The sequence below is a fragment of the Klebsiella sp. 141203 genome (assembly GCF_032601985.1).
In the GTDB taxonomy this organism is placed as follows: domain Bacteria; phylum Pseudomonadota; class Gammaproteobacteria; order Enterobacterales; family Enterobacteriaceae; genus Klebsiella; species Klebsiella aerogenes.
This window is the reverse complement of the sequence record NZ_JAQIRL010000001.1, coordinates 625,878-683,548: the sequence shown is the minus strand read 5'-3', so window position 1 is coordinate 683,548 and position 57,671 is coordinate 625,878. Positions and strand designations below refer to the sequence as shown.

The 57,671-nt window shown below is 52.3% G+C and carries 51 protein-coding genes (1 of these 51 only partly in view); 41 read left to right on the top strand and 10 right to left on the bottom strand.

The window, feature by feature from the left end; translation table 11 throughout:
- Positions 1-81 precede the first annotated feature (81 nt).
- Positions 82-2,379 (bottom strand): helix-turn-helix domain-containing protein, encoded by a 2,298-nt coding sequence (locus PGR29_RS03325; RefSeq protein ID WP_316424068.1) that lies wholly within the window; start codon positions 2,377-2,379, stop codon positions 82-84.
- A 171-nt stretch (positions 2,380-2,550) separates the two neighbouring features.
- On the opposite strand from PGR29_RS03325, the gene PGR29_RS03320 reads away from it, so the two are divergent.
- Positions 2,551-3,720 carry a M20 aminoacylase family protein gene (locus PGR29_RS03320; protein WP_316424067.1) on the top strand — a complete coding sequence of 390 codons (1,170 nt, stop codon included), beginning with the start codon at positions 2,551-2,553 and terminating at the stop codon, positions 3,718-3,720.
- Positions 3,721-3,745: 25 nt separating this feature from the next.
- Complete coding sequence (locus PGR29_RS03315; protein ID WP_316424066.1) at positions 3,746-5,137, top strand: MFS transporter; 1,392 nt, start codon at positions 3,746-3,748, stop codon at positions 5,135-5,137.
- Here the strand turns inward: PGR29_RS03315 and pspF are convergent.
- Positions 5,128-6,114 carry a phage shock protein operon transcriptional activator gene (gene pspF, locus PGR29_RS03310; RefSeq protein WP_271032392.1) on the bottom strand — a complete coding sequence of 329 codons (987 nt, stop codon included), beginning with the start codon at positions 6,112-6,114 and terminating at the stop codon, positions 5,128-5,130. The two genes, PGR29_RS03315 and pspF, sit on opposite strands and share 10 nt — an antisense overlap.
- 152 nt (positions 6,115-6,266) lie before the next feature.
- On the opposite strand from pspF, the gene pspA reads away from it, so the two are divergent.
- From pspA to PGR29_RS03270, 8 genes are all read left to right on the top strand, one after another.
- Positions 6,267-6,935, top strand: coding sequence for a phage shock protein PspA (gene pspA, locus PGR29_RS03305; RefSeq protein WP_087859389.1), 669 nt, complete (start codon positions 6,267-6,269; stop codon positions 6,933-6,935).
- Positions 6,936-6,990: 55 nt separating this feature from the next.
- Positions 6,991-7,215, top strand: a complete 225-nt coding sequence (pspB, locus tag PGR29_RS03300) for an envelope stress response membrane protein PspB (protein WP_045393114.1) — start codon at positions 6,991-6,993, stop codon at positions 7,213-7,215.
- Entirely contained in the window at positions 7,215-7,574 is a 360-nt protein-coding gene (gene pspC, locus PGR29_RS03295) for an envelope stress response membrane protein PspC (protein WP_015366274.1), read from the top strand. The genes pspB and pspC overlap by 1 nt, the downstream gene beginning before the upstream one ends.
- Before the next feature lie 30 nt (positions 7,575-7,604).
- Entirely contained in the window at positions 7,605-7,823 is a 219-nt protein-coding gene (gene pspD / locus PGR29_RS03290) for a phage shock protein PspD (RefSeq protein ID WP_015366275.1), read from the top strand.
- Between the two features lie 105 nt (positions 7,824-7,928).
- A complete protein-coding gene (locus PGR29_RS03285) occupies positions 7,929-9,326 on the top strand; it encodes a YcjX family protein (RefSeq protein ID WP_113373168.1) in 1,398 nt (465 codons plus the stop codon).
- Positions 9,323-10,384 carry a TIGR01620 family protein gene (locus PGR29_RS03280; RefSeq protein ID WP_045374644.1) on the top strand — a complete coding sequence of 354 codons (1,062 nt, stop codon included), beginning with the start codon at positions 9,323-9,325 and terminating at the stop codon, positions 10,382-10,384. Before PGR29_RS03285 ends, PGR29_RS03280 begins: the two co-directional genes overlap by 4 nt.
- A 535-nt stretch (positions 10,385-10,919) precedes the next feature.
- The gene (tyrR, locus tag PGR29_RS03275) at positions 10,920-12,461 is read left to right on the top strand and encodes a transcriptional regulator TyrR (protein WP_045374638.1); all 1,542 of its coding nucleotides are present in this window, start codon (positions 10,920-10,922) and stop codon (positions 12,459-12,461) included.
- A gap of 134 nt (positions 12,462-12,595) precedes the next feature.
- On the top strand, positions 12,596-13,633 hold the full coding sequence (locus PGR29_RS03270; protein WP_316424065.1) for an AbrB family transcriptional regulator: 1,038 nt from the start codon (positions 12,596-12,598) through the stop codon (positions 13,631-13,633).
- A gap of 28 nt (positions 13,634-13,661) precedes the next feature.
- On the opposite strand, the gene tpx is transcribed toward PGR29_RS03270, so the two are convergent.
- Positions 13,662-14,168, bottom strand: coding sequence for a thiol peroxidase (gene tpx, locus PGR29_RS03265; RefSeq protein ID WP_087859393.1), 507 nt, complete (start codon positions 14,166-14,168; stop codon positions 13,662-13,664).
- Positions 14,169-14,270: 102 nt separating this feature from the next.
- Here tpx and ycjG point away from each other — a divergent pair, with 102 nt between their 5' ends.
- On the top strand, positions 14,271-15,236 hold the full coding sequence (gene ycjG, locus PGR29_RS03260) for an L-Ala-D/L-Glu epimerase (RefSeq protein ID WP_316424064.1): 966 nt from the start codon (positions 14,271-14,273) through the stop codon (positions 15,234-15,236).
- Here ycjG and mpaA read toward each other — a convergent pair.
- Positions 15,227-15,940 (bottom strand): murein tripeptide amidase MpaA, encoded by a 714-nt coding sequence (gene mpaA / locus PGR29_RS03255; RefSeq protein ID WP_015366282.1) that lies wholly within the window; start codon positions 15,938-15,940, stop codon positions 15,227-15,229. The two genes, ycjG and mpaA, sit on opposite strands and share 10 nt — an antisense overlap.
- 188 nt (positions 15,941-16,128) lie before the next feature.
- Here mpaA and PGR29_RS03245 point away from each other — a divergent pair, with 188 nt between their 5' ends.
- Positions 16,129-17,745 (top strand): peptide ABC transporter substrate-binding protein, encoded by a 1,617-nt coding sequence (locus PGR29_RS03245; RefSeq protein ID WP_316424063.1) that lies wholly within the window; start codon positions 16,129-16,131, stop codon positions 17,743-17,745.
- A 136-nt stretch (positions 17,746-17,881) separates the two neighbouring features.
- Here the strand turns inward: PGR29_RS03245 and PGR29_RS03240 are convergent, their stop codons facing one another.
- On the bottom strand, positions 17,882-18,934 hold the full coding sequence (locus PGR29_RS03240) for a LacI family DNA-binding transcriptional regulator (RefSeq protein ID WP_316424062.1): 1,053 nt from the start codon (positions 18,932-18,934) through the stop codon (positions 17,882-17,884).
- A 222-nt stretch (positions 18,935-19,156) separates the two neighbouring features.
- Between PGR29_RS03240 and PGR29_RS03235 the strand changes: the two genes are divergently transcribed.
- The 7 genes from PGR29_RS03235 (at position 19,157) to PGR29_RS03205 (ending at position 24,106) form a co-directional block, all read left to right on the top strand.
- The gene (locus PGR29_RS03235; RefSeq protein ID WP_316424061.1) at positions 19,157-19,597 is read left to right on the top strand and encodes a PTS sugar transporter subunit IIA; all 441 of its coding nucleotides are present in this window, start codon (positions 19,157-19,159) and stop codon (positions 19,595-19,597) included.
- A 10-nt stretch (positions 19,598-19,607) separates the two neighbouring features.
- Positions 19,608-19,874 (top strand): PTS sugar transporter subunit IIB, encoded by a 267-nt coding sequence (locus PGR29_RS03230; RefSeq protein ID WP_087859397.1) that lies wholly within the window; start codon positions 19,608-19,610, stop codon positions 19,872-19,874.
- A gap of 31 nt (positions 19,875-19,905) precedes the next feature.
- Positions 19,906-21,168: a PTS ascorbate transporter subunit IIC gene (locus PGR29_RS03225; RefSeq protein WP_087859398.1), complete on the top strand. Its 1,263-nt coding sequence runs from the start codon at positions 19,906-19,908 to the stop codon at positions 21,166-21,168.
- A 21-nt stretch (positions 21,169-21,189) separates the two neighbouring features.
- Entirely contained in the window at positions 21,190-21,867 is a 678-nt protein-coding gene (gene alsE, locus PGR29_RS03220) for a D-allulose 6-phosphate 3-epimerase (RefSeq protein WP_316424060.1), read from the top strand.
- A gap of 266 nt (positions 21,868-22,133) precedes the next feature.
- Complete coding sequence (locus PGR29_RS03215) at positions 22,134-22,598, top strand: PTS sugar transporter subunit IIA (RefSeq protein ID WP_213795061.1); 465 nt, start codon at positions 22,134-22,136, stop codon at positions 22,596-22,598.
- 46 nt (positions 22,599-22,644) lie between these two features.
- A complete protein-coding gene (locus PGR29_RS03210; protein WP_001028229.1) occupies positions 22,645-22,956 on the top strand; it encodes a PTS fructose transporter subunit IIB in 312 nt (103 codons plus the stop codon).
- 43 nt (positions 22,957-22,999) lie between these two features.
- On the top strand, positions 23,000-24,106 hold the full coding sequence (locus PGR29_RS03205; protein WP_316424059.1) for a PTS fructose transporter subunit IIC: 1,107 nt from the start codon (positions 23,000-23,002) through the stop codon (positions 24,104-24,106).
- A 166-nt stretch (positions 24,107-24,272) separates the two neighbouring features.
- Here PGR29_RS03205 and PGR29_RS03200 read toward each other — a convergent pair whose 3' ends face one another.
- On the bottom strand, positions 24,273-25,223 hold the full coding sequence (locus tag PGR29_RS03200) for a LysR family transcriptional regulator (RefSeq protein WP_316424058.1): 951 nt from the start codon (positions 25,221-25,223) through the stop codon (positions 24,273-24,275).
- A 99-nt stretch (positions 25,224-25,322) separates the two neighbouring features.
- On the opposite strand from PGR29_RS03200, the gene PGR29_RS03195 reads away from it, so the two are divergent.
- The 4 genes from PGR29_RS03195 (at position 25,323) to PGR29_RS03180 (ending at position 28,322) form a co-directional block, all read left to right on the top strand.
- Entirely contained in the window at positions 25,323-25,757 is a 435-nt protein-coding gene (locus PGR29_RS03195; RefSeq protein ID WP_316424057.1) for a DMT family transporter, read from the top strand.
- Between the two features lie 8 nt (positions 25,758-25,765).
- Positions 25,766-26,248 (top strand): DMT family transporter, encoded by a 483-nt coding sequence (locus PGR29_RS03190; RefSeq protein WP_087859403.1) that lies wholly within the window; start codon positions 25,766-25,768, stop codon positions 26,246-26,248.
- Between the two features lie 206 nt (positions 26,249-26,454).
- The gene (locus PGR29_RS03185) at positions 26,455-27,306 is read left to right on the top strand and encodes an aldo/keto reductase (RefSeq protein ID WP_316424056.1); all 852 of its coding nucleotides are present in this window, start codon (positions 26,455-26,457) and stop codon (positions 27,304-27,306) included.
- Positions 27,307-27,332: 26 nt separating this feature from the next.
- Entirely contained in the window at positions 27,333-28,322 is a 990-nt protein-coding gene (locus PGR29_RS03180) for an aldo/keto reductase (RefSeq protein ID WP_316424055.1), read from the top strand.
- Positions 28,323-28,355: 33 nt separating this feature from the next.
- On the opposite strand, the gene PGR29_RS03175 is transcribed toward PGR29_RS03180, so the two are convergent.
- The gene (locus PGR29_RS03175; protein WP_316424054.1) at positions 28,356-29,249 is read right to left on the bottom strand and encodes a LysR family transcriptional regulator; all 894 of its coding nucleotides are present in this window, start codon (positions 29,247-29,249) and stop codon (positions 28,356-28,358) included.
- Between the two features lie 147 nt (positions 29,250-29,396).
- Between PGR29_RS03175 and PGR29_RS03170 the strand changes: the two genes are divergently transcribed.
- The 4 genes from PGR29_RS03170 to PGR29_RS03155 all read left to right on the top strand — a co-directional run bounded on the left by PGR29_RS03170 (position 29,397) and on the right by PGR29_RS03155 (position 33,845).
- The gene (locus PGR29_RS03170; protein WP_113373178.1) at positions 29,397-30,188 is read left to right on the top strand and encodes an SDR family oxidoreductase; all 792 of its coding nucleotides are present in this window, start codon (positions 29,397-29,399) and stop codon (positions 30,186-30,188) included.
- 376 nt (positions 30,189-30,564) lie between these two features.
- Positions 30,565-31,767, top strand: coding sequence for a multidrug effflux MFS transporter (locus PGR29_RS03165; RefSeq protein ID WP_086631133.1), 1,203 nt, complete (start codon positions 30,565-30,567; stop codon positions 31,765-31,767).
- 367 nt (positions 31,768-32,134) lie between these two features.
- Entirely contained in the window at positions 32,135-33,004 is an 870-nt protein-coding gene (locus PGR29_RS03160) for an aldo/keto reductase (protein WP_316424053.1), read from the top strand.
- A gap of 247 nt (positions 33,005-33,251) precedes the next feature.
- A complete protein-coding gene (locus tag PGR29_RS03155) occupies positions 33,252-33,845 on the top strand; it encodes a TetR/AcrR family transcriptional regulator (protein ID WP_307858954.1) in 594 nt (197 codons plus the stop codon).
- 115 nt (positions 33,846-33,960) lie between these two features.
- Here PGR29_RS03155 and PGR29_RS03150 read toward each other — a convergent pair whose 3' ends face one another.
- Entirely contained in the window at positions 33,961-34,890 is a 930-nt protein-coding gene (locus tag PGR29_RS03150) for an aromatic alcohol reductase (protein ID WP_316424052.1), read from the bottom strand.
- Between the two features lie 141 nt (positions 34,891-35,031).
- Between PGR29_RS03150 and PGR29_RS03145 the strand changes: the two genes are divergently transcribed.
- The 3 genes from PGR29_RS03145 to PGR29_RS03135 all read left to right on the top strand — a co-directional run bounded on the left by PGR29_RS03145 (position 35,032) and on the right by PGR29_RS03135 (position 36,847).
- Positions 35,032-35,934, top strand: coding sequence for a LysR family transcriptional regulator (locus tag PGR29_RS03145; RefSeq protein WP_213795051.1), 903 nt, complete (start codon positions 35,032-35,034; stop codon positions 35,932-35,934).
- An 8-nt stretch (positions 35,935-35,942) separates the two neighbouring features.
- On the top strand, positions 35,943-36,122 hold the full coding sequence (locus tag PGR29_RS03140) for a hypothetical protein (RefSeq protein ID WP_213795050.1): 180 nt from the start codon (positions 35,943-35,945) through the stop codon (positions 36,120-36,122).
- A gap of 164 nt (positions 36,123-36,286) precedes the next feature.
- Complete coding sequence (locus PGR29_RS03135; protein WP_213795049.1) at positions 36,287-36,847, top strand: Ail/Lom family outer membrane beta-barrel protein; 561 nt, start codon at positions 36,287-36,289, stop codon at positions 36,845-36,847.
- Positions 36,848-37,031: 184 nt separating this feature from the next.
- On the opposite strand, the gene PGR29_RS03130 is transcribed toward PGR29_RS03135, so the two are convergent.
- Both PGR29_RS03130 and PGR29_RS03125 read right to left on the bottom strand, forming a co-directional pair.
- On the bottom strand, positions 37,032-38,711 hold the full coding sequence (locus PGR29_RS03130) for a glycoside hydrolase family 43 protein (protein ID WP_316424051.1): 1,680 nt from the start codon (positions 38,709-38,711) through the stop codon (positions 37,032-37,034).
- Positions 38,712-38,754: 43 nt separating this feature from the next.
- Positions 38,755-40,194, bottom strand: a complete 1,440-nt coding sequence (locus tag PGR29_RS03125; protein ID WP_316424050.1) for an MFS transporter — start codon at positions 40,192-40,194, stop codon at positions 38,755-38,757.
- A gap of 594 nt (positions 40,195-40,788) precedes the next feature.
- Between PGR29_RS03125 and PGR29_RS03120 the strand changes: the two genes are divergently transcribed.
- From PGR29_RS03120 to PGR29_RS03070, 11 genes are all read left to right on the top strand, one after another.
- Positions 40,789-42,171: a carbohydrate porin gene (locus PGR29_RS03120; protein WP_087859416.1), complete on the top strand. Its 1,383-nt coding sequence runs from the start codon at positions 40,789-40,791 to the stop codon at positions 42,169-42,171.
- Between the two features lie 526 nt (positions 42,172-42,697).
- Positions 42,698-43,189, top strand: coding sequence for a type VI secretion system contractile sheath small subunit (tssB, locus tag PGR29_RS03115; RefSeq protein ID WP_087859417.1), 492 nt, complete (start codon positions 42,698-42,700; stop codon positions 43,187-43,189).
- 41 nt (positions 43,190-43,230) lie between these two features.
- Positions 43,231-44,766, top strand: coding sequence for a type VI secretion system contractile sheath large subunit (tssC, locus tag PGR29_RS03110; protein ID WP_316424049.1), 1,536 nt, complete (start codon positions 43,231-43,233; stop codon positions 44,764-44,766).
- Positions 44,767-44,781: 15 nt separating this feature from the next.
- The gene (tssK, locus tag PGR29_RS03105) at positions 44,782-46,122 is read left to right on the top strand and encodes a type VI secretion system baseplate subunit TssK (protein WP_316424048.1); all 1,341 of its coding nucleotides are present in this window, start codon (positions 44,782-44,784) and stop codon (positions 46,120-46,122) included.
- A complete protein-coding gene (gene tssL / locus PGR29_RS03100; RefSeq protein ID WP_087859419.1) occupies positions 46,119-46,772 on the top strand; it encodes a type VI secretion system protein TssL, short form in 654 nt (217 codons plus the stop codon). The genes tssK and tssL overlap by 4 nt, the downstream gene beginning before the upstream one ends.
- 3 nt (positions 46,773-46,775) lie before the next feature.
- Positions 46,776-48,485 carry an OmpA family protein gene (locus PGR29_RS03095; protein ID WP_316424047.1) on the top strand — a complete coding sequence of 570 codons (1,710 nt, stop codon included), beginning with the start codon at positions 46,776-46,778 and terminating at the stop codon, positions 48,483-48,485.
- A 5-nt stretch (positions 48,486-48,490) separates the two neighbouring features.
- Positions 48,491-48,982, top strand: a complete 492-nt coding sequence (hcp, locus tag PGR29_RS03090; protein WP_047067878.1) for a type VI secretion system effector Hcp — start codon at positions 48,491-48,493, stop codon at positions 48,980-48,982.
- A 171-nt stretch (positions 48,983-49,153) separates the two neighbouring features.
- Positions 49,154-51,784 (top strand): type VI secretion system ATPase TssH, encoded by a 2,631-nt coding sequence (gene tssH, locus PGR29_RS03085; RefSeq protein ID WP_316424046.1) that lies wholly within the window; start codon positions 49,154-49,156, stop codon positions 51,782-51,784.
- A gap of 113 nt (positions 51,785-51,897) precedes the next feature.
- A complete protein-coding gene (locus PGR29_RS03080; RefSeq protein ID WP_410477026.1) occupies positions 51,898-54,267 on the top strand; it encodes a type VI secretion system Vgr family protein in 2,370 nt (789 codons plus the stop codon).
- A 10-nt stretch (positions 54,268-54,277) separates the two neighbouring features.
- Positions 54,278-55,273 (top strand): DUF4123 domain-containing protein, encoded by a 996-nt coding sequence (locus tag PGR29_RS03075; protein WP_308958874.1) that lies wholly within the window; start codon positions 54,278-54,280, stop codon positions 55,271-55,273.
- 13 nt (positions 55,274-55,286) lie between these two features.
- Positions 55,287-57,671: the 5' portion of a T6SS effector BTH_I2691 family protein gene (locus tag PGR29_RS03070; protein ID WP_316424044.1), read on the top strand. 498 nt of this gene lie beyond the right edge of the window; only the first 2,385 of its 2,883 coding nucleotides appear in the window; the start codon lies at positions 55,287-55,289; the stop codon falls past the right edge of the window.

Below are 57,671 nucleotides of genomic sequence, written 5' to 3'. Positions count from 1 at the left end.
TCACATTAAGACATCTTACCAGTTACATATTATTAACTCCTCGCGTTTTCATACATGAAATGATAGTGACGTTGTCACGCTTCAATTATTCAGCGGTGTGAATTCATATAATGCCAGCGCATTGCTCTGCAATGAATCCACCCGTAGCCAGCCATCATCCAGTTGTTCCTCATGCACGCTCAGCGCCGGACGGGCGTGATGCTGGAGCCAGCGATAATCTTCTTCGTCCGGGCCGCTGCGGCTACGGAATGCCTCGAACAGCGGAAATAGCGCGCCGTGATGTTGATCGAACAAATGCTGTTTGATGCGCCAGCGTCCCTCCAGTCCTGCAAGCCGCAGGGTATAGGGTTGGCGAAAGCGCTGAGTAAAGGCCTCTTCGCTCGACAGCCAGGGGTTGAAAATCACCGTATTGCGCAACAGCAACTGGTAATGTCCGTTATGACGTAACAACAACAGGTTTTTGTCATTGATTAAGACTTCGCCGCGCAGACGCCGCCACAGCCATAATACCCAGTAAACCGGGCGCGGCAGACCATGCAGGTAGTGCAACGCCAGGCTGGAGGTGTCGAGTTTACCGTTGTCCCGCGCCTCCCCCTGCAGCCCGGAATTAAGCCAGAAGCCTGCCAGCCACACCTGTTCGGCAATGCCCAGCAGGTTATCCATCAACAGCGCGCCGCGAAAAAAACGCCCGTTGGTATCGCGGGTATCGCCGGTTAACGTATTCCACGATAGCAGCCACAGCGGCAACGAAAGCTGCCGTTGCCGCAGGGCATTATGGATTTGGCGTAATTTCTGTCGCGGATAGCTTTCACTGGCGGCAAGCTTGCTGCTATCGGCCTGCGCCAGGTCAAGCAGTTCATTAGCATCCGCCTGGCAGGCGAGAAAATCGGCCTCGCTGAGCAGCGGGGAAGACAGTAGCGGATCGTCGGCAATACCGCTTTGCGGGAAACGATGCCAGATACCCATTTGCGGTTGTTGCAAGGTGGACGCAACCACTTCGCGCTGTTGTCGCCAGGCCAGCTGTCGCGCGGCTTCACCGGCCTGCGGCGACCAGTGCCAGACAAAGCGCCAGCTCGCAAGCGTCGTGGGTGAAAAGTGATTGGCGGCGAGCCGAAGAAAACGCTGCAATAAATCGCAGCGGGTGGTTAAACCGGTATGGAGCAGCACCGTCCAGCCTTTCTGCGCCAGCCAGCTAAACAGCTGCTGAAGATTGTACCAACAGGCATAACCCGCGAGCGTCGGGTCGTCCCAGCCTTCGCCAAACAAGCGGCTGCTGAGAAACGGATCGTGAATATCAATGCCGTAGACGGGTAGCGTCTGCTGCAGTTGCTCCAGCTCGCGGCGGACATCTTCGCGGAGTAAATCATCGAGTTCACGGACGGTAACGATGGTACGGGTATGGCGCAATACCGGCGCGCGCGCTGGCAGCTGGCGGATATCCACCTGCCGTGTCTGACGTGGGTTGAGCAGTAGCGGAGGCGTATCATCGCTGCTTTTTTCCGCCTCGTTAAGGCGGGCGTAAAGCCGTTCGACCGCGACCGGATGCCAGACTTCACTGGCGTTGACCCGCGGACGAGCGGCGGACTGCGGCTGCTGCTGGCGAAACTGCCGCGGCGTGACGCCATGCTGGCGCTTAAACAGATCGCTCATGATGCGGGTACTGGCGAAGCCGTTGTCCTGCGCCACCTGCTGCACCGAGCGTCGGGTGGTCAGCAGTTGCTCGGCGGCCTTGCCGAGACGCAGGGCGGTAATGTACTGCACGAAGCTGACGCCGACCTCTTTATGAAACAGGCGGGAAAGCCAGGCCTCCGAGACAAACTCAGCGGCGGCCACTTCCTGCAGCGAGATCCGCCGCTGATAGTTGGCTTCGATGCGCGCTACTACGTTGATAATTCGTCGGCTCCAGTTTTCGGCGCCGCGGCGCAGGCTGGGTACGATGGGCTGCGTAAAGCGGGTCGCCAGCAGCAGGGCGATTTCGCTGAGCCAGCGGTTGGCTTCTAAGCGGTAGCGCGACTGATGATTGACCAACCCGGCTACCAGCAACTGGCGCATCAACTGGCGCAGGTTATCTGCCGCATCCATGTTTTCGCCGTTAACCCGATAATCACAGGCAAAAAAATCGCTATCAAGGCGGGTGAGCCAACCGGCGGCAAGGTTGAGGATCATGACCGCATTGGCCTCTTCGCCGGTAATCTGCCAGCGCTGGCGGCGGTTAACGATCGCCAGTTCATCAACCCGCATCGGTTGCGGCGCTTCGCCGAGTTGCAACCGCGCGCTGCCTTCCAGCAGCCACAGCAGCGTTAATCCGTCGCTTTCCGGCGGGCTGAGGTGGCGAATATCGCGCACCGTGAGGCTGAAATCGCCGAGATGGTGTTCCATGCGCCGCTCCTTAAAAGACAAAAAATAACAGGGTATTTTTTGTCATAACAGAATTGTATAGAAAATAGTCATTGATAATTCGTCAATATAAAACAAAAAAGCGCATTTTAAAGCCGGGTGGGGCGCATAAACTCGAAAGTGTCGTGCAAACACAACACAGGAATAATAAAAATGACACATCCATTGATTGAATCTTTGCAAGTTAATGAAGCGCAGTTTGTGGCGTTACGTCGCCGCTTCCACCAACAGCCCGAGATTGGCTTTGAAGAACATAAAACCAGCGATGAAGTCGCCAGGCTGCTTGCTGAGTGGGGATATGAAGTGCATCGCGGCCTCGCCGGTACCGGCGTGGTCGGGACGCTGAAAGTCGGCAGCGGCGAAAAACGTCTGGGTCTACGCGCGGATATGGATGCGCTGCCGATGCAGGAAATGAGCGGTAAAGCATGGGCAAGCCAGGTCGACGGGCGTTTTCACGGCTGCGGCCATGACGGTCACACCACCACGCTGCTGTATGCGGCGGAATATCTGGCGCGCACGCGTCAGTTTAACGGTACGCTGCAGTTAATTTTTCAACCGGCAGAAGAACTGCTGTACGGCGGACGGGTGATGGTCGAAGATGGCCTGTTCACAAAATTCCCCTGCGACGCCATCTTTGGCCTGCATAACATGCCGGGCCAGAAACTGGGCAAAATCGGCCTGCGCGACGGCGCGATGATGGCCTCTTCCGATACGCTGCATATCGAAGTGAAGGGCGTTGGCGGCCATGGCGCGGTACCGGAACATACCGTCGACGCGACGCTGGTTGCCTGCCACATTACCCTCGCGCTGCAATCGATCGTTTCACGCAACATCACGCCATTTGAACCTGCGGTAGTCACCGTCGGCAGCATTCAGGCTGGTCACGCGCCGAACATCATCAACGATAAGGTATTGATGAAGTTGACGGTCCGTACCCTTAATCAGCAGGTACGCGAGACGGTGCTGCAGCGCATTCATGATATTGCGGTCGCGCAGGCGGAAAGTTTTAACGCCAGCGCTACCTTAACCCACGTCAACGGCAGCCCGGTTTTACGTAACGATCCGGCGGCTAATGAGCTGGTCCGTGAAGTGGCGACCTCGCTGTTTGGCAAAGAACAGGTTTATACCGTGAATCCATTCATGGGTAGCGAAGATTTCGCCTTCATGCTGGAGAGCAATCCAAACGGTTGCTACTTCACTATCGGCGCGGGTGATGAAGCCGACCGCTGTATGGTGCATAACCCGGGATACGATTTTAACGATCAAATCCTGCTTACCGGTGCGGCGCTGTGGTGCGGCCTGACGGAACGCTATCTGCGTTAACCTATCGCGACGGGGGGACCCGATTATGAGTTCTGTATCGTTAAGCGAATCTCAGTTCGTCGGCAGCGATCGCCTGCTGGCGGGTATTGTGCTCAGCGTGCTGACGTTCTGGCTGTTTGCGCAATCGGTTATCAATGTTGTTCCGGCGATGAAAAGCAGCCTCGATATTTCACTGGAGACGTTAACCCTGGCGGTGAGTCTCAGCGCTTTATTCAGCGGCTGTTTTGTGGTGGCCAGCGGCGGGCTGGCGGATAAATTCGGCAGGGTGCGGATGACCTATCTCGGCCTGGCGCTGAGTATTATAGGTAGCGCGTTTCTGGCGGCGTCGCAGGGGCCGGGACTATTTATCACCGGCCGTATCCTGCAGGGGCTCTCGGCGGCCTGCATTATGCCGGCGACGCTGGCGCTGATCAAAACCTGGTATGAAGGTAGGGCGCGGCAGCGGGCGGTGAGTTTCTGGGTCATTGGCTCCTGGGGCGGTAGCGGGCTTTGCTCGTTTGTCGGCGGCGCGATTGCCACCGGTCTTGGCTGGCGATGGATCTTCGTGTTTTCGATTGCGGTGGCGCTGTTGGCATTATTGCTGCTACGGGGCACCCCGGAGAGCCGCAGCGCCAGCGCCGATCGGCATAAGCTGGATGTGGGCGGATTATTAAGCCTGATTGCTTCGCTGGTGCTGCTTAATCTGTTTATCAGCAAGGGTCATCAATGGGGCTGGAGCAGCGGTTTAACGCTGTCGATGTTGGGCGGCGCGGTGGTTATGGGAGGTTTGTTTATTCGCAGCGGTTTGCGCAAAGGTGAAGCGGCGCTGATCGACTTCGCTTTATTTCGCAACCGAGCCTACGGCGCGGCGGTGCTGTCGAACTTCATGTTTAATGGCGCTATCGGCACGATGATGATCACCAGCATCTGGCTACAGCAGGGGCATCATCTCACCCCGCTGGAAACCGGCATGATGACGCTGGGTTATCTGGTGACGGTACTGGCGATGATTCGCGTCGGAGAAAAACTGCTCCAGCGCTATGGCGCGCGGTTGCCGATGATGACCGGGCCGGTGTTTACCGCTATCGGTATTCTGCTGATCTCCTGTACCTTCCTCGATAAGTCGCTGTATATCGGGACCGTCTTCTTCAGCAATATTCTGTTTGGCCTCGGTCTTGGTTGTTATGCCACGCCTTCGACCGATACCGCCGTCGCCAATGCGCCGGAGAATAAAATTGGCGTCGCGTCAGGGGTTTATAAGATGGGAAGCTCGCTTGGCGGTGCGATGGGTATTGCCGTGACGGCGTCACTTTTTGCGCTGTTCCTGCCGTTGGGGATGGCCAGCGCCGCGCAGTACGCGCTGTGGTTTAACGCCGCGCTGTGTTTAGGCTCAATGCTGGTCAGCGCGGCGATGCTGCCGCGCGTCGCTCATAGCTGATGCTTCTTCAGTAATGCGCGTAGCTGGTGGTAGGTAAGCCCCAGCAGGTCCGCCGCCTGCTTTTGATTGTACTTCGCCTGCTGCAGGCTTGACTGCAGCAGGCTTTTTTCTTGCTCCAGCTGAAAGGCGCGCAGGTCCAGCGGCAACGCGGGAAGCGCATGTTCGGCGACCGGAGCAGGCGCAGGAGCGGCGCTGTTAAATGGGTTGATGATGATATTATCCAGCTCGCTATCACTGCTGCCGTGGCGGTAAACTGAACGTTCAACCACGTTTTTCAGCTCACGAATATTGCCCGGCCAGCGGTATGCAAGCAGCGTGTCGACGGCTCGCTCGCTAAAGCCGGGAAACAGAGGGAGCCCCAGTTCGCGGCACATCTGAATGGCAAACTGGTTGGCAAGCAGCATGATGTCGCTCTGGCGCTCGCGCAGTGGCGGTAGTTGCACGACATCAAACGCCAGCCGGTCGAGCAGGTCGGCGCGGAAATGACCTTCCTCGACCATTTTGGGCAGATCGGCGTTGGTGGCGCACACCAGCCGTACGTTAACCTGCAGCGGCTGGCTGCCGCCGACGCGTTCGAGCTCGCCGTATTCAATTACCCGCAGCAATTTTTCCTGCACCAGCATCGGAGCGGTGGCCAGCTCATCGAGAAACAGCGTGCCGCCGTCGGCACGTTCAAAGCGCCCCGGATGCCGTTTGCTGGCGCCGGTAAAGGCGCCAGCTTCATGACCAAACAATTCGGAATCGAGAAGGTTTTCATTCAGCGCCGCGCAATTCAGCGAAATAAACGGCCCCTGCCAGCGCGAAGAGAGAAAGTGCAGTCGGTTGGCAATGAGCTCTTTGCCGGTCCCGCGTTCGCCGATCACCAGCACCGGTTTATCCAGCGGCGCCAGCTGCGAGACCTGCTCGAGCACCTCCAGAAAGCTATTTGCCTCGCCAAGCAGGTTATCCTTGTATTCCGCCATGATGAATTTCGCCATTAAGTAGTGTGATTCACCAACTCACTGTAGCAAGCAGGCGGCCATTCCTCAACCACCTTGTTTAAAATCAATAAGATAAAAAGTTGGCACGCCATTTGTATTAACTACTGCACAGGCCGCTGCCTGCTATCAGAACTATGAGGATTGAAATTATGGGTATTTTTTCTCGCTTTGCCGACATCGTGAACGCCAACATCAACTCCCTGCTGGAGAAAGCGGAGGATCCGCAGAAGCTGGTCCGTCTTATGATTCAGGAGATGGAAGACACGCTGGTTGAAGTGCGTTCTACCTCCGCCCGCGCGCTGGCGGAAAAGAAACAGCTGACCCGCCGTATCGAACAGGCGCAGGCGCAGCAACTGGAATGGCAAGAAAAGGCCGAGCTGGCCCTGCGTAAAGAGAAAGAAGATCTGGCGCGTGCGGCGCTGATCGAAAAACAGAAGCTGACTGACCTTATCGGCAGTCTGGAGCACGAAGCGCAACTGGTGGATGAAACCCTGGCGCGAATGAAAAAAGAGATTGGCGAGCTGGAGAATAAGCTCAGCGAAACCCGCGCTCGTCAGCAGGCGCTGATGCTGCGCCATCAGGCGGCCAGCTCTTCGCGTGATGTTCGCCGCCAGCTGGATAGCGGTAAAATGGATGAAGCGATGGCGCGTTTTGAGTCTTTCGAACGCCGCATTGACCAAATGGAAGCCGAGGCGGAGAGCCATCGTTTTGGCAAACAACAATCGCTGGATCAGCAGTTTGCCGAACTGAAAGCGGATGATGAAATCAGCGAGCAACTGGCGGCGCTGAAAGCCAAAATGAATCAGAATAACCAGTAATGCATATTGCGCGGCGCGGTGTTGCGCCGCGGCTCACCACCTGTAAGGAGTACACATGAGCATGCTTTTTCTTGCCATCCCGCTCACGCTGTTTGTGCTGTTCGTGTTGCCGGTCTGGTTATGGCTGCACTACAACAATCGCTCGGCGGACGGGGCGTTAACCCAGAACGAACAGCAGCGCCTGCTGCAGCTGACCGATGAGGCGAAACGGATGCGCGAGCGTATTCAGGCGCTGGAAGCGATCCTTGATGCGGAACATCCGAACTGGAGAGACAAATAATGGCCGGATTGGACTTTAATAAAAAACTGTGGCGCATTCCGCAGCGCGGAATGGTGAAGGGGGTCTGCGCCGGTATTGCGCAGCACCTGGATGTGCCGGTGAAGCTGGTGCGTCTGATAACCGTGCTGGCGATGATTTTTGGCCTCTTCTTTTTCGTGCTGGTGGCCTACATCATTCTGACTTTCGCGCTGGATCCGATACCGGATAGCGAACTGTACGGCGAAAAAGGGCCGAGCAATGGTGATTTACTGGCCGCCGTGGATGCCGAACTGGCTTCCGGCGAACAGCGCCTGCGTGATATGGAGCGTTATATCACCTCCGATACCTTCACGCTGCGCAGCCGTTTTCGTCAACTGTAAAACTTTTTCCATATAACCACGAGGCAACGCATGAATATGAAATGGCAACAGGCAGGGCAAAAAGTGAAACCGGGTCTTAAGATCGCCGGTAAGCTGGTGCTGCTGACCGCGCTGCGTTACGGCCCGGCGGGCGTTGCCGGTTGGGCGGTGAAATCGGTGGCGCGTCGGCCGCTGAAAATGTTGCTGGCGGTAGCGCTTGAGCCGCTGCTCAGTCGGCTGGCCAATCGTTTTGCCCGCGGAATGAAATAATTCCTCAGGGGGAGGAATACCGGCGCGCTTTATATTGACCCTGATTATCCCCATCTATTTAGCTTATCATTAAACGACATTCCTTCTGGGCATAACGGACTGGCGATGAAGCGACTCAAAACTGAATTCAATGCGCTGGTCAACCGCGGGGTTGACCGGCATTTACGTCTTGCCGTAACCGGGCTAAGCCGTAGCGGTAAAACGGCTTTTATCACCGCGATGGTTAATCAACTGCTGAATATCCACGCCGGGGCCCGGTTGCCGCTGCTGAGCGCGGCGCGCGAAGAACGTCTGTTGGGCGTGAAACGGGTTCCGCAGCGTGATTTCGGCATTCCGCGTTTTACCTATGATGAAGGCCTGGCGCAGCTTTATGGCCAGCCCCCGGCCTGGCCGACGCCAACCCGCGGGGTGAGCGAAATTCGCCTCGCACTGCGCTATCGCTCTAACGATTCTCTGCTACGTCATTTCAAAGACACCTCAACCCTGTATCTGGAAATCGTGGATTATCCGGGCGAATGGCTGCTCGACCTGCCGATGCTGGCGCAAGATTATTTAAGCTGGTCGCGGCAGATGACCGGGCTGTTACAGGGGCAGCGCGGAGAGTGGTCTGCCCGCTGGCGGCAGCTGTGCGAGGGGCTCGATCCGCTGGCGCCCGCCGACGAAACCCGGCTGGCGGAGATCGCCGCCGCCTGGACCGATTATCTGCACGCCTGCAAGCGCGAGGGGTTGCACTTTATTCAGCCGGGGCGGTTTGTGCTTCCTGGCGACATGGCGGGCGCGCCGGCGCTGCAGTTTTTCCCCTGGCCGGATGTCGATGCGGCTGGCGAAGCCAGGCTGGCGCAGGCAGATAAACACACCAATGCGGGGATGCTGCGCGAGCGTTTCAAATACTACTGCGAGAAAGTGGTGAAAGGCTTTTATAAAGACCACTTCCTGCGCTTTGACCGCCAGATTGTACTGGTGGACTGCCTGCAGCCGTTAAACAGCGGGCCGCAGGCGTTTAACGATATGCGTCTGGCGCTGACCCAGTTGATGCAAAGTTTCCATTACGGCCAGCGAACGCTGTTCCGTCGCCTGTTTTCACCGGTTATCGACAAGCTACTGTTCGCCGCCACCAAAGCCGATCACGTGACCGTCGATCAGCACGGCAACATGGTGTCGCTACTTCAGCAACTGATTCAGGACGCCTGGCAGAATGCCGCCTTTGAGGGCATCAGCATGGATTGTCTGGGGCTGGCGTCCATTCAGGCCACCCAGGGCGGGCTTATCGAGGTTAACGGCGAGAAGATCCCGGCGCTGCGTGGCGATCGTCTGAGCGATGGGCAGCCGCTCACTATTTTCCCAGGCGAGGTGCCGGCGCGGCTGCCGGGTCAGGCCTTCTGGGAACAGCAGGGCTTCCAGTTTGAGAACTTCCGCCCGAGAGCGATGGATGTCGATAAACCGCTGCCGCATATACGCCTCGACGCGGCGCTGGAATTTTTGATTGGAGATAAATTGCGATGAGCGAGCCGATAAAACCGCGGATCGATTTCGATGGCCCACTGGAAACGGAAAAGAGTCAGACCTTAAAATCGGCCCGCGCCTTTGACGCGGCCGATGCGCAAACCTTCGCTCCGATGCTGCCTGAAATGGTCGCTGAAGAGGAAGGGGCCGCCGAAGCGGTGGTGGAATCGGTACTGCGCCCGAAACGCAGCCTGTGGCGACGGATGGTTAGCGCCGGGCTGGCGATTTTTGGCATTAGCGTGGTGGCGCAGGGCGTGCAGTGGACGGTGACGGCCTGGCAGACTCAGGACTGGATTGCGCTTGGCGGCTGTGCGGCCGGGGCGCTGATTGTCGGCGCGGGCGTGGGATCGGTTGCGACCGAATGGCGTCGCCTGTGGCGGCTGCGCCAGCGCGCGCACGAACGCGATGAAGCGCGGGATCTGATGCATAGTCACGCGGTGGGCAAAGGGCGCGCGTTCTGTGAGAAACTGGCGCAGCAGGCCGGGCTGGATCAATCGCATCCGGCGCTGCAGCGCTGGTATGCGGCGATCCATGAAACGCAAAACGATCGCGAAGTGGTGAGCCTGTACGCGCAACTGGTGCAGCCGGTGCTGGACGCGCAGGCGCGGCGGGAAATCAGCCGTTCGGCGGCGGAATCGACGCTGATGATCGCCGTCAGCCCGCTGGCGCTGGTGGATATGGCGTTTATCGCCTGGCGTAACCTGCGGCTGATTAACCGTATCGCCACCCTCTACGGTATTGAACTTGGCTATTATAGCCGCCTGCGTTTATTCCGCCTGGTGTTGCTGAATATCGCCTTTGCCGGCGCCAGCGAACTGGTGCGCGAAGTCGGAATGGACTGGATGTCGCAGGATCTGGCGGCCCGCCTGTCGGCGCGCGCCGCCCAGGGTATCGGCGCCGGGTTGTTGACCGCCCGTCTGGGGATTAAGGCGATGGAGCTGTGCCGCCCGCTACCGTGGATAGCCGATGATAAACCTCGGCTCGGCGATTTCCGCCGCGAACTGATCGGCCAGTTAAAAGAGACGCTGCAGAAAAGCAAAACCGGCGCGGAGAAATAACGTCGGCAAGCGTAAATGCCGGGTGGCGGCTGCGCCTTACCCGGCCTACGGTTCGTGCGACCTGCCTTTAATTTATTCACCACGCTGGATCCCCCGGCGGCGCTGCCGCTTACCGGGGCTACAGCGCTGCGCGATTTGGTAGCCCGGAGAAGGCGCAACGCGCCGCCTCTGGGAACCCCCCTTAAAAAAGTTGCAAACCGATAACAGTATCTACGGTTCGTGCGGCCTGCTGTTAATTTATTCACCACGCTGGATCCCCCGGTGGCGCTGCCGCTTACCGGGGCTACAGCGCTGCGCGATTTGGTAGCCCGGAGAAGGCGCAACGCGCCGCCTCCGAAAACCCCTGGCGACCAGAGCCTTCTGTGCGCTCTCTGAGCCATGCGAGCCATAACGCAAAAGAAATGCCCGCATAACTTTACGGCATAAAGCCCATTTTTCCGCCATACTGTCAATAATTGTTGACAGCTATCTTCCCGTAAGCACATATCTGTCCTATCATTCATCCGTCATTGGCCTTTTTAGGGTGAAAACTCCTATGCGTCTGGAAGTCTTTTGTCAGGACCGTCTTGGTCTGACCCGTGAATTACTCGATTTGCTGGTGCTGCGCGGTATTGATCTGCGCGGTATCGATATCGACCCGATTGGCCGAATCTACCTTAATTTCGCCGAGCTGGAGTTCGCCAGTTTCAGCAGTTTAATGGCGGAAATCCGCCGTATCTCCGGCGTAACCGATGTTCGAACCGTGGCGTGGATGCCGTCAGAGCGGGAACATCTGGCGCTGAGCGCGCTGCTGGTGGCAATGCCGGAACCGGTGCTGTCGCTGGATGCCAAAGGCAAAGTAGAACTTGCCAACCCGGCCAGCTGCCAGCTGTTTGGTCAAACTCAGGCTCGTTTACGCAGCCATCCGGTGGCGCAGCTCATTACTGATTTCAACCTGCAGCGCTGGCTGGAAGGTAACCCGCTGGAGTCGCATACCGAGCATGTGGTCGTGAATGGCCAAAACTTTATGCTGGAAGTAACGCCGGTGTATCTGGAAGGCGAACACGCCGAACGCGTGCTGACCGGCGCCGTGGTGATGTTGCGCTCCACCGTACGTATGGGGCGTCAACTGCAAACGCTAACGACCCAGGATACCAGCGCCTTCAGCCAGATCCTCGCCGTTGGGCCGAAAATGCGCCACGTCGTAGAACAGGCCCGCAAGCTGGCGATGCTTAGCGCCCCGTTGCTGATTGTCGGCGATACCGGTACCGGTAAAGATCTGCTGGCCCATGCCTGCCATCTGGCCAGCCCGCGCGCCAGCAAACCGTATCTGGCGCTGAACTGCGGTTCGATTCCGGAAAATGCGGTGGAGAGCGAGCTATTCGGCGATGCGTCGCAGGGGAAAAAAGGTTTCTTTGAGCAGGCCAACGGCGGCTCTGTGCTGCTGGATGAGATAGGCGAAATGTCGCCAGGCATGCAAACGAAGCTGTTGCGCTTTCTCAACGATGGTACTTTCCGTCGCGTCGGTGAAGATCACGAAGTGCATGTCGATGTTCGGGTTATCTGCGCGACGCAAAAAAATCTCGTCGAACTGGTGCAGAAAGGGCTGTTCCGCGAAGATCTTTATTATCGTCTGAATGTGCTGACGCTGAACCTGCCGCCGCTGCGTGATTGTCCGCAGGACATCATGCCGCTCACCGAACTATTCGTCGCGCGCTTTGCCGATGAGCAGGGTATCCCGCGGCCAAAACTTTCTGCCGACCTTAATACCGTGTTGACCCGCTATAGCTGGCCGGGCAACGTGCGTCAGTTGAAAAACGCAGTGTACCGGGCGTTAACCCAGCTTGATGGCTTCGAACTGCGTCCGCAGGACATCCTGCTGCCAGATCACGATGTGTCGTCGTTGCCGGTTGGCGAAGAGGCGATGGAAGGATCGCTCGACGATATTACCCGCCGCTTTGAGCGTTCGGTATTGACCCAGTTGTATCGCAGCTTCCCCAGCACGCGTAAATTAGCCAAACGTCTCGGCGTTTCGCATACCGCGATTGCTAACAAGCTGCGCGAGTATGGTCTGAGTCAGAAGAAAGGCGAAGAGTAAATCACTGCTTGCGGCCGGCTCGGCGCGGCCGCAATTATCGGCGTTTTTTCAGCGATAATTCTGTATATACTTATTTTATTATTCTTTTTCCGGGAAGGTGACGGTTGGTGCTGCAACGGGATTGGCCTCAGTGGATGATATTACTGGCACTCTCCGCCGTGCTCTCCTTTGTGCTGTTCTGGCTCCACCTTCCTGCCGCGCCGCTGCTTGGCCCGCTTATCGCCGGAATTATCCTGAGTTTGCGCGGCGCCACGATTCGCCTCCCTCGTCCTTTCTTTATCGCCGCTCAGGCTATCATCGGCTGCATGATCGCCCGCGCGCTAACCCCGTCGATTTTTGGCGTTCTGGCCGCCAACTGGGCGCTGGTATTGATTATCCTCCTTTCCACGCTGGCCATCAGCGCGTTGACCGGCTGGCTACTGGTGCGTTACAGCTCGCTGCCCGGTGCAACCGGCGCGTGGGGAAGCTCGCCGGGCGGCGCATCGGCGATGGTGGTAATGGCGCAAGAGTATGGCGCCGACGTTCGTCTGGTGGCCCTGATGCAGTATCTGCGGGTACTGTTCGTGGTCGGCGCGGCGGTAATGGTGGTGCGTTTGGCGCTCGGCGGCGAGGCGCAGGAAATGACCCGGCATATCGTCTGGTTCCCGCCGTTGACTTTTAATCTACCGTTAACGCTGCTATTGACCGCGGTCGCCGGTTGGTTGGGGTTACGTTTACGCATCCCTTCCGGGGCAATGTTGTTACCGATGCTGGCCGGCGCGCTGGCCCAGGGCGAAGGCGTGCTGTTGCTGGAGCTACCGGAATGGTTACTGGTGCTGGCCTATACTGCGCTCGGCTGGACGGTTGGCCTGCAGTTTAATCGCGATATTTTTATGCTGGCGCTGAAGACGCTACCGCAAATCATCGTCGCCATCGTCGGCTTGATCGCATTATGCGCGCTGATGGCTTTAGCGTTGACGCACCTGCTGCCGCTGGATTTTCTCACCGCCTATCTGGCGACCAGCCCCGGCGGTCTGGATACGGTGGCGATAATTGCCGTCGGTACCCGGGCGGATATGTCCTTTATCATGGCGATGCAAACGCTGCGCCTGTTTACTATATTGCTCACCGGCCCGGCCACCGCGCGGTTGATTTCGCGCTATGCGCCGCGCAAAGAAAAAAGCCTCCGTTGAAGGAGGCTTGATAACAGAAAGAGGGCGATTACGCTTTCAGCGCAGCCAGCGCCGCATCGTAATCCGGCTCTTCGGTGATTTCGTTAACCAGTTGGCTGTAAACCACCTGGTCGTTTTCATCGAGAACAACGACTGCACGTGCTGCCAGACCGGCCAGCGGGCCTGCGGAGATAGCAACGCCATAATCTGCCAGGAACTGCGGCGCGCGCAGGGTAGACAGGGTGATCACATTGCTCAGGCCTTCTGCGCCGCAGAAACGGGACTGCGCGAACGGCAGGTCAGCGGAGATGCACAGCACGACGGTGTTGTTCAGCTCAGAAGCCAGTTGGTTGAATTTGCGAACCGATGCCGCGCAGACGCCGGTATCGATGCTTGGGAAAATATTCAGTACTTTACGTTTACCAGCGTATTGGCTCAGCGTGACGTCAGAGAGATCTTTGGCGACCAGCGTAAACGGCTGCGCCTTCGCGCCAGCCTGAGGAATGGAGCCCTGAACAGACACTGGGTTACCCTGGAAATGTACGGTTTGCGACATGGTTATCTTCCTGTTTACATATAGTTAACGTCGTAGTTAGTGTATGACATCAGCCAGCAACACGGCAAACTCTATTTAACATTTACCTAAGAGGCCCAGGGAATGCGCAACCTTCGAGTTTTTGAAGAATCATGGCCGCTACACACGCCGTTTGTTATCTCTCGCGGCAGCCGCAGCGAGGCCAAAGTGGTGGTGGTGGAAATAGAAGAGGATGGCGTAAAAGGGGCCGGAGAATGTACGCCTTATCCGCGCTACGGGGAAAGCATCGCCTCGGTGATGGCGCAGATTATGGCGATCGGCGAGCAGCTTGAGCGCGGCGCCACCCGCGAGCAGGTACAACAGCTACTGCCGGCAGGAGCCGCGCGCAATGCCGTTGACTGCGCGCTGTGGGATCTGGAGGCGCGCCGCGCGGGGAAAACGTTGCCGCAGCTGCTTGGCGTCAACCTGCCGCGCGAAGTGGTGACGGCGCAAACCGTGGTTATCGGCACGCCGGAGCAGATGGCGGCCAGCGCCGCCGCGCTGTGGGAGAAAGGCGCGCGGCTGCTGAAGGTCAAGCTCGACGATCATTTGATTAGCGAGCGGCTGGTTGCTATTCGCGACGCGGTGCCGCAGGCGACGTTGATCGTTGATGCTAACGAAGCGTGGCGTGGAGAAGGTCTGGCGGCGCGCTGTCAGCTTTTGGCCGATCTTGGCGTGGCGATGCTGGAGCAGCCGTTACCGGCCGACGCCGATGAGGCGTTGGAAAACTTCATTCATCCGCTGCCGATCTGCGCCGATGAGAGCTGTCATACGCGGGAAAGCCTGCCGGCTCTGCAGGGTCGCTACGAAATGGTCAACATTAAGTTGGATAAAACCGGTGGTCTGACCGAGGCATTGCTATTGGCGCAGGAGGCTGAACGGCTGGGATATAAGAGGATGCTGGGCTGTATGCTTTGTACTTCACGAGCCATTTCCGCCGCGCTGCCGCTGGCGCCGTTGGCCCGTTTCGCGGATCTCGATGGTCCGACGTGGCTGGCGGTGGATGTGGAGCCGGCGCTGCAGTTCAGCACCGGCGTGCTTCATCTGTGAGTGTGCCAGTGCAGTAAATCGGTCATCGCCGCGAGGTACTTTTCTGTCGCTTCGTCGGCGGAGACCGGCGGAAATTCGGCGGTAATGCACGGCAGGCCGATATCGGCGCACCAGCTGCCAAAAGAGCCCGGCGTTTCGTAACCAACGCTGCCTACCAGCGGTAAATTAAAGGCCCCGGCGAGCCATTGTCCCAGCTCGCTGTGGCCGGGGTCCTCAATGCAGGCCAGCGGATCGTGGAAGGAGACTACCCACGCCGGATGGATCTGGTGGATCAGCTGGCACAGCGCCTGGGTTTCGGGCTCCGAACCCGGTTTTTCACCGGTCAGCAGAACCACATCACGCTCTTCGGCTGCGCTATTCCAGCGATACACCGTTTCTCCCGCCTTCCAGTTAGCGGCCGGGAAGTTTCGATTGAGATCGATACCGCGGGCGTTGGCGCGTAACCCTAGCTGACAGCCGTCAGGGTTGACCGTTAATACCACGTGATGGCGGCGCAGCTCCGGTTTTAGCGTGCGCAACGCGCAGGAGAGGGTGACGATCGACGAGTTTTCGTCGCCGTGCGTGCCGGCGATAATCAGACCGCTGCGGCTATCAGCCAGCGGAGCGGGGAACCACAGCAACGGCGCGCCGAGATGCGACTGGCCGTAACGTTGCGTACCTGGCGGGAAAGCGCCGCGCAGGGGGCGAGGACGTGAAACGGGCATAGGGTATCCTGTCATCAGGTTATTGTTAGCAGTGTTGTAGAAAAGCGTCCCGGAATCAAACGCTTTCCTTCTCTGGCGAAAAAACTCGTCATGTCAATTTTCTATCATAAGCCGTTTGCAATTTCAGGTGGGGAAACAAATAATTATCGCTCTGCCAGCACTGGTTTGTTCATTTAAAAGGGGATCTCATGAAGTATCCTGTCACATTGACATGCGGCGCGCTGTGGTTAGCCAGCGTTTCTTCTCTTGCCTGGGCGGCGGATGTGCCTCCAGGAACCGTATTAGCTGAAAAACAGCAGCTGGTACGCCATATAAAAGACGAGCCCGCTTCATTAGATCCCGCTAAAGCCGTCGGCCTGCCGGAAATTCAGGTTATCCGCGATTTGTTCGAAGGGCTGGTAAACCAGGATGCGAAGGGCAATATCATCCCTGGCGTGGCGACCCGCTGGCAGAGCAACGATAACCGCGTCTGGACCTTTACCCTGCGCGATAACGCGCGCTGGTCCGACGGTTCTCCGGTGACGGCGCAGGATTTCGTCTATAGCTGGCAGCGTCTGGTGGATCCGAAAACCACTTCGCCATTCGCCTGGTTTTCCGCCTTAGCGGGTATCAGTAATGCGCAAAATATTATTGATGGTAAAGCGGCGCCGGACACTCTCGGTGTGACGGCGGTCGATGCCCACACGCTCCGCGTGCAGCTGGATAAACCGCTGCCGTGGTTCAGCAACCTGACCGCAAGCTTTGCGTTCTACCCGGTGCAGAAAGCGAATGTTGAAAGCGGCGCTAACTGGACGCGCCCGGGCAGCCTTATCGGCAACGGCGCCTATGTGCTGAAAGACCGGGTGGTGAATGAGAAGCTGGTCGTCGTGCCGAATACACAGTACTGGGATAACGCCAAAACGGTGATTAAGCAGGTGACTTTCGTGCCGATTAACCAGGAATCGTCGGCGACCAAACGTTATCTGGCGGGTGATATTGATATCACCGAATCCTTCCCGAAAAATATGTATCAGAAACTGCTGAAGGATATTCCCGGACAGGTCTACACGCCGCCGCAGTTAGGCACCTATTATTACGCCTTCAATACCCAGAAAGGGCCAACCGCCGATGAACGCGTGCGTCTGGCGTTAAGTATGACCATCGACCGGCGGATTATGGCGGAGAAGATCCTCGGCACCGGTGAGAAACCGGCCTGGCGATTCACCCCTGACGTTACCGCAGGCTTTACCCCGCAGCCTTCGCAGTTTGAGAGCATGAGCCAGGCCGAGTTGAATGCCCAGGCTAAAGCGCTGCTATCGGCGGCAGGATATGGCCCGGACCGTCCGCTGAAGCTGACGCTGCTGTACAACACGTCGGAAAATCACCAGAAAATCGCCATCGCCGTGGCGTCGATGTGGAAGAAAAACCTCGGTGTGGATGTGAAGCTACAAAACCAGGAGTGGAAGACCTATATCGATAGCCGAAATACCGGTAATTTTGACGTTATTCGCGCATCGTGGGTAGGGGATTACAACGAGCCGTCGACCTTCCTGTCGCTGCTCACATCAACCCATACGGGCAATATTTCGCGCTTTAACGATCCGGCTTACGATAAGATCCTCGCCCAGGCGGCGCAGGAAACCTCGGAAAAAGCGCGTAACGATGATTACAACGCGGCAGAGAAAATCATCATGGCCAAAGCGCCCATTGCGCCAATCTATCAGTATACCAACGGCCGCCTGATCAAGCCGTGGTTAAAAGGATACCCGATCACCAATCCGGAAGACGTGGCCTACAGCCGCACAATGTATATTGTGAAGCACTAATCGGTACTGGCGCGGCTTGCAGCGCCAGTTTCTCCTTCTGACCCTCACCCGCCGTAGCAGAAAGCATCACTTTTCTGACGCATAGTTATCCTGCCGTATTCGGCGGGATAACAAATCAATAAATATGTCGCCAACACTACTGCTTTCTGGTGCTGGCGCGAACTTGTAACGCTGAGGGTAATTCAATGAATTTATCCGTCGAATTGCCCGCCAGTAGCTCAAGCAATGTTTGTCCTGCGAGGGTTCCCGTTTCACTCCAGGGAAATTCGACGGCAGTCAGCGCCGGTGAGCAAACGGCGGCGAGAGTCCCCCCACTCAGGCTTGCCAGTGCCAGAGAGTCGGGCACTTTTTGCCCCACACCATGGCAGGCCATAATGCAACCGCAGGCGATTTCATCGGATGTGCAAATCAGCGCATCAAGCTCAGGCCAGGTGATACGAATATCGCCTAGCAGGTTCAGGCCGGTCGTAATGCCTGCCGGCAGGTGAGAGGTCACCACGCGATGCGGGGAGTGGTTAACGGAGAGCATCGCGCTGTTCCAACCGCTTAGTACCTGGCGAAACATAATGTTATTGGAAGCCGTGCAAAGCAGGCCGATATTTTTATATCCGGTCTGTACAAGCGATGTGACCAACTTTTTGATGGCTGCGGCATAGTCAACGCCAATGCTGACCCAGCTCGCATCGCGATTGATGGCACCAATCTCAACCACCGGCACGCCGGTGTTACTGATCATTTGCGAACAACTGCTGATGTTATCAATATTGAATTGAACAATCGCTGCCGGGTTGTAAGCGAGCATTTGCGCAAAAGCTTTTTCTTCACTCTGTCCACCCTGGCCGGACTCGATAAACATCATGCTGTAGCCATGGGTCGTGAGCACGGTCTGCAGTGTTTCGGAGACGGCAAGAAAGCCCGGGGAGGAAAACGAGGGAACCACGCCCATCACCAGGCTGGAGTCGGCAGAGGCAAGGTTGCGGGCCTGCAGATTTGGCACATAGCCCAGCTCGTTTACCGCTGCTTCAATACGTGTGCGCAGTTCAGGATTCACTTTTTCAGGCATGCGTAACGCGCGTGACACGGTCATCGTGCTGACGCCGACCAGTTTTGCCACTTCAGCGAGCGTAATTTTACCGGTGTTTTTCCTGCGTTTTTCTCTCGCGCTATCGTCCGCTTCTAACGTCTGCACTGATGTCCTCCTTTCGCCTGACTGGGCGGCCATTGTAAATGATGTTTGGCATTTTGCGCATTGCCCAACTGCAAAGTAATGATAAGTATGGGTAACAAAGTTAGCGGTAACAAGAATTTTAACATTGTTACTGTGTTAGCGCTAACTTTGAGATGAAGATCACGGTAAGCCGCGAAGAGATTCCACTATAGTAGGCTCACTTTCAATGCTATCGGGGAATTTATGATCACGACCTGGTTACCAACGGAAAATATCCAGATTGTGGATTCAGTCAGTGACTGGAAACAGGCAATTACGTTATCGGCTCAACCCTTATTGGCGAAAGAGGCGATTACTGAAGATTATATTCAGGCCATTTTTAACAGCCATGAAAAACTTGGTCCTTATTATGTTTTAGCGCCTGGTCTGGCGATGCCTCATGCTCGCCCGGAGCAAGGTGCAATTAAAAATGGTTTATCGCTTTTGCATATTAAAAAAGGCGTTTCTTTTGGCTCGGAAGAGAATGACCCTATTTACGTCCTGATTATGCTGTGTGCGCTTTCGGGAGATGAACACATCAATATGATTACAGCCCTGGCGGACATTTTTAGCGATGATGAACGACTCTCAGCACTGCTGAAAGCCTCATCAATGACGAAAATTCAAGCCGTTATCAATGGATAGTGAGGTAGAGATGAAAAAGGTTCTGATTGTTTGTGGTAACGGTTTAGGTAGTAGCTTTATCGTTGAAATGAATGTAAAAAAAATTATTAAAGAGCTGAATAAAGAAGCAGAGGTTTCCCATACCGATCTGACTTCGGCAAAAAGCGAAACTGCCGATATTATTCTTAGCGCCAGGGATATAGCTGAACATCTGTCCAGCCATTCTGCGCAGGTTTTTGGTTTATCTAACCTGCTGGATAACAATAAAATAAAAGAAATTCTTTCCGAGAATCTCTGATTAATTATTTGCGGCCTTACGGAGTCATTCTATGCTGCAGTTTATTATTCATGATGTGTTGGGCACACCAGCAATACTGGTCGGTCTGTTTTCCCTGATCGGCTTATTATTGCAGAAAAAAGCAGTTTCCGACGTTATTTCCGGAACCCTCAAAACCATTATGGGGTTTGTGATATTAACATCCGGGGCGGCGATTGTCGCCACGACGTTAACGACGTTTAGCCAGCTGTTTGAGCACTCCTTCCATATTCAGGGTGTTGTCCCCAATACTGACGCCATGGCGGCGCTGGCGCAGAAAAACTATGGTACCGCGACAGCCATGATCATGGTGCTGGGGATGTTGTTTAACATTGTCCTTGCCCGAATTACGCCGCTGAAATACATCTTCCTGACGGGCCACCACACGCTGTATATGTCGGCGATGCTGGCCGTCATCCTCTCTGTCGGTGGTCTGTCGCCGTTCTGGGTGGTACTGGTGGGGGCGGTGATCCTCGGCATCATGATGGTGGTCTCTCCGGCTATTCTGCAGCCATTTACCCGCAAAATTACCGGCACTGATGACCTGGCGCTGGGCCACTTTGGTTCAACCGGGTATCTGCTGTCGGCGCTGGTGGGAAAAGCGATCGGTAAAGGCAGCCCGTCGATTGAAGAGCTGAAGGTGCCGAAAACGCTGAACTTCCTGCGTGACTCCTCGGTGGCCATCTCACTGACGATGATGATCCTGTTCCTGATTCTGGTACTGGTCGCAGGTAAAGCGTTTGTTGAGACCAGCATCAGCGGTGGTCAGAACTTTATCATCTTCGCCATTATCCAGTCGCTGACCTTCGCGGCAGGCGTGTGGATCATCCTTGCGGGTGTTCGCATGATTATTGCCGAAATTGTTCCGGCCTTTAAAGGCATCGCCGACAAGCTGGTGAAAGACGCTAAACCGGCGCTCGACTGTCCAACCGTCTTTCCGTTCGCCCCGAACGCGGTGATAGTCGGCTTCCTGTCAAGTTTTGCCGCTGGTCTGGTGAGTATGTTCCTCTGCCCACTGCTTGGTTTAAGCGTCATTGTTCCCGGCCTGGTGCCGCACTTCTTCTGCGGCGCGACGGCGGGCGTTTACGGCAACATCTGCGGCGGTCGTCGCGGCGCGGTGGTGGGGGCATTCGCTCACGGTCTGTTGATTTCATTTTTGCCCGCGATTTTGTTGCCTCTGATGGGCGACCTTGGCTTTGCATCCACCACCTTTGGCGATGCGGACTTTGGCGTTGTTGGCATCATTCTTGGGCATGTCGTGTCACTGTTTAACTAACTAATTTTATAGAGGTGAGGTATGGCAGCTAAATTTTCGCCCTCGTTAATGTGTATGGATTTAACGCAGTTCAGAGAGCAAATTACGGCAATGAACGGTAGGGCTGATTTTTATCACGTCGATATAATGGACGGTAACTATGTGAAGAATATTACTCTATCTCCGTTTTTTATCGAAAACCTGAAAAAAATTACCGATGTGCCGATCGACGTACATCTGATGGTGAATCATCCGGAAGATATTATTTCAATGTGTATTGATGCCGGGGCCGATATTATCAGTTTCCATCCTGAGACGGCGAATAACAAAATATTCCGGCTGTTGAACCAGATTAAAGATGCGGGCCGTCGCTGCGGTGTGGTGTTGAACCCGGCGACTCCGGCGGAGGCTATTAAAGAGTACGCGCACCTGCTGGATAAAGTGACCGTCATGTCGGTTGACCCAGGCTACGCAGGCCAGAAGTTTATCCCGGAATCACTCAATAAAATTAAACAACTGATTGCGATGCGCGAAGCGCATGGTTACCACTATCTGACCGAAATTGACGGCTCCTGTAACGAGAAAACCTTCAATGTTATCTCCCGGTCGGGCGTTGACGTCTTTATTGTGGGAACCTCGGGCCTGTTCTCCCTGGCGGATAACGTCAGCGATGCATGGGATAAAATGATCAATATCTACCAGCGCGAAGTCGCTGCCTGAAAATTGCAGCGCGCTCAGCCGTATTGAGCCATTGTGCAGTGCAAAGAGTCTATTTAACCGGTCTGTCTCTTTGCCTTCGCGTTAGATTTATATGGTTGAGAGCGCTGTAACCCTTTTATATCTGGAGTTCGTGACGACTCATCGCACGCTTGCGAATGCTTTCTATTGATGCTGTGGGCCCCGGCGGGTTTGGCAGACTGCGTGGTGGTAGAAGCCGGTATTGCTGATTACTGATGATCATTTATTTACATTAACGAAGGTGACTTATGGACATTTCGAGTGTGCTGAATGTAAGAAATATCAAATTGAACATGATGGCTAAAAGTAAAGAAGAAGCAATTGAAGAATTAACTGACTTATTAGTGCATGATGGCGCAGTTATTAATAAAGATGTTTTTCTGAAAGATGTCTGGTTACGTGAGGAACAGGGCTCTACTGGGTTCGAAAATCATATTGCGATCCCGCACGGTAAATCCTCAGGAGTAGTCCGTACGGCATTGGCCATTGGACGAACCCAACATCAAATCCCCTGGGAAACTATGGATGGTAGCGACGTTCGCTGTATTATTTTGTTTGCCGTATGCCTGGTCGACCAAAATGCCACCCACATCCGATTGTTATCGCAAGTTTCGGGTTCACTTGCCGATGAAGAGATAGTGGACAAATTACTGATGGAAGATTCCCCTCAGAAAATCATTGATCTTTTAAACGCTGAAGGTGCCAGCGCTTAATTTAATCATCATAGCATCGTAAATAATCAACTCCTGGAGAGTAGTGATGAATATTGTTGGGATTACAGCTTGTACTGTAGGCATTGCACACACTTATATTGCGCAAAAGAAAATTGAAATAGCAGCAAAAAAAGCCGGGCACAATGTCAAAATTGAAACGCAAGGCACTATAGGTATCGAGAATGCCTTGACCGCTGAAGAAATTGCCCAAGCCGACATCGTCCTGTTAGCCGCCGATGTTAAAGTTTCCGGTGAAGAAAGGTTTGCCGGCAAGAAAGTCGTCAAAGTACCTACGGAAATGGCCGTTAAATCACCAAATAAGCTTATCGAAAAGCTTGGTGAATTAGTCAATTCATAACACCTACCTATGCGTATCCTATATAAAATAAAGGGCGTAATTTATGAATATAAAAGAAATATGGAAAGCAGCAAACCCTAAAGGTCATCTGCTGACTGCCATCTCATTCTTGATTCCGATTGTCTGTGGTGCTGGGTTTATTATTGCCATCGGTATGGGTTTTGGAGGGACGGTTCAGGACTCTTTAGTATCGGGTCAATTTGACCTGTGGCAGGCTTTCGCTACCATGGGGGCTAAGGCGCTCGGACTATTGCCCGTCGTTATTGCTATCGGAATTTCCGGTTCAATCGCGGGTAAGCCGGGTATTGCCCCTGGTTTTGTTGTCGGTCTGGCAGCTAATGCTATTGGTGCGGGTTTTATCGGTGGCATGATCGGCGGCTATATTTCCGGGTATATTGCTCTTGCTATCATTAAAAATGTAAAGGTTCCTGGCTGGGCTCGGGGTTTAATGCCTACATTGATTGTGCCTTTTTTTGCATCCATTTTCAGTGCTCTGCTCATGGTCTATATCATCGGCACGCCTATTGGTATTTTTACCGATGCACTCACATCGTTCCTGAGAAGTATGGGTACTTCATCAAATTTACTATTAGGTGCTGTTATTGGAGCGTTGTGTATCGTTGACTTTGGTGGGCCGATCAATAAGACGTGCTTCGCATTCGTCTTAACTCTCCAGGCACAGGGTATAAATGAGCCAGTTACGGCCCTGCAGTTAGTTAACACAGCAACACCCATCGGTTTTGGACTGGCATTTTTTATCGCCAAACTGTTTCGCAAAAACATTTATAATAACGAAGAAATCGAAATGCTAAAATCGGCGGTTCCTATGGGGGTAGTGAATATTGTTGAAGGAGCTATACCTATAGTGATGAATGATATCGTTCGCGGTATTGCAGCAGCGGCAATCGGCGGTGCTTGTGGCGGTGCAATCACCATGGTATATGGCGCAGATGCAACTGTACCTTTTGGTGGTGTATTGATGCTGCCAACAATGTCAAACCCCATGGCGGGTATTATGGCTTTGATAGTTAATATATTAGTCACAGCAACCGTCTATGCTGTCATCAAAAAAGATGTACCTCGCGATGTTGTTATAAACAATGATCAAGAAGAGGAAGATATCAACTTCGATGACATTAAAATTAGTTAAGTATATACATAATGGTATGCAGTAACATGATGTCGCGCTCACAATGAATTGTGATAATAGAATATTATTATCGCGTTATATACTATTTGCTGCATTCTCTTTTAATCGTCACGAGTAAGAAATGGGTCGCCAGGGTGACCCATTTCTTACAGGCATATCATCACAATTACTTAGAAAGAGTATCGCTTAGCTGCCAGTATAGCGGCGAACCGAATGCTTCTACGTAATAATCAATTACGGCCCTGACGTTTAACGTTGGATGACGAGTATGTGGATAAATAGCAGCAATATTTTGTGGCTCGGTCTTAATCGCCGTTTCCATATCCGGCATTAATTCAATAAGCTCGCCGCTCTGTAGCGTTTCGCCAATCAACCAGTCCGGAAAAAGGACTATTCCCATACCGCCCAATGCTGCAATAAGTAAAGTCTCGGCATTATTAGAAGACATCAACGCAGAGACCGGATAGTGTATCCACTCCCCACCTTTTCGACGCAACAGCCAGCGATTCGGCCCGGATGAACCACGGTAAACGAGACACTTATGTCGGCTTAAATCCGCCGGGTTATCAGGTACGCCATACTTTTGAAGATAAGCCGGTGATGCTGCCAGGCGATAGCACTGCTGTCCAAAAATGCGTGCATGAAAAGATGAGTCAGTAAGCTCACCGATACGAAAAATGACATCAGCAGCATCTTTATGAGGGTCAATGTAATCATCAGTTAACGTCAGCTCAATACTGAGGCGTGGGTAACGTTCCGTCAGCCCCGCCAATTTGGGGGCGACATGCTTTTGCCCAAAAAAAACGGGAGCATTTATGCGTATTAGCCCGGAAGGCTCAAGCGTCCTTTCATTGAGTTCCCGTCGGGCAGCGTCCAGGCTACTGGTAACCGCCCGAACATAACGGATAAAAATATGACCGTTCTCTGTCGGAATAATGGCGCGCGTATTGCGATAGAAAAGTTGCTGACCGACCGCATCTTCTAGCTGATGAATGACGCGTGAAACCTGAGAGGCAGAAATGCCTTCGCGACGAGCCACAGTGGAAAAGTTCTGCACTTCATACACTGCAATGAAAATGAAGAGCGATCGAATATTGATATTGCTTAAATCATACATTAATGCAATTCCTGCACAGGTGTTTATTGCATTATGGCATTTTTCTCATTCATGTTCAGGCGTAGTCTTCATCGCCTGCACATCTGGAGATTGTTTGCTATGCAATTGGTACTGATTTTGTTAGTTATCGCTGGCGGTATGGGGCTGTCAGTCGAGGCAGGCTTACTGGGGCCGCTAGGGGGGGAGGTTGGTGATTTATGGGCAACGTTCAGCATATTTGGCGTAGGCGCTGCACTGACTTTCCTGCTGATGCTTTTTTTCAGCCCACGCAATAGCCCGTCATTTTTCTCTTTGCCTGGGTGGCAGCTACTTGGTGGCGTACTCGGGCCAGTTTATGTCGTTATTCTGACCGTGGCCACGCCAGTCATTGGGATAGCGATGACGATGATCGGTATCTTAGCTGGTCAGGTATTTAAGAGCCTGATAATAGACCATTTTGGTTTACTCGGTACACCCCCCAGAAAAATAGACAGTAAGCGAATTATTGCCCTTATTTTTATCATCGCTGCATTAATTCTGGTTGCCAGAGGATAAGTGAGACTATGACATTTATTATGATCGTTTTAGCCGTTATAGGCGGCTCCATGTTGAGTATTCAGGCGGCCATTAATGGACAATTGGGTAGTCAGGTAGGGGTATTTAAAAGCGCGTTCCTGACCTTTTCCGTAGGCGCAATTATCACCGCTTTGCTTATTTTCTTTTTTGAACCAAAACAGTTGGTTACACTGATGGATGTACCTAAATGGCAACTGCTGGGTGCCATGTTTGGCGTACCCTATATCGTTATCATGGTTTTAGCCGTACAACGAATAGGGACCGCGATTGCCACAGTCGCCGTGATCTTCGGACAGTTAACCATGAGCATGTTAATCGATAACTTTGGCTGGTTGGGAAATCAATCCATTTCGTTTTCGATGAGTCGTCTGGGGGCCATCCTCTGCTTAGGTATCGCGCTTTTCTTCATTTACTCAAGTAATAAAGTAAAGGCGACCGCCTTAAAACAAGACGTTCTGTCATCGAGCTAAATAGAATCCGTCTCATTCATCTATAAGGGATACGGACTAAAAATATCTGCATCCCTTATGAAAAGTAAATGCTCCGTTGATGATATCCAGAGCTAATATCGCCAAATTGATGAATATACCTAATAAACCCTAGCTAATTACACCATCTAATCGAATAAATCACTTCGCGTTATGCTTTTTCTGAACAACAGCCAAAGGATAACGTGATGCAAACTGTAAAACTGAACAACGGTATTGAAATGCCCCTGCTGGGCTTTGGTGTGTTTCAGATGTCTGATGCCGCTGAATGCGAAAGAGCCGTTATCGATGCCATCGATACGGGATACCGCCTGATCGATACCGCCGCGTCTTACCTGAATGAAACCCAAGTCGGGAATGCACTGAAACAGACCGGCATCGCCCGTGACGAGCTCTTTGTAACGACCAAGCTATGGCTTCAGGATACTCATTACGAAGGCGCTAAAGCCCAGTTCGAACGCTCCCTGAATCGACTGCAACTTGATTATGTTGACCTGTACCTGATTCACCAGCCTTACGGTGATGTCCATGGGGCATGGCGTGCCATGGAAGAATTGCAACAGGCTGGCAAAATTCGCGCCATTGGCGTCAGTAACTTCCATCCTGACCGACTGGCCGATCTCATTGCCTTCAACCACGTTGCCCCGGCGGTAAACCAGATTGAAGTAAACCCCTTCAACCAGCAGCTGCATCCCGTGCCGTGGATGCAAAGCCGGGGTATTCAGCCGGAAGCCTGGGCGCCGTTTGCAGAAGGTAAAAATGGTCTGTTTGAGCATCCCGTATTAACGGCGATTGGCCAGAAGTACGGTAAAAGCGTGGGACAGGTTGTGCTGCGGTGGATTTTCCAGCGAGGCATCGTTTCGCTGGCAAAAACAGTGCGAAAAGAACGCATGGAAGAGAACATCAACATTCTCGATTTCGAACTGAGTGATGAAGATATGTTGCAGATTACTGCTATCGACACCGCAACAAGTGCTTTCTTCTCACACCGCGATCCTGCCAGAGTTGAATGGTTGGCCGGTCGCAAACTGGATGTTTAAGTCGCGATAAAAGAGGCAATTAATCAATGCAAAAACGTTATCTGGGTCAATCAGGACTCGAAGTGTCCGCGCTTGGGCTCGGCTGCATGGGCTTAAGCCACGGCTACGGCCCGGCGACAGATACGCGTCAGGCTATCGAACTTATTCGCGCTGCGGTTGAACGTGGCGTCACCTTCTTTGATACCGCCGAAGTGTATGGCCCCTTCCTTAATGAAGAAGTTGTAGGCCTTGCCTTAAAACCGTTTCGTGACCGAGTGGTCATTGCCACCAAGTTTGGTTTTACTTTTGGCGAAGACAACAAGCAGCAGATTTTAAACAGCCGTCCGGAGCATATCCGTGAAGCGGTGGAAGGATCATTACGCCGCCTGAAGACGGATGTCATTGATCTGCTGTATCAACACCGTGTCGACCCGGATGTCCCGATTGAAGATGTTGCGGGAACAGTGAAAGACCTGATAGCGGAAGGCAAAGTTAAACATTTCGGCCTGTCCGAAGCGGGTGCGCAAACCATCCGTCGTGCTCATGCGGTACAACCCGTCACAGCCCTGCAAAGCGAGTACTCCATGTGGTGGCGTGAACCTGAGCAGGAGATCCTGCCATTGCTGGAGGAACTGGGTATCGGTTTTGTGCCATTCAGTCCGTTAGGCAAAGGCTTCCTGACGGGAGCGATTAAGTCAGGAACGACGTTTGGTCAGGATGATTTCCGCAGCCGTGTGCCACGCTTCGCCGAACAGGCGATTGCAGCCAATGAAAAGCTGGTCTCGTTGTTGGGTGAACTGGCTGCAGAGAAAGGTGTGACATCTGCGCAAATCGCACTGGCATGGCTGCTGGCGCAAAAGCCGTGGATTGTTCCCATCCCTGGTACCACGAAATTGCACCGGCTGGAGGAAAACCTGGGGGCTGCTGACATCATTCTTTCGTCGGATGCGTTGCGACAGATAACCCAAGCGCTTGAATCAATTAAAATTGTCGGCGAACGTTACTCGCCTGAGCATCAGGCTCGCGTGGGTCGTTAATAGCCGGGCGGGTCCGCACGAATGGCGGACCCGTTATTCCTGGTAGCGAAGCGCATCGATCATCAGCGCAAAGGCCGGTGGATGCTGTTTGCGGCTGGGGTAATAAAGGTAATATCCAGGGAAGGAAGGGCACCATTCCTGCAGAATCTGAATGAGCTCTCCTGACTTTATATAGTCCTGCACCCTGTCCTCAGGTATACAGGCGATGCCAAAACCGGATAAGGCCGCATCAAGCCTTTCCGCCTGCAGATTAAACGTTACCTGTCCTTCAACTCTGACCCGTAAAGGTTTTCCTTCCTTCTCAAATTCCCAGTGATAAAGACCACCGGCAGTCGGTAACCGCATATTGATGCAGCGATGATGTTGTAGCTCGTGCGGCGTGTGAGGTGCAGGGTTCGTGGCGAAATAGGATGGGGCACCGACAATAGCCATGCGTATGTCCGGGCCAATTCGCACCGCAATCATGTCTTTATCAACGCTTTCACCCAGTCGTATCCCGGCATCAAAGCGCCCCTCGACAATATCGACAAAACCGTTATCGACCACCAGCTCCAGGTTAATTTCCGGATATTCTCTGAGGAAAGGTTTCAGTTTTGGCCATACCACGCTCCGCGCGGCATGTTCCCCGGCAGATAGACGGATATTACCGGAGGCGGTGCCGTTGAGTTGTACCAGCGCTTCCAGTTCTTGCTCAAGGGAGGCAATGCGGGGTTCAAGGCAGGCAATAATTCTCTCACCGGCTTCTGTAGGGGCAACGCTTCGTGTCGTGCGGGTCAGAAGGCGGATATTTAGCCTTTCCTCCAGTGCCTTCATCGCATGGCTGAGAGCTGACTGAGACACACCGAGCTTACCCGCTGCTTTGGTAAAACTTCGCTCTCTTGCCACCACAAGAAAGATCTGGAGTTCATTGAAGTTTTCTTTGAGCATCGGTGATTTCCTAGGGGAGCATACCCTTCAATATGCATTCATGAAGGGGGTTCATAGACACAATCATTTTAGCCCTATTACTGACAATAATGATAATTGATATTCTGACTGTATCGAAAATAAGTCTGAACTTTCAGAAGGTTTATCATGAAAATACTCGTGGCGGGGGCAACAGGAAGCATTGGCCTTCATGTCGTCAATATCGCTATCGAAATGGGCCATCAGCCCGTTGCGCTGGTCAGAAATAGGCACAAAGTAAAATTGCTTCCTCGTGGAACGGAGGTATTTTACGGCGATGTTTCAATGCCTGAAACTCTCATCGATCTGCCAAAAGATATTGATGCCATCGTCTTTACGCTCGGCTCAGATGGACAGGGGCGTATTGGCGCCAGAGCGATAGATTACGGCGGTGTGCGTAACATTGTCCGAATGTTCAGGGAGACGGCTGTTCACATCGCCTTAATGACCACGATAGGCGTAACTGAACGGCTCAGCACCTGGAATCAACGCACTGAAGTTCATGACTGGAAAAGGCGTGCCGAACGTCTGGTCAGGGCCAGTGGTCACCCCTATACCATCGTCAGGCCCGGCTGGTTTGATTACAACAATGATGATGAGCACAAAATCGTTATGCTCCAGGGGGATCGACGCCATACAGGAACACCAGAAGATGGTGTGATATCCCGGGAGCAAATCGCCCGGGTTCTGGTCAGTGCCCTGGGCAACCACGCGGCAAAAAATAAAACGTTTGAGCTGGTCGCTGAACGAGGCGAAGCGCAGCAGGATCTTACGCCTCTATTTGCAGACCTGCAGGCGGATAATCCGCAAAAAAATGATGGGGTTTTAGATATGGACAATATGCCACTCGTGGAAGAACCTGAGTGCATTATTAACGAGCTGAATTTCTATTTAAAAAATTTAACCAATCAAAAAGCCTGACAATTTTGTCAAATAGTGGGCAGTCTTATGATAGCTGAGGTTTGTATATTTAAATATACAGACGGAGAACGCTCCTCCTGATATGAGTCCAGTTTCAAATATATTCTTTTAAACAGGCATTAGAGATGAAAGCACTGCTTATTACTACATTGGTCATAGGATTTATTTCTGCGAATACCGTATCTGCAGCTCAGCAATTAAATTATGCAGATGGAAAGAAGAGATGATCATAGTCTCAGCCAGAACGTCTGCGGTGCCCGTCCCGGTTGGGTCGCGGCTTCACAAAACTTCAGCGTCTGCCGCATTGATCTATTCCCTGCGATGAATGCTGGCAACGCGTTTACGATTTTCCCCATCAAAACAGTATCAGGGCATTATGAACAAGCAAAAAAACATTTCTCCGGCCGGGCGCGCTGCGACATCCGGCGTCTTTTTTATCGTTATTCTCGGCGCATTAATGGCCTTTACCTCTCTTTCCACCGATATTTATCTGCCTTCTATGCCGATGATGGCCTCTGAATTGCAGGGGAATGTGGAGCTGACCATTACCGGTTTTCTGATAGGGTTCTCGCTGGCGCAGTTGATTTGGGGACCAATCAGCGATCGTATCGGGCGCCGCGTGCCATTGTTTATCGGCATGGTATTGTTTGTGATCGGTTCAGCCGGATGCGCGATGTCTTCCAGTATGCCGCAGATTGTTTTCTGGCGCGTGTTTCAGGCCTTTGGTGCCTGTACCGGACCAATGCTGGCAAGGGCGATGATCCGCGATCTCTATGTCCGCACGCGCGCGGCGCAAATGCTTTCGACGCTGGTCATCATCAGTGCTATCGCGCCGGTGATTGGCCCTCTACTGGGCGGACAGATTGTCACCGTTGCCTCCTGGCGCGCCGTGTTCTGGCTGTTGGTGGTACTGGGTGGGGCGATGTTTATTGCGCTCTGGTGGTTACCGGAAACGCTGCCGGGTGAAAAGCGACTGACAACGCCGCTGAGCAGCGCCTTCGGCAACTATGCTTCGTTACTGCAAAATCGTGAATTTATGCGTTATACCCTCTGCGTCAGCTTTTTCTACGTGGCCGCTTACGCCTTTATTGCCGGTTCGCCGTTTGTCTACATCAGCTATTTCCATGTTGATCCACAGCATTACGGCTGGCTGTTTGGCATCAATATCATTGGTGTGATGGGACTGAGCTCCATTAATCGCCGTCTGGTGCAGCGTCATCCGTTGCATACGTTGTTGCGGGTTGCGGCGCTTGTTGCCGCTCTGGCAACGGTTGTGCTGGCCGCTGGCGCGAAAATGCAGACTGGCGGCATGGCGATGATGGTCGTGACGATTTTTATCTTTTTCTCCATGAACGGCATTATTGCCGCAGCATCGACGGCGGCGGCGCTGGATACCGTGCCATCCAATATGGCGGGGTCGGCTTCTGCGCTGATCGGCTCGTTGCAGTACGGCAGCGGGATTGTGTCATCGCTGTTGCTCTCGGCGATGAGCGACGGCACGCCGTGGACAATGTCGTGGATCATGATGGTATTTACACTGTTGAGCCTGGTGATGGTAATCAAACGAAAAGTGCATTGATGGCGGAACGGTCCGTTGCGTTTTCAGGGGATCCGCGTTTTATTTGCCATCATTTTTCTGTGGTGTTCTCCGGCGCTTCTGACATCGCCAACTTAATTTCCTGGTACCCCTGAAATGGGGTCACCTGGCCGGATCGTACCGAACGTAGAGGTTGGTCCTTGAGTGAGTATCTCTGTCATTTACTTTATAGTCAGGGTAATAATCCAGATCAATGAGTCCTGATTCTTTCCTGGGGTTCTGGCGCCTTTTACCAAAATAAACTGTCTGTATTTATGAATTCACTGCATAGGTCAAATCATGAATGACGGGCTAATCATGGTGGCGTTCCTCGCCTAAAATGGTGTTTTAACATAACGGGAGCTTTGCCGTGGAATACTCAGTATTAAGTAACAACCTCAAAATGCCGATGGTCGGTTTTGGCGTGTTTAAGGTCACCGATAAGGAAGAGTGTAAGCAGTCGGTGTTAAGCGCTATTCGTACCGGTTATCGCCTTATTGACACCGCAGCCGTCTACGGTAATGAAGATGCCGTGGGTGACGCGGTTCGTGAGGCCATCGCCGAAGGGCTGTGTACCCGTGAGGAATTATTTATTACCTCAAAACTGTGGGTTCAGGACATGGCCAACGGCGATATGGCCAAAGCCGGTATCGAGGCGTCGCTGAAAAAATCGGGTCTGGAATACTTTGATCTCTATTTGTTGCATCAGGCCATGGGCGATTATTTCAGCGCCTGGCGCGCGTTGGAACAGGCTTATGAAGTCGGTAAATTGAGAGCCATTGGCGTATCCAACTTCTATGCGCATGTCTTAGCCAATTTCTGTGAAACCGTCAGAATTAAGCCTATGGTGAACCAGGTCGAATTACATCCTTACTTTGCGCAACCCGCCGCGCTGGAAACCATGAAGCGCTATAACGTTCAGCCTGAAGCCTGGGCGCCGTTAGGCGGCGGAAGACATAAACCGTATGAAGATGAAATGCTTCAGGGGATTGCCGCTGCCCATCAAAAAACCATTGCTCAGATTGTTCTGCGCTGGAACGTGCAGCGCGGTGTCACGGTAATTCCTAAATCTACCCGGCAGGAACGTATTGCAGACAACTTTGCCCTCTGGGATTTCTCATTGACTGATAGGGAAATGGCGCAAATTAGCGCACTGGATTTAGGCTATGTGGGTGAAGCGGTGAAACATTTTAATCCTGAATTTGTTCGCGGTTGTCTGGGGGTTAAAATCCATGACTGAGCGGGTAGAAAAGGGCGCGAGATCGGATAGCGAAGTACTATTTATCCCACGGTACAAAAGTGGCTGCCTGCAATAATGCGACAACCGCAGCCAAAAACGCGGAGAAAAAGTAAGCCGAACGTTGTAAACCAACCCACCACTTCTTCAGGGCATCTGTATCGTTGGATGACCTTAGACCTGTTTCTTATGATATTGTAATAACGATTACAATATGCTTCGAAAGATCATGTCTTCAAGGAGTAATGTCGTGAGCACGACGAAAGCGAATCGAACCCCAGGGCGCCCACGTAAGTTCGATCCAATGCAGGCGGTGGAAACGGCGCAACACCTTTTCCACTCGCGAGGTTATGACGCGGTGAGCGTTGCCGACCTGACAAAAGCGTTCGGGATTAACCCGCCCAGCTTCTATGCCGCTTTTGGCAGTAAACTTGGGTTATATACCTGCGTACTGGATCGCTATAGCCGCACCGGCGCAATCCCTTTTGCGACGCTTTTACGTGACGATCGTCCGGTGGTTGAATGTTTGATTGATGTTCTGCATGAGGCGGCAAGGCGCTACGTTGCCGACCGGAGCGCTGCTGGTTGCCTGGTACTGGAAGGAACCCATTGCAACGATCCTGAGGCACGTGAAGCGGCTTGTGAATTGCATGTTGCTGCCGAAGAGAGTATTCGGAACTATATTGCGGAGCAATATCCGCAGGATGCCGTTCGCTTAACTGACTTTATGAGTACGTTGATGTCCGGACTTTCTGCGAAAGCGCGGGCAGGGGATAGCCTGGAGCGGTTACTGGAAACCGTGCGCCTGGCGGGGGTGGCGCTGCGGCAAGTACTTTCACGGTGATACAGGCCTTGCTTCTGCGGGTGAGAAGGTTTGTCCGCGCGACACCTCGCTGCGGGGCGCAAAACTGCGCGTGAGCATCGGTGTTGTCGCGGACCAGGCTACAGTATTGTGTGAGTTAAATAACGGTTTTAAGCCAGGCTTCAATATCCTGGGTCGCTATATTATTCTGTACATTCCAGGTGTCGCTCATTGGCCACCACATGCCATCTCCTCGTGCGAAAGCCGCGCGATAGCGAAGCATCGGATCGTCAGGATTTAAATGCAGGGCGTCCAGTAAGCCTGAGAGTGTTAATACGCTCTTGTCAAAGGTGTGTTTGGTCACGCGTTCAACCGTTTCAGCCAGCTTTCCATAAGAAGTCGTCTCTCCTGCGACAAAGAGCACTTCGTTAGCGATCCGCGGCTGATGCAAATAAATTTCGCTGGTTAGCCGACCAATATCTTCCGGTGATGTCACAGTGACTTGAGTTTCCCATCCTCCTAATGCCTTGATGGTTTTTTCAGATAGGTTCACCACATCAAATGCGGGTTCGAAGAGAAAACTGGTGAACATGCCGGTTGAAATAATGACCCATTCCGTTGTCTTCTGTGCCCGCAGCAGTATTCTGACGTCATACTGTTCATCCCAGACGGGCTGACCGCTGCCTTTACCTACCACATCGTAATTTACGCCAAACTGCCAAGGGAAATAGCGGTTAACGCCAGCATCCACGACGGCGTGTGCGATCTTTATCTGTGTTCCCGGACCGGCGACAAAGCCCATGCAATTGATAATGGTCTCAAAATTCATAAAGCAGGTTGTTAACGCTTCAGTCGTGCTGGCGGCGACATCAAGAGAGATAAACTCAGCTCCCGCGTCAGCCAGTTTTTGATGAACATCAGAAAACAATTTGCCCTGTTCATCCATGGCGCCTGGCGACACAATAACGCAGATGCTGCCATTACGCGCTATGACCTCTGGAAGCAGATAGTGCAGCACAGCAGCGCCCAGTTGTCCCGCGCCAAGCACTAATACTTTTTCACCCGTTGTAATCTCACGCTCTTTCATATTGAACCTCTTTTGGTAAATCGCCGGTTACTAGCGAGTAGAGAGAGGTTATGTCAGTGTTCTGTATTCGATAAGACAATGAATGCAGGTTAGACTGTTCGTATAAATGGGATAATCAATGCGTTCAGGCGCGGTGGGTATATGGATAAGCTGGAATCAATGCAGGTCTATGTTTGCGTGGTAGATGTCCATAGCTTCGCAAGGGCGGCAGAAGTGCTGGGACTACCGCGTTCAACGGTATCGCGGGTCGTTAAGGAACTTGAGACGTACCTGGGTATTCAACTATTACAACGCACCACCCGTAAACTCAGCGTGACCGCCGACGGCCGACGTTACTATCATGAATGTAAAAAGGTGCTGGCTGATATTGCGACGATGGAGTCTTCATTTGCCGGCAGGTCTGCACAACCCAGAGGCCGTTTCAAAGTCGGAATGCCGCAGTCGCTCGCCCGCCATTGCATACTTCCCCGGCTGCCTGCATTTCTGCATCAGTATCCTGAACTGGAATTGATACTTTGTTCCAGTGATAACGTCGAAGACATCATTCAGGAGGGATATGATTGCGTGATCCGCGCCGGCAGGATCGAAGATTCAACGACGCTGGTCGCCCGCCCGCTCGCGAACTTCAGATGGATGGTTCTGGCTTCGCCAGACTATATTGCCGCCCATGGCAAACCGGATAACGTAGACAGCCTGCAAAGACATCACGCCGTTGGCTACCTGAATCATCGCACCGGGCGTACCACCGACTGGTTTTTTACGTTGGATGATGGTGACTGCGCGCTCCGTATGAAAGAGACGCTGATTGTTGATGATACTGACGCTTACATCCAGGCTGGAATACAAGGCTTTGGTTTGATTCGTGTCGCCAGCTATCTGGTTGCGCCCTATGTGCAAAGCGGAGCGCTCGTTCTCTGTATGGAGCACCTCTCTTTTGATTTACCGCTTTCTCTGGTTTATCCGCAAAACCGCTATCTTCCACCTTCGGTACGCGCTTTTTATGAGTGGAGCAGAGCGGTTTTGCATCAAACCATTAATGGATGATTAAAATCGTGGCATGGCTGATTCAAACTAACGTTGCTGAAGTGAGAAGAAAGCAGCCGGAAGCAAAAAAATGCATCGCTATGGATATCCGTGTGGGGATTAAAAAAACAGCAAAAAATGCAGGGGATAAGAAGAGTACCAGGCTTCCGAAAATATATAAAACGTCATTGTTTATGGTTTTTATATAGTCAGATTCGTCTAAACGAAATCCTAATTTTTATTATTTTCGAAAAAAGATATAGAATTGTTTGTGGTTTTATTTCAGTATGCATAGCGCAAATAGTAAGCCTGAGTACTGCGTAATGTATTTGCTGATATTATATTTAAGGATTAATGTTAAGGGACTATACATATGAATAAAATCTGTGTGGCGGTATTACTGACAACGGCGATGGCAAGCGGCATGGCGTTGGCTGATAATCATACGGTATCAATCGGTTACGTGCAAAGTAAAGTGCAGGACTTTGATGATATCAATGGTGTAAATCTGCAATATCGTTATGAGTTTAACTCCACGTTAAGTGTCGTTGCCTCTTTTTCTTATATGCAGGGCGACGGTGAGCAGAATTATTTATACTATGGCGACTCAATAAAAAATAGTGTCGATGTGAAATACTACTCCTTACTCGTGGGGCCAGCGTACCGCATTAACAATTATGTCTCGTTATATGCGCTGGGCGGTGCGGCCTATGTTAAAGCTACAGGCTCGACGAAATGGATAAATGCAGGAGATGTTACCGCTAATTATGAAGATATCTCTGAAAAATCGACCTCTTTCGCTTACGGCGCCGGTGTGATTATTAATCCTGTGGAGAACCTTTCCGTTAATATCGGATATGAAGGAACTCAAGCAGACCTGGCAGGTAATTACTCAATTAATGGCTTTAACGTTGGCATTGGCTATCGTTTCTGATAATAAAAACAGCCTCCCTCCCGGTCGGATCTTCCGCTCGGGAGAATTTTATTGCCCGCCTACAAAACGGGCAACAGAGGTGACAGGTTTACGCCGGAGGAGTCCGACGGTGTCACAGTCGGTCAGGAACCGGCTTGCCAGGCCAGTTCCTGCCTGTAGTGATTTTAAACCGCCGCAGTGCTGGTTAATTAGCTCGTCGTTCCCCGGCCTCCCAACTATAAACATCCGTGCCAATTAACGAGTCGCCAAGTTCCTGATAATTGAAATCATAAAAATCAGCACAGGCGCCGTAGCCGGAGTAGTCTACTGCCGCAAGCCCTACAAATGCCCCGGTAAAGAAACCGCCATAGCTCTGTAGGACATAGTCATCAGAAAGAACGGCGGCATCTAAAACTACCGGAATTTCAATAAACCCGACGCCGTCAAAACTATACTCATAGCTATAGGTCTGCTTTCTGACTTTCGTCCGTAACCATACGTATTCGACGTCGTCAGGGACCTTAATCGCATTATCTTTCAGGTTCGAAGTATATTTTCCGCGATTGTTCTCGGCGACCTCGATGACTCTTCCGTTAATTTCATTCCAGGTAACAAAAGCAAAGCTCCAGTGGCGATCGTTGTAGTAATTGGTTAATCCGGCCATCTGTTGATAACTGAAAGGATTAAAGGCGACTTTAACCTGGGCATTAAAATAAAAGGCTTGCCAGCGGCGGGCAATCAACGACAGATCATGGGTATTCGCTAATGATCCCTGGCCGATTAAGGTGAGCTTTCCGTCGCCTGTAGTACCCATTTTTTCGCTAAAAGGGACCCGCAGGGTATTCCAGTTGAGATTAAGCGTTGGCGTTGTAAATTCATCGTGCTGGCTATTATCTTTCGCGCTTTCGGTATAAATGGCGTCTTTTGGCCCCTCGACAAACGTTTTACCGCCGTGACCGCCTACAATGCGCGGCCAGCCATCTTCATCCCAGTACACTTTTTGGATAGCCGTTTCCCGGCCAAGCGTGGACCAGCCGCGAGGATCATAGATTGATTCCCCAGGACGATTCCACGGACGCGCGCACAGCGAAGCATAATACCACTCGCCTTCGGGCGTCGAAACCAAAGCGCCGTGTCCTTGCTTCTGGATATAGCTGTCAGGGGTATCAACGTTAGTTAAAAATACTTCTCCTGGTTCAGTTTCGAAGCTGTCCGCGTTTAACGTCGTGGAACGGGCAACCACCTCCTGATGAGTAAACACCGTCCCCCCTTGAGCGGCAAAGAGATAGTAATAACCGTTCAGTTTGTAGAGATGCGGTCCCTCAACGAGCGCCACCGCGGTACCGCGATAGATGGTACGCGCAGTTTCCGGCATTAATTTTAAAGTTGTTGTGTCAAGCTCTGTTAAGGTAATCCCATCAAAAGGATGGTGGTACTCCCGATGGTCCCACGTCTGTTGCACGATATATTTACGGCCATCATCGTCATGGAAAAGTGAAGCGTCAAAACCTACGCCATTCAGTTTTATCGGCGAACTCCACGGGCCGCGAATATCTGTTGCGGTAGTCAGGTAGTTTGTCATGTCTTTAAAGGCACCTTCGGTGACTTTCACATCGGTATACACTAACCAGAATTTGCCATCCGCGTAAGAGAGCGCCGGAGCCCAGATGCCGCCTGAAGACGGATTGCCTTTCATATCTAAAAGAGTAGTGGTCGACAATGGTGACGGCAGCAGATTCCAGTGCTGCAGATCCTTTGACTCATGCAAACGGACGCCGGGAAACCACTCAAACGTTGAGTTGGCGATATAGTAGGTGTCCTCAACACGGATAATGCTGGGGTCGGCATTAAAACCACGCAAAATAGGGTTTTGGATAAGAGACATATCATTACACCTTTATAAATTTAAAATTTAATTCGTATTGGTTTTACACTCGAATCTCATCAAGCTGGCGGTTAATGTCGCCGACGTGTTTGTCTGAGATAGGATAAATTTGCATGACGATCATCGAGACAACCGCTAAGGCGATGGGGATCCAAACCGCTGTCATCATGATCCCGTCGATAGCGCTCGCGCTTTGTTGTGCGCCGGTTTCATTAAAACCGTAGACGGCCAGCAGCCACAGAGGAATGGCTCCGCCGATGGTAAAGCCAATCTTGAAAAAGAGTCCCATAATGGCGTTGATGATTGCCGCATTTCGCTTACCAGACTTTAATTCGCCATAGGCAATAACTTCAGGTACCAGTGCCCACATAAATCCGGTGGCTGAGGTTAAGCCCCACTGTTTAATAAATGTGGCGATATAAGCAAGCCACAGCGCATCGTGCATACCTTCCCGTGACCAGACATACGTTAATAACTCACCGACAATAAACATCCCCAGGAAAATGTGGAAGAAGCCTTTCTTTCCAAAAATTTTCTTGAGTTTTGGCCAAAAAATGGGGAACACAATACCCGGTATTGAGGCGACCAGGCCAACGGCACCCATCCACTCAGAGTGACCAACCACATATTGATTGAAAAAGCCATTAACCGTGTTCATAAAGAACATGAAGGTAAAGGCCAGCATAAAAAATAATCCAAGAATGACAAGGGGACGGTTATTTTTGAGTTCAAGGAACAAATCGGTTGTTTTGACGTTTGCCGTCTGCTCTGCGGTTGCAACGACACGTTCTTTAGTGAATTTATAGCAAATAAAAAGTGCCATCGCGCCTAATAACATATAAACGGAGTAGACACCGAACCATGCGTAATTTGCGGATGGGTCGGTATAGTTTCCCAGATTGAGTTCTATGCCAAAAAAACCAGTATCCTTTAGGCTACGATCTTTTGGTGACGCCATTTGCACGAACATTGGGAACAGGGTATACACCAGAAGATTGGCGCTATTAGCCAGCATCATTCGCGTACTGGTTAATTTATCAATCGACTCCGGGTCTCTTGTTAGCGAGGCATTAAGAGAACCGTAAGGAATATTGACCAGGGAATAAACTAAATCCAGCGCTAAATAGATGATAAAAGCAAACGGTACGGAGCCTCTGACGCCCGGAATAGGGGCAAAAAGCAAAGCGGAAAGGATCACTAGCGGCACGCCGGCTCTTAATAGCCAAGGACGATATTTCCCTGCCGCGGATGTCCTTTTGTCCACATAGGTTCCAACCATAGGATCCCAAAAAACATTGATGATTCGGACAAAAAGAAAAATGAACCCCGCAGTGGCTGTACTGATCGTATTTACCGTCAACATATGTAGAGCAAGAAAGCCGCCGATCGTGCCAAAAACCAGGTTTTGCGCAAAATCGCCCATACCGTAGCCAATACGTTCCCCGCGAGTTAATTTATGATATTCATCATTGCGATTTTGCATTATGTTTTTACTCATTCTGAGCAGACTCCGGTTTGTTGTGTGAATGTGAAACACTTTCTGACACAAATGATCTCGAAGAATCTATTACGTTTTTAAATTAATTAATTATGTTTTTTTACTTCTGTGATCCTCAAAGCAAAGGTCGTTTGGCATTATCTCTGTACTCTATATGGATTTTATGATGTTGATTATATGAAAGTGATATTTGCGAGATGGCTCACATTTGAGTGTTTTCTCAATCGCTGAGTGAAATAACGTAATTGAGCAACCGGTTTATAGAATACAGGATGTGTCATAGTTGTTACATTTCTTACATCCACCAATATTGGAGCGTTCATGCAATCTTAGGTCAAGTGCAGCACGATTAATGGTTTTGTTCACCATACAATGAAATCCATGCGGCAAGTCTCTGCGGCGTTGCTTGTTTTAGCGCTAATCATTAATTTAATTGTGGGAAAGGAGAACGTTATTCGTATAAAACCTCTGTAGCCGTACAAAATAAAAATTAAATTGTTCTCACAGTAGCAACATATTCTGCGTGGCCAGAGTGAGGTTGTTATTGCCTGAATAAAATTAACCTCTATTGAGATAATGATGACAATGATAAGAAAGCTTCCATTAACTATGGCGGTCATCGCCGCGTTTTCTCCGTTTACCTCTGTAACAGCCCAAGAGTTTACCCAGGAGCAGATCGACGCCATCGTCGCGAAAGCGGTTGATAAAGCGCTGGCCGACCGCCAGGCTAAAATCGACGCCGCGGCCAATAAAAAGGTCGATGTTATTACCAACCCGCAAACCACCGCCGCTTCGCCGGACCTGGCGATCCCCTTCGGCCTGAAATTTAGCGGTTACGCCCGCTATGGCGCCCACTTCCAGACCGGCGACCAGAAATACGTCGGCGTCGACGGCTCCTATAACGGCGCCTCGGCGATCGGCCGTCTCGGCAACGAAAGCAACGGGGGCGAATTCCAGATCAGCAAAGCGTTCAAAAGCACGCAGGGGGCCATCTGGGATCTCAACGTCATGTTTGACCACTGGAGCGACGAGGTTAACCTGAAAAAAGCCTACGTCGGCGTCACCAACGTCCTCGAATCCAACCCTAACGCCTATATCTGGGCCGGCCGCGACTTCCACCAGCGCCCGCAACAGGGGATCAACGACTACTTCTGGATGAACCACGACGGCCAGGGCGCCGGGGTGAAGAATTTCGATATCGGCGGCGTGCAGTTCGACGTGGCGACGGTGTCGCAGGTGAAATCCTGTAGCCCGGAAGTGATGGCCGACGAGACCAACCCGTCGCGCATCACCTGTACCGGCAGCTCCGATACCGGCGATAACGGCCACTACGCGTTGACCACCAAAACCCACAACATCAAGGCCGGGCCGATCGACGTCGAGGTATATGCCAACTATGGCTTTGACTCAAAAGCGGTGGACAGCGACGCGCGCCTCGATGCCTGGCAGGGCGGGCTGGTGCTGAGCCACACCAACGACAGCGGGGTGAATAAGGTGATCCTGCGCTACTCCGACAACTCGGATAACAGCGTCTACAACAAAACCGACGACCTGACCACGGTCTACGCCAGCTTTGAGGGCAGCCATAAATTCACCCAGCAGGCGCAGATCGAATATCTGCTGGCCTTCCACGACTACGACAACGGCAAGGACAATACCGACAACCGTAAAAACTACGGTGCGATCGTCCGGCCGATGTACTTCTGGAACGATGTGCACTCGACCTGGCTGGAAGCGGGCTACCAGCGCGTTGACTACGACCAGGGCGGGGATAACCACGGCTGGAAGCTGACGCTGTCGCAGAATATCGCCATCGGCATGGGGCCGGAGTTCCGCCCGATGCTGCGCTTCTATGTTACCGGCGGTCAGGTGAATAACGAGCACACCGCGAAAGTAGACGGCACCAGCGACGAGCGACTGGATTCGCTGAACATCGGCGGTATGTTTGAGGCCTGGTTCTAAAAATTGATGGATTTAACAAAAAATCAGGCTGGCCTATGCCAGCCTGTTCATTAATTCTTTTATCTTATACGGACTAGATGGCCGTTCTTTTTCTGACTCCAATTCAACCAATCCGTTTCCATCGAATAATTTTATAACTCTGCGTTTTAATAATTTCCTTAATTATATATTTTCTGCGATGTTTATTGATTTAAAGATTGTGATGACTTAATGCATTGATCATGATTATTTCTCAATGGGAATATTGATCTGTGCCAATAAAAACAATGAGTTTATATAAAAAACTGCCTTTCACTATTGTTTTGGGTTTTTATGTTGTCTTTATTTTATTCGTCAACATTCTTTTGTGAAGTGTCGCTACTTTATAGCGTCTGGTGCTGTGAGTGTTTGTGTTAAATTACTGGTAATCTTATTTGCGCTGGATTTTAGAATGACGCGCTTGTTATATTGTGCGGGTTTTTTCAAACATGACTTTTGACCAAATGAGATTTCCTCCACATTCATTCCTTAAGGAAAAGGGAGCGTTATGGCTGATTCATTCCAGAATGAGGTGCCAAAGGCACGTATCAATTTAAAATTGGCGTTACATACCGGAGGGGCGCAGAAGAAAGTTGAGCTGCCGCTTAAACTCCTGACCGTTGGCGATTTCAGCAATGGCAAAGAACATCGGCCACTAGCTGAGCGCCAGAAGCTAGATATCAACAAAAATAATTTTAACAATGTACTTTCGGAATTAAACCCGGAGGTCAACCTCACTGTTGCAAATACGCTATCGGGAGACGGTTCAGAGGAAGGCATTAAACTGAGCTTTTCCAATATAAAAGATTTTGAACCAGAGCAGGTGGCCCGGCAAATACCTCAACTCCGTGCCATGCTGGCAATGCGTAATTTATTGCGTGATCTCAAATCAAACCTGCTTGATAACGTAACTTTCAGAAAAGAGCTTGAGCGAATTCTTAAAGATCCGGCACTGTCCGACGAATTACGCGCTGAAATGAATGCGCTTGCCGAGAAATAATCTGGATCGTCTCTTTTAATGGATTAACCGGGAATATGCTGATGTCTGTAAATACTGAAACAAGCCTCGTTCAGGGGCAGACGACCGTACTGAACAAAGAGGGGGTATATGCTTCCCTGTTTGAAAAAATTAATCTGAGCCCAGCATCAAGCCTGGGAGATATTAATGCCTTTTTAGATGATACCGTGCTGTCAGATGCGACGGCAGGCGAACGCCTGACGGCTGCGATGCAGGTCTTTATGGACTGCATACGCCAATCTGGCAAACAGGTGGAAAAGCTCGACAAAACGCTGATAGACCACCATATCGCCGAACTGGATTATCAAATTAGCCGTCAGCTTGATGTCGTCATGCATCATCAGGAATTCCAGAAAGTGGAATCTCTGTGGCGGGGATTAAAACAGCTGGTGGACAACACTGATTATCGTCAGAACGTAAAAACCGAAATTCTGGATGTTTCCAAGGATGATCTCCGCCAGGACTTCGAAGACGCGCCTGAGCTGATTCAGAGTGGTCTGTACTGGCATACCTACACGGCGGAATATGACACCCCGGGCGGCGAGCCAATCGGTTCGGTCATCTCGGCATATGAGTTTGATGCCAGCCCGCAGGATATAACGCTGCTGCGCAATATTTCTAAAGTCTCCGCGGCTGCCCATATGCCGTTTATCGGCGCAGTTGGGCCTGCGTTCTTTATGAAAGATACCATGGAAGAAGTAGCGGCGATTAAAGATATCGGCAACTACTTCGATCGTGCCGAATATATAAAGTGGAAATCGTTCCGCGAAACTGATGATGCCCGCTATATCGGGCTGGTGATGCCGCGCGTATTGGGTCGACTACCATATGGTCCGGATACCGTACCGGTACGCAGTTTTAACTACGTAGAACAGGTTAAAGGTCCGGATCACGAAAAATACCTTTGGACCAGCGCATCATTCGCCTTTGCCTCCAATATGGTCCGCAGCTTCATCCAGAACGGATGGTGCGTACAAATCCGTGGCCCGCAGGCGGGCGGCGCGGTGAAAGATCTGCCTATTCACCTCTACGACCTCGGCACAGGCAATCAGGTGAAAATCCCCTCTGAGGTGATGATCCCGGAAACTCGCGAATTCGAATTCGCTAATTTGGGCTTCATTCCGCTGTCTTATTACAAGAACCGTGACTACGCCTGTTTCTTCTCGGCTAACTCTACTCAAAAACCAGCGCTGTATGACACCGCTGATGCGACCGCCAACAGTCGTATCAACGCGCGCCTGCCGTATATTTTCTTGCTGTCTCGCATCGCGCATTACCTGAAGCTGATTCAACGTGAAAACATCGGTACCACTAAGGACCGACGCCTGCTTGAGCTCGAGCTCAACACCTGGATTCGTGGCCTGGTGACTGAGATGACCGATCCGGGCGATGAACTGCAGGCTTCTCACCCGCTGCGAGACGCGAAAGTGGTAGTGGAAGATATTGAGGATAATCCTGGTTTCTTCCGCGTGAAGCTGTATGCGGTACCGCACTTCCAGGTTGAAGGTATGGACGTCAATTTGTCGCTGGTTAGCCAGATGCCGAAGGCAAAAGCGTAACGTACAGGAGGTGTGATGAAGATTTACCGTCCGTTATGGAGTGATGGCGCCTTTCTGACGCCGCAACAGTTCCAGCAGCAGTCTCGTTGGGAAGCTCATGTTGCGGATACGGTCTCAAAGATGGCGCTAGGTTTTCCCTGGGGGGTACTGGCGGCTGAGTTTGATGAAGGTGCGCTGGCGTTATCCCGACTCAATGCCACTCGTCTGGTGGTTCGTTTTACGGACGGTACGCTGATTGACACCGATCTGGCCGATACCTTGCCGCCGGTCTGCGATCTCTCGGGTCTGCAACAGGAAAGCGTTGATGTTTTACTGTGCTTACCGCTGCTCAGTGCCAGCGGCGGTAATCTCGACGACGGACAAGAGAGCGTTCGTCCGTATCGTTGGCGATCCGAGAGGGTAATCGTACAGGAACTTGCGGGCCACGAACGTTGCGAACTGGCGGTATTGCGGCATGGGCTAACGCTACGTGTTTCCACTCAGGAAAACGACGCATGGTTGACATGCCCGGTCGCGAGGCTCATCCGCAATGCGCAGGGCGTATGGACTCTCGATCGGCGATTTATTCCGCCGATGCTGGCGCTATCCGCTTGCCCAACCTTGGTCGGCGAACTTGGCGATTTACTGCATCGCCTGCAGATACGGCGTGGACGCCTGATGGCTATGCGCCGGGAAAGTAACGAACGGATGGCTGATTTTGCGGTAGCGGACGTCGCTTTGTTCTGGTTGCTTAACGCGCTGAATAGCATGGCGCCGGTGCTGACCGAATTACACCAAACGCCCTCGCGTCATCCGGAGTTGTTATACCGTGAACTAGTAAGGCTTGCGGGGAGTTTGCTGACATTTTCCCTCGAACACCACGTGGAGGATATTCCCCTTTACCAGCACCAATCTCCGGAGCTAGTTTTCCCGCCTTTGTTTGCGCTACTGGATAGCTTACTTGAGGCCAGCCTGCCGTCCCGTGTCATCGCCATCGCGCTGGAGCAGGGCGCGGACAGGGAGATTTGGCGTGGGAAATTACACGATTCGCGGCTGCGCGAAGGCGCGGACTTCTATCTGTCCGTACGCTCTTCGATGCCTAATTACCAGTTGCAGAATCGTTTTCCGCAGCTGTGTAAGGCTGGTAGCCATGACGATGTGTCAGAAGTCGTGAATGTTGCTCTCAGCGGCATAGTCATAAAACCGTTGAGTCATGTGCCTGCTGCAATTCCCTTACGGCTGGAAAACCAATACTTTGCGTTGGATCTGTCGACAGATGCGGCTCGCACCATGCTGGAAGCTGGAAACTGTACGTTTTATACCCCGGAGTCTCTCGGTGAAGTGAAACTTGAACTGTTTGCGGTGCTGCGCTCATGAAAACGCCTGATATCGATATGATCAATAGAGTCTTTTATCCTGGCTGGTTGATGGTTAGCCAGTTACGTAACGGTCAGCAGATTAAAGACGGGGATGCGCTGTATCGCCGCGCCTGTCGGTGGATATCTGAGGCTCGCGAGTCTCTGACGAAGGCCGGGGTTAGCACGACAAACAGCGAACGGATGCTCTATGCCTACTGCGCACTGCTTGATGAAAGCGTGTTGAACCGCGACCTACAGGATGACGGCTATCGCCGTTGGCGCAAGGACCCTCTGCAGGCGCAATTCTTCGGGACTCTGAATGCCGGAGAAGAATTGTGGGATCGCATTCGTGCGATTTTGCGTGAACCTGCCGCTGATGTCATGGTGCTAACCTGCTTGTTCAGAACGCTACAACTCGGTTTTGTCGGAGCATATCGCGCCGTTGACGACGAACGGCGGGAGGATGTGGTACGGATGCTCAGCCAGCGAGTACCGCCATTCTCACTGACGCAGGAGGCGCCGGTAGTGGTTCGGGCCGCGGGGCTACGCAGCGGTCGCCGCCGCTATTGGCTGGGCTGGGTAGCGGGCATCGTTGTACTGGCTGGGTTATGGTTCACCTTCTCGTCTGTGTTATCGCAAATGGTATTACAGATAGCAGGGCGAGGTTAAGGCATGCGCATTGGATTCCGTGGTCTACTCACGGTCGTTGCCGCCATACTGGCGCTGTGGCTGGTGCTGGGTTTCTGCTCATTTTCCGCCGGTAATCGAGCGGCGCTCTGCGCCGGTATTTTATTGATATGCGGCGCCGAGCTCTGGCGCCAGCATCGTCGACGTCATTTGCTAGCGGGACAGATCTGCGTAGTTGACCTGCCGCCGGAGAATTTCCTGGGGGCGGTGGTGCTGGTTTGCGGCGATAACCTCACTTTATTTCCAGCTAACACGGCTTACCGCGAAACTCAAAAAGCCTGGTATTTACGGGCGGCAAATACGGAACAGCTCCCCCTGCTGGCGCAGCGTCTGTCAGCGGCGCGCCCTGCGTTGGTATCGCAGGTTTCCGTACTACTGGCAATCACCCCGGAATCTCACGACTGCGCTGAGCGCTTTACGCAGTTCTTGCAGGGATGGCGTCGTAGTATTGGGCTGTGTCGGACATGGTTGAATGGCAAACCGCCGGTCTGGTGCGTGTCCTGGGTTTCGCCGCCAAGCCTCGAGAACGCAGACGAGCACCGCTGGTTCACGGTAACGCCTGAACTAGCGGGAATGCAGGTGCGACAGAATGACGATGTGGCGGTACCGATTGCCGAATGGCAGCGGGCAAACGGACATGACGCGTCAGCTCTTGGGCACGTACTCTGGTTAGACAGTATCCTGGCGCTAATGGCGAAGCATATATTTCAACCTTTGTCCGTCCGGCAGGGAGAGCTTCCTCCCCTGGGCTTCTCCGCCGTTGGTATCTGCCTTACGCCGGTAGCGGCATGCGCCGGGAATATGTGGCAACAGCAGCTTGCTGAGGTGACCTCGCTCTCCCCGGCATGCGCTAAAACAAGCGGAATATTACCGCTTCCGGATCTCCTTCTTTCTTATTTACCCCGCAATCACGGGATCGGTCGCCGCATGCAGGACGCGCGCCTGTTTGGGGGGGCATGTTTCCTCTTTCTGGCGCTGGCAATGCTGGCATCTTTTATTAATAACCGGCGGCTGCTGGATAGCATTGGCGACCATCTGGCTGCGTATCAGCAGCTTAGTGGAACACCACCTGCGCCCAAGCTGTTGGCGCAACAGCGTCTGCAGGCCGACAGCCGTTTACTGGACGATTGGCAGCGGCGCGGCGAGCCGCTGCGTTACGGGCTCGGACTCTATCCTGGGGCACGGCTGATACCGCTGCTTGAAACCGCGATTAATAACTGGACGCCGCCGCCGCCGCCCCGGCCAGTAATCAAAAAGATTATACAAGGGCCACAAACTATCCGTCTCAATAGCATGTCGTTGTTTGACATTGGCAAATGGACGCTGAAACCCGGCTCCACCAGGTTGCTGGTGAATTCACTGGTGAATATTAAGGCAAAACCTGGCTGGCTAATCGTAGTTGCCGGACATACCGATAGCGTCGGACATGATGCTGCAAACCGGGCGTTGTCCTTGAAACGTGCGGAATCTGTGCGCAACTGGATGCGTGACACCGGCGATGTGCCGGAGAGCTGTTTTGCGGTGCAGGGTTATGGCGAAAGCCGTCCTGTCGCCAGCAACGACACGCCGCAAGGCCGGGCGCTGAACCGTCGTGTCGAAATCAGTCTGGTACCACAGGCGACCGCCTGTCTGGCGTCAGACAACACACCTGCGCCATCTCAGGATGATGGCGCGTCAAAAAATGAAATGGAGTAATTAACATGGCAATACCAGTCTATCTCTGGCTCAAGGATGATGGCGGCGCGGACATCAAAGGTTCCGTGGATGTGAAAGATCGTGAAGGCAGCATTGAAGTTGTCGCACAGGAACATAACCTGTACATCCCGACCGATAACAACACCGGCAAACTGACCGGCACGCGTATCCATACGCCGTTCCTGTTTACCAAGGAAATCGACTCCTCCAGCCCGTACCTGTACAAGGCGGTCACCACCGGCCAGACCCTGAAATCTGCCGAGTTCAAGTGGTACAAAATCAACGATGCCGGTCAGGAAGTCGAGTACTTCAACACCAAACTGGAAAACGTGAAGGTGGTGAAAGTTAATCCAATGATGCACGACATTAAGAATCCAGCCTACGAGAAGCACAATCATCTGGAGCAGATTGAACTGCGCTACGAAAAAATCACCTGGACCTATAAAGACGGCAACATCATTCATTCCGATTCATGGAATGAACGTACGACTGCCTAATCCCATAAGCAGACGGTTTCCGTCTGCTTTTCTTTGCTAAGCCTCTGTTATCGCAGGTGCTTAGCAAAGAAAACACAATTTGCCTGCTCGACCTCGTGCGCTTTGGTCTCCTGTAAAACGGGAAACAGCGATGGGCGGTAGCGTGTCCGGAATCGATAAAGAGAGAGTCTCATGGAAAATCCAGCCATCCTGTTACGCCGTTTAAATCCTTACTGCGCCCGTGCGTTGGAAGGCGCAGCCTCGCTGTGTCAGGCCCGCGCGCATGCACAAATTCTTCCCGAACACTGGCTGTTGAAACTGTTAGAGCAGGGCGAGGGCGACCTGACGGTGCTGGCGCGGCGTTATGAGTGGGATATGGATGCTATCTGGCAAGACCTGCTCTCTTTTTTGGAAAAACTACCGCGTTCGGTGCATAGTCGGCCGCAACTATCCGGCAGCATTCAGAGTCTGATGCAGGAGGCGTGGCTGAGAGCTTCGCTGGCGGGAGAAACGTCTATTCGCAGCGTTCATCTGCTGATGGCGCTGGTCAATAATCCTGCCCGGGTGCGTTGCGATAGTCTATGGCCGCTATTAACTCTGGGACAAAAGCAGCTTGAGCATCTGCGCCCGCTACTGGATACGCAATCAGATGAACGTCCGGAATTACAATCAGAAGAACTGAATCATGCTGGCGACGTCGAGTTTGTCGGCCGCCCGGCAGAAACCGTTGAAAAAGCCGGCGAGCTGAATCCTGCGCTACAGAACGCGCTGGATAAATTCACTCTTGATGTCACCACCCGTGCTCGTGAGGGCAAGATCGACCCGGTATTTGGTCGCGACAGTGAAATTCGCCAAATGGTAGACATCCTGTCACGCAGGAGAAAAAACAATCCAATACTGGTAGGCGAGCCGGGCGTCGGCAAGACCGCGCTGGTGGAAGGGCTGGCGTTACGTATCGTGGAGGGTAACGTTCCCGACAGCCTGAAGCCAGTTATGGTACGCACGCTGGATCTTGGCTTGTTGCAGGCCGGGGCGGGCGTTAAAGGCGAGTTCGAACAGCGGCTGAAGAATATTATCGCAGCGGTACAGCAGTCGCCCGTACCGGTGCTGATGTTCATCGATGAAGCCCATACCATTATCGGCGCAGGTAACCAGGCTGGAGGCGCGGATGCCGCCAATCTGCTGAAGCCCGCGCTGGCCCGTGGCGAACTGCGCACTATTGCTGCGACAACCTGGAGTGAATACAAGCAGTACTTCGAGCGCGACGCTGCGCTGGAGCGTCGTTTCCAGATGGTCAAAGTCGATGAACCGGACGACGATACCGCCTGCCTGATGTTGCGCGGGCTGAAATCCCGCTACGCCGAACACCATGGTGTGCATATCACTGATGAAGCGATATGCGCGGCCGTTACGCTCTCCCGCCGTTACCTTACCGGCCGACAGTTACCAGATAAGGCGGTGGATCTGCTGGATACCGCATCTGCCCGTATTCGCATGGGTATCGATACCGTACCGGAACCGCTGACGCGGATGAAGGGGCAAATCACGGCGCTGGAACTGGAAAAACAGGCGCTGTTGGAAGATGCCATACTCGGTAACGATAGCGACAATGGACGGCTGGCGACAATTGAGCAGGAAGAAGTGCGCATCATTTTACAGCTCGACGAACTGGAAACACAGTACGGCCAGGAATTGAAGCTGACAGAGCAATTGCTGGTTTGCCGGGCCGATCCCTCACGCCGGGGAGAGATCGGCGAATTACAGCGCCAGCTCGCCGATGTACAACGTAATAGCCCGCTGCTGGGACTGGATGTGGATGTACGCACCGTGGCGACGGTAATTGCCGACTGGACGGGGGTTCCGCTCTCTTCATTACTGAAGGACGAGCAGAGCGAACTTTTAAGCCTCGAGTTGAATCTCGGTAAACGGGTTGTGGGGCAGGATAATGCGCTGAGCGCCATCGCCCAGAGACTCCGGGCCGCCAAAACCGGGCTCGCGTCTGAACACGGTCCGCAGGGCGTATTTCTGCTGGTGGGGCCGAGCGGCACCGGCAAAACGGAAACCGCGCTGGCGCTGGCTGATGAGCTTTTCGGCGGTGAGAAATCGCTTATTACCATCAATCTTTCCGAGTACCAGGAACCGCACACCGTTTCTCAGTTGAAGGGCTCCCCTCCGGGATATGTCGGTTACGGGCAGGGCGGTATTCTCACCGAGGCGGTACGTAAGCGGCCGTACAGCGTGGTGCTGCTTGATGAAGTCGAAAAAGCCCACCGAGATGTGATGAATCTATTCTATCAGGTGTTTGACCGCGGCTTTATGCGCGACGGCGAAGGCCGGGAAATCGACTTTCGCAATACGGTGATCCTGATGACTTCAAACCTCGGTAGCGATCTGCTAATGCAAATGCTGGAGGAGGCGCCGCAAGCGACGGGTCCCGAATTGCATGAGCTGTTGCGACCCGTGTTGCGCGATCATTTTCAGCCCGCCTTACTCGCTCGTTTTCAGACGGTGATATATCAGCCGCTCAGCCAGCCAGCAATGCGCAGGATTGTCGGCATGAAGCTCGAGCAGGTCTGTCAGCGTTTGCATCGTCATTACGGTATGACAACTGAGGTAGCTGAAGGCCTCTATGACGCATTGACGGATGCCTGCCTGCTGCCTGATACCGGCGCACGGAACGTAGATAGTCTGCTTAATCAGCAAATCCTTCCGGTCCTGAGTCAGCAACTGTTAAGCCATATAGCGGCAGGTCAAAAACCTCAGCATCTGTTCCTGGGGGTCGATGAAGACGGCGGAGTGGTTATAGAGTTCCGCGAGGCCTGATGGTTATTTTGCCGCGCCAGTGACGGTTAAAAACGTTACGGCGCGGGAGATGAAAAAGCAAAACTAAACTTGCAGGGCGTTGAGGCCTTCATGGAGAGAAGAGAATGAGTTTGATGGATGCGCTGATCGGTGAACGTACAATTGCCCTGAATCGCTATCAGTTGGATATACCCTCATGCCCATCGCCGCTTGATGTGGAATCGTTTAGCGGCACAGAAATGTTAAGCCAGCTTTATCATTACAGCATCAGCTTTACCAGCGCGGATAAAGATATTGATGTCGCGCATATGCTGAGCAAACCCGCCTCGCTGACTATGGGGGGAGGTATTCTACGAAGCCTGGCGCAAAGTCGGCGGGTTCACGGCGTTATCACCGCCTTCAGCCGCATCAGCAGCTCTGCCGATCAGGCTGCCTATCAGATCACCCTGGAACCGTATTTATCCTTGCTCGATAAACAATTTCGCAGCCACCGGTTTTTCGTTAACCAGTCGGTGCCGGAAGTGGTCGTGCAGATCCTGCAGGAACATAACCTACACGGCTGGGAGTATGAGTTTAATCTCAAACATAATTATCCAAAACGTGAGCAGATAAACCAATATCAGGAAAGCGATCTGGCATTCATTCAGCGCTTGCTGGCCGAAGTAGGCATATTTTATTACTTCACTTTGCAGCAGGAGGCGCAGAGCGAAGTTGTGCATTTTGCTGATGCGCAGCGCGCGTTGATCTTTGGTAAAACACTTCCGGTTAATAGCCCATCAGGGATGAGCGACAGCGGAGAAGAATCGATTTGGGGACTGAGTTCGACGCATAACGTGGTGGAAGCGAGTGTTATCACCCGGGATTATAACCACCGAGACGCGCAGAGCATCCTTCAGTCAGCGCCTGCGGACATGACTCGCGGGGATGGCGAAGGCAACACGTATGGCGAAGTGTATCACTACCAGCCGCGTCATCTGGCGCGCGGAGACAAAATCGATCCGCAGGTGGAAACCGCCAACTTTTACGCGCGTCTCGACCATGAGCGTTTTCTGGCCAGTCAAACGTTAGTTACTGGCGTTAGCACGGCGCCATGGCTAGCGCCGGCACAAGTCCTGACTCTTATTGATAATCTGCCGCCGGCTTTACCTGCATTATTGCAAGACCCTCTGTTGATCACCGGCGTTGCGCTAAGCGCCAGCCGCAAAGACGCGCTGCAGGTCAGCCTGCAGGCGGTACCATACCGTGAGACAATCTGTTGGCGTCCGCCGCTGCTACCGCGTCCATTGGTGACCGGCACGATGACGGCACGAGTGACCAGCGCTAAAACCGGTGATATCTATGCCTGGCAGGACGCCTGCGGATTGTATCGGGTGAAATTTGATGCCGATCGGGACGGAAAGTCGCCGGGACGGGAAAGTATGCTGGTGCGCCTCGCCAAACCTTACGGTGGTGACGAGTACGGTTTTCATTTCCCACTGATCCAGGGAACGGAAGTGGCAATCGCCTTCCATGAAGGCGACCCGGACCGCCCATATATCGCACATGCCTTACACGATTCCCGCCATGTTGATCTGGTGACGGAAAAGAACAGTACGCGCAACGTGATCCGCACGCCGACCAACAACAAGCTGCGGATGGAGGATAAGCGCGGTGAAGAGCATATCAAACTCAGTACCGAATATGGCGGTAAAACACAGCTGAATCTGGGGCATCAGGTGAATGCCGAGCGCGCGCTACGTGGGGAAGGCTTTGAACTACGTACCGATTCGTGGGGGGCGATACGTGCGGGGAAAGGCCTGTTTATTAGCGCCGATCTGCAACCAAAAGCCGGAGGGTTACAGCTGGATATGCAGGCTGCGAAGGATGTGTTGCAGGCTGCGCTTCAGGACGTGGAAGGTATTCGTGCTGCCGCCGAGAAAGCAAAAGCTGAACTGGCGGATATTGAAAAGCAAAAACAACTACTGACCGAAACATTAGCGGAATTAAAACAACAGGCGCTGTTACTGTCAGCCCCTGCCGGGATTGCGCAGGTTACTCCCGCCACTATGCAGCTGTCATCAGGCGATAATTTAATTGTTACTTCCGGCTCGAATGCGGATATCAGCATTGGCAAGAAATTCCGTCTCGGGGTGAAAGAAACGATTAGTTTATTTGCGCAATTGATGGGAATAAAAATTTATGCCGGTAAAGGTAAAGTCGACATTCAGGCTCAAAATGATGCACTGGATCTTCTGGCCCAAAAAACGCTCACTATTGCCAGCAAAGACGAACAAGTGATTATTTCGGCGGCGACAGAACTGTTGCTGAACTGCGGCGGCGCCTATATTCGCTTGAAAAATGGCGATGTTGAAATCGGCGCTCCAGGTAGTCTTCGCCTGAAATGTACAAACCTGCAAAAAATGGCGGCTGCGTCCTTGCATTCCAGCATAGATCTCCCTGCACCCTGTGCTTCAGCCATGGATACCGCTGGCGGAACTCAAAGTCCAACGGTAACCTTTAATTAAAGAACAATAAATGATGAAAGCGTCAGTAAATTATAATTATGCTGAAGACGTCTTGCGCTTGAAGATTAAAAATACCAAGCAGCAACTTCATAATAGCTTTGTCACCAAAAATCAGTTGTGTGTTTTAATGATCGACGCCGCGATCGCCAGATTTCGTCAGCAAGAACATTCGCTATATACGCCTCTACTGGCAAGAGAATATATCAGAGTTCCTGTTGCGCCTCGTTATCTGTCAGCGGAGTTCGAACCACGTTTAATTCCCCTCGATTTATCCATTGCTGATGATGTGCTGTTGCTGGAGATGAGCGCAGAGCTGGCTTGTAATGAAATTCATCCGCAACGTATCACTCAAGGATATGGCCGGTTAATATGTGGCTGGCTTTCTTGTTCGACTTCGCCGGAGGCATTAGCACTTCATTTAGCGAAAAGCGCGCTGCAGGAGCGTGAAGGGCAGGATACGCTGCTACGCTTTTATGATCCTGCCGTCGCGCTGCCGTTATGGTCATTATTAGATAACTGGCAGCAGCAACGTTTATTTGGACCATTAGCAGCCTGGTTTTCTATTGATGGAGATGGTCAATGGGTTCAAAGGAAGGGGGCGGAACAACAGAATATTAGATTATCTTATTCTCTGTCATTGAGTGAAGATAATTGGCGCGATATTCAGTTTATCGGCATTGTAAATCGCATTATGTGCCAATATCGCTGTTCATATATTAATGAGTTGAGATTTTCCGAGCAGCAGGTATTTACCCGGATTATTCCGGCGCTCCGCCGTGCATGGGAATTTCCATTTCATCACCCACAAGATTTGACCCTTTATGGCACGCATGCTTTAACCATATCTCCCGATTTTGATCGCCATATAGATTTATTGCAGGCGCTTCAGAAAGGCCCAATAGAAAGCAATCAAACATATCGTGCAAGGGTGGCAAATTTCAGTGAGCGCCAATGGCAGCGAATAAAGGAAGAGTGCACGCAATATCAATACCAGGGCGAACAATAAGAGGAGTACAGGGATGTCTAATCATCAATGCGATTGTAAGGCGCAGGGGCCGGCATTATTACCGGTACGTTATGCTGTGGTGCCAGACAGTATCGAAGGGGAATTACCACAGTGGGCGCGGCCGGCGACGAGTGATTATCCGCATCACGACGGCTATCATTATGCGTTGCGTGCTATGCGCCGGGGATTTATTTATATCTACTACCCGCATATACTTTCATGGGAGGCCTGGTCGGTAAGCGATGATGGCAGCTTATGGAAACAACTTTCCGCGGAAAACGTGCAGCCGAAATCGCAACCGGATTGTATTAAAGGGTCCTACAATCAGGGCGGCAAAGATTTCATAACCTTGCCTGCGCATGTGCTGGAAAATGATATCTGGATAGCGTTCAGCCAGCGTCAATGGAGCAAGACAACGCTGGATAGTTATCAAAACGACAGCAATCGTCGCGAGGCCAGAATGCAATGCCTGAGCCCATCGCACTGGGATAAGCCAACAGCACCGGTAACGGAAGCGACGGAAGACAGTTTGTCATCGGTGCTTGATTATATCCCTATGCGGGGAAATCAATTAAGTCCGTCCCAACTACTTCCTTATGAAGGGGTTGTTGATCAAGTGAGTTATTTTTCCAAATATGAATATCATCTGTGCGATGAAACGCTGCCGCAATGGCGGCGCTGGGTAGCCTCGTTGTGGGGCGAGAAGATAAAAGCGGGCTCTGCGATAAAGCCGCAGTGGACCTTATACCCCTGGCGGCCTTATCGCGGGGTAGGAAGTACGCTGCAGCAAATGCAGCAACGGGGGGTCAGCGCTGAGGGTACCCCGGTTAAGCCATTGATGATGGCATTACATGATGCCACGGGTATAACCCATGAACTCACCGGCTGGTCTAACGGTATTTTGGCGCTACAGCAGAAATTTGCCGACGAGCGGCAAGTAGAGTTATCGACCCTGAATCTTATTAATGGTGTAAGGCAGCTTATTATCAAGAGTAATTATCCGCGGTTAACCGAACGCCTTGAAAAAACGCAGCTGGGTCAAGCCGCAATGGATGAGACATATCGACGGTATCTTGAGGATAAAAAAAAGGATGGTACTGATGTACGCGATATTCGTAGTCGTGAGGATTTTGAAACCTGGAATACGCGTGGTTATATAGACTCCATGGCATTCAGTATCGCCGCTGACGAACTGGAGAAATACGACTGGATGTTGAATCCAACGCGGTTGGGTTCGTTTAATGAAACCGTCGATTTACTGACTACGCGAGTGAGTAACCTGCTGACCTGGTTAATTGAGTTCCGTATTGAGTGGTTACAAACCCCCTTATTTATTGCCGAGACGCAGGATTTCAATTCAAACGATCCGGTCGATAATCTTAGCTACCGTGAAATAGTCGCCTTCGCGATTTCGGGTATTGATATCCATCCCCACGGCCAACTACTGTTGGATCGCTGGATTGCTGAATATAGTACCGCTAATGCGGAGAATTTGGTCTGGCGAACGCACTTTTATAATAACCCGGAAATCATGGCCGAAGCCGAGGCATTACTTACCCTTGCCCGGCAAGCGGAAACTGACGTGGTACTGCCGGAGCAGGTTCTTGAATTCTTTGACGCCAATAGTGTTAAGCTGATTAAGATTTTTAAAGGTTTTGAAAAAGCCACGGATGCCCTGAAAAGTAATTTAGCTAAGAATGCCGTACTATCGCAAAAAGTGCTTTACAGTATGGACCAATATATGGCGACCGTCGGCGCACGAATTTTTTCGGCCACGGGAATCGGCCGAATATTGGATAATATTCGCGGCGTTATTATCCATGCGATATTTTCTCTTTCTGCAGGAAAATCCGTAGCGCAAACCAAAGCCTTTGCCAGCCGGTATTTCGGCTGGATGTATGAGCGCCATACCTATATTTCCGGCAACGTTTTTTATAATCCGGATAAACCACTCGCGAAGGCTAATGTTAATTTGGCCAAAGGTCGTTTTGACAAACTGAATGAAACTTTTGCCGAATATGGCCAGGGACAGGAAGGCGCAGCGGTATTCAAGACGACCAGTATCAGAATCCTGGTAACTTTCTTGAATATTTATGAACTTGGCAATCTGTATCGTCACAGCAAGGGCGATGCCGCCAGCCAGGCGAAAATCGCCAGCTCCGCCCTTGTGACGACCAGCGGAATCATCGATGTAGCTATGCCTGCAATGGAAAAGGCCTGGCAGGGGAAAAATGGTTTGCAGTATCTGAAAATGTCGGGCGCCGGTTGCACGATGATTGCGTCGGCCATTTTGCTTGGCCTGGATGTAGCTAAGGTGTATCAAGAATATAATACAGAACAACGAGAATTATTCCTTGGTCTTTATAGTGTAAAAGTCCTGAGCGATCTCGCAGCGATA

Coding starts and splice junctions, on each gene's coding strand:
- PGR29_RS03325 (WP_316424068.1), bottom strand. CDS start 2,379: ATGGAACACCATCTCGGCGATTTCAGCCTCACGGTGCGCGATATTCGC.
- PGR29_RS03320 (WP_316424067.1), top strand. CDS start 2,551: ATGACACATCCATTGATTGAATCTTTGCAAGTTAATGAAGCGCAGTTT.
- PGR29_RS03315 (WP_316424066.1), top strand. CDS start 3,746: ATGAGTTCTGTATCGTTAAGCGAATCTCAGTTCGTCGGCAGCGATCGC.
- pspF (WP_271032392.1), bottom strand. CDS start 6,114: ATGGCGAAATTCATCATGGCGGAATACAAGGATAACCTGCTTGGCGAG.
- pspA (WP_087859389.1), top strand. CDS start 6,267: ATGGGTATTTTTTCTCGCTTTGCCGACATCGTGAACGCCAACATCAAC.
- pspB (WP_045393114.1), top strand. CDS start 6,991: ATGAGCATGCTTTTTCTTGCCATCCCGCTCACGCTGTTTGTGCTGTTC.
- pspC (WP_015366274.1), top strand. CDS start 7,215: ATGGCCGGATTGGACTTTAATAAAAAACTGTGGCGCATTCCGCAGCGC.
- pspD (WP_015366275.1), top strand. CDS start 7,605: ATGAATATGAAATGGCAACAGGCAGGGCAAAAAGTGAAACCGGGTCTT.
- PGR29_RS03285 (WP_113373168.1), top strand. CDS start 7,929: ATGAAGCGACTCAAAACTGAATTCAATGCGCTGGTCAACCGCGGGGTT.
- PGR29_RS03280 (WP_045374644.1), top strand. CDS start 9,323: ATGAGCGAGCCGATAAAACCGCGGATCGATTTCGATGGCCCACTGGAA.
- tyrR (WP_045374638.1), top strand. CDS start 10,920: ATGCGTCTGGAAGTCTTTTGTCAGGACCGTCTTGGTCTGACCCGTGAA.
- PGR29_RS03270 (WP_316424065.1), top strand. CDS start 12,596: ATGATATTACTGGCACTCTCCGCCGTGCTCTCCTTTGTGCTGTTCTGG.
- tpx (WP_087859393.1), bottom strand. CDS start 14,168: ATGTCGCAAACCGTACATTTCCAGGGTAACCCAGTGTCTGTTCAGGGC.
- ycjG (WP_316424064.1), top strand. CDS start 14,271: ATGCGCAACCTTCGAGTTTTTGAAGAATCATGGCCGCTACACACGCCG.
- mpaA (WP_015366282.1), bottom strand. CDS start 15,940: ATGCCCGTTTCACGTCCTCGCCCCCTGCGCGGCGCTTTCCCGCCAGGT.
- PGR29_RS03245 (WP_316424063.1), top strand. CDS start 16,129: ATGAAGTATCCTGTCACATTGACATGCGGCGCGCTGTGGTTAGCCAGC.
- PGR29_RS03235 (WP_316424061.1), top strand. CDS start 19,157: ATGATCACGACCTGGTTACCAACGGAAAATATCCAGATTGTGGATTCA.
- PGR29_RS03230 (WP_087859397.1), top strand. CDS start 19,608: ATGAAAAAGGTTCTGATTGTTTGTGGTAACGGTTTAGGTAGTAGCTTT.
- PGR29_RS03225 (WP_087859398.1), top strand. CDS start 19,906: ATGCTGCAGTTTATTATTCATGATGTGTTGGGCACACCAGCAATACTG.
- alsE (WP_316424060.1), top strand. CDS start 21,190: ATGGCAGCTAAATTTTCGCCCTCGTTAATGTGTATGGATTTAACGCAG.
- PGR29_RS03215 (WP_213795061.1), top strand. CDS start 22,134: ATGGACATTTCGAGTGTGCTGAATGTAAGAAATATCAAATTGAACATG.
- PGR29_RS03210 (WP_001028229.1), top strand. CDS start 22,645: ATGAATATTGTTGGGATTACAGCTTGTACTGTAGGCATTGCACACACT.
- PGR29_RS03205 (WP_316424059.1), top strand. CDS start 23,000: ATGAATATAAAAGAAATATGGAAAGCAGCAAACCCTAAAGGTCATCTG.
- PGR29_RS03200 (WP_316424058.1), bottom strand. CDS start 25,223: ATGTATGATTTAAGCAATATCAATATTCGATCGCTCTTCATTTTCATT.
- PGR29_RS03195 (WP_316424057.1), top strand. CDS start 25,323: ATGCAATTGGTACTGATTTTGTTAGTTATCGCTGGCGGTATGGGGCTG.
- PGR29_RS03190 (WP_087859403.1), top strand. CDS start 25,766: ATGACATTTATTATGATCGTTTTAGCCGTTATAGGCGGCTCCATGTTG.
- PGR29_RS03185 (WP_316424056.1), top strand. CDS start 26,455: ATGCAAACTGTAAAACTGAACAACGGTATTGAAATGCCCCTGCTGGGC.
- PGR29_RS03180 (WP_316424055.1), top strand. CDS start 27,333: ATGCAAAAACGTTATCTGGGTCAATCAGGACTCGAAGTGTCCGCGCTT.
- PGR29_RS03175 (WP_316424054.1), bottom strand. CDS start 29,249: ATGCTCAAAGAAAACTTCAATGAACTCCAGATCTTTCTTGTGGTGGCA.
- PGR29_RS03170 (WP_113373178.1), top strand. CDS start 29,397: ATGAAAATACTCGTGGCGGGGGCAACAGGAAGCATTGGCCTTCATGTC.
- PGR29_RS03165 (WP_086631133.1), top strand. CDS start 30,565: ATGAACAAGCAAAAAAACATTTCTCCGGCCGGGCGCGCTGCGACATCC.
- PGR29_RS03150 (WP_316424052.1), bottom strand. CDS start 34,890: ATGAAAGAGCGTGAGATTACAACGGGTGAAAAAGTATTAGTGCTTGGC.
- PGR29_RS03145 (WP_213795051.1), top strand. CDS start 35,032: ATGGATAAGCTGGAATCAATGCAGGTCTATGTTTGCGTGGTAGATGTC.
- PGR29_RS03135 (WP_213795049.1), top strand. CDS start 36,287: ATGAATAAAATCTGTGTGGCGGTATTACTGACAACGGCGATGGCAAGC.
- PGR29_RS03130 (WP_316424051.1), bottom strand. CDS start 38,711: ATGTCTCTTATCCAAAACCCTATTTTGCGTGGTTTTAATGCCGACCCC.
- PGR29_RS03125 (WP_316424050.1), bottom strand. CDS start 40,194: ATGCAAAATCGCAATGATGAATATCATAAATTAACTCGCGGGGAACGT.
- PGR29_RS03120 (WP_087859416.1), top strand. CDS start 40,789: ATGACAATGATAAGAAAGCTTCCATTAACTATGGCGGTCATCGCCGCG.
- tssB (WP_087859417.1), top strand. CDS start 42,698: ATGGCTGATTCATTCCAGAATGAGGTGCCAAAGGCACGTATCAATTTA.
- tssC (WP_316424049.1), top strand. CDS start 43,231: ATGTCTGTAAATACTGAAACAAGCCTCGTTCAGGGGCAGACGACCGTA.
- tssK (WP_316424048.1), top strand. CDS start 44,782: ATGAAGATTTACCGTCCGTTATGGAGTGATGGCGCCTTTCTGACGCCG.
- tssL (WP_087859419.1), top strand. CDS start 46,119: ATGAAAACGCCTGATATCGATATGATCAATAGAGTCTTTTATCCTGGC.
- PGR29_RS03095 (WP_316424047.1), top strand. CDS start 46,776: ATGCGCATTGGATTCCGTGGTCTACTCACGGTCGTTGCCGCCATACTG.
- hcp (WP_047067878.1), top strand. CDS start 48,491: ATGGCAATACCAGTCTATCTCTGGCTCAAGGATGATGGCGGCGCGGAC.
- tssH (WP_316424046.1), top strand. CDS start 49,154: ATGGAAAATCCAGCCATCCTGTTACGCCGTTTAAATCCTTACTGCGCC.
- PGR29_RS03080 (WP_410477026.1), top strand. CDS start 51,898: ATGGATGCGCTGATCGGTGAACGTACAATTGCCCTGAATCGCTATCAG.
- PGR29_RS03075 (WP_308958874.1), top strand. CDS start 54,278: ATGATGAAAGCGTCAGTAAATTATAATTATGCTGAAGACGTCTTGCGC.